Source organism: Rathayibacter rhapontici (assembly GCF_001995175.1).
GTDB lineage: Bacteria > Actinomycetota > Actinomycetes > Actinomycetales > Microbacteriaceae > Rathayibacter.
The window spans coordinates 1-47,245 of sequence record NZ_MUKN01000031.1 but is presented as its reverse complement, the minus strand read 5'-3'; the positions used below and the strand labels follow the sequence as shown (position 1 = coordinate 47,245).

Here is a 47,245-nt window from a genome sequence, read left to right as displayed (position 1 = left end):
GCCGTGATCCGTCGACGGCAGCACGAGGCGGCGGCCGACGTCACCTCCGCGATCCCCGCGGTCCTCGCCTCCGTCGACCGCTCGGTGCAGCAGGCCCGCGCGGAGCTCGTGCAGGCCGAGGCCGCCCGCTCGCAGCAGGACGAGGAGCTGCAGGGCCTGCGCCGCCAGGAGTCGGCCCTGCGCGAGCGCCTCCAGTCGGTCACCGAGAGCGTGCACGGGCTGGAGCTGCAGATCTACGAGAAGCGCCTGCAGCTCTCGGGTCTGCTCGAGCGCGCGGGGTCCGAGCTCGGACTCGTCGAGGACGTGCTCGTCGCCGAGTACGGGCCGCTCGTCGGGGTGCCCGACGAGACGAGCGAGCAGGAGGACGCGCCGACGCGTCCCTTCGTGCGGGAGGAGCAGCGCCGTCGGCTCGAGAAGGCCGAGAAGCAGCTCGCGCAGCTCGGCCGCGTGAACCCGCTCGCCCTCGAGGAGTTCGCGGCGCTGGAGCAGCGGCACGCGTTCCTGACCGAGCAGCTGACCGATCTCACCGACACCCGCCGCGATCTCCTCCTGATCATCGAGGAGCTCGACGAGACCATGCAGACGGTCTTCGCCTCGGCCTTCGCCGACACGCAGGCGGCCTTCGCCGACGTGTTCCCGGTGCTGTTCCCCGGGGGCACGGGGAGCATCCGCCTGACCGAGCCGGACAGCCTGCTCACGACCGGGATCGAGGTCGCCGTGCGCCCCGCCGGCAAGAAGATCGAGCGGCTGTCGCTGCTCTCGGGCGGCGAGCGCTCGCTCGCGGCGGTGGCGTTCATGGTCGCGATCTTCAAGTCGCGGCCGAGCCCGTTCTACATCATGGACGAGGTGGAGGCCGCGCTGGACGACGCGAACCTCGGCCGTCTGCTGTCGATCTTCCAGGACCTGCGGACCTCCAGCCAGCTCATCGTCATCACGCACCAGAAGCGCACCATGGAGATCGCCGACGCCCTCTACGGCGTCTCGATGCGCCAGGACGGAGTCTCGGCCGTCGTCGGCCAGCGCGTCGTCGCCCCGGCCGACTGACCGGCGCCCCTTCGGCGAGGGAACCCCCGATGGTCGAGGGAACCCGTTCCCGCTGGTTCCCTCGACGACTCAAGGTTCCCTCGGGGCGGGCCGTCGGGCGGAGCCGCCGCCGGTACCCTGGAGCACATGGCTGAACGCACCTCCTGGTCGCTCGGCCGCGCACTGCGCGGCCTGTTCGAGAAGCGCACGATCGACGACCAGACGTGGGACGACCTCGAGACGGCGCTCATCACCGCCGACTTCGGGCCCGACATCACCGAGGAGATCGTCGAGGACCTCCGCGCGAAGGTCGAGCGCTACAGCACCACCGATCCCCGCGACCTCCAGCGCATGCTCCGCGAGTCGATGGAGGAGCGCCTGTCGAAGTACGACACGACCCTCAAGCTCAGCGAGCGCCCGGCCGTGATCCTGGTCGTGGGCGTGAACGGCGTCGGCAAGACCACGACCATCGGCAAGTTCGCGAAGTTCCTCCGCAACTACGACCGCAGCGTCGTCGTCGGAGCCGCCGACACGTTCCGCGCCGCCGCCGTCGACCAGCTCGCCACCTGGGCCCAGCGCGCCGACGCGCAGATCGTGCGCCCCCAGCAGGAGCGCCAGGACCCCGCATCGGTCGCGTTCCAGACCGTGCAGTTCGCGAAGGACAACGGCGTCGAGATGGTCATCATCGACACCGCCGGCCGCCTGCACACCAAGGGCGGGCTGATGGACGAGCTCGGCAAGATCAAGCGCGTCATCGAGAAGCAGGCGCCGATCTCCGAGATCCTGCTCGTGCTCGACGCGACGACCGGTCAGAACGGGCTCAGCCAGGCCGAGGCGTTCATCGAGCACGCCGGAGTGACGGGGCTCGTCATCACGAAGCTCGACGGTTCCGCGAAGGGCGGCTTCGTCCTCGCCGTGCAGGAGCGCACCGGCATCCCGATCAAGCTCGTCGGCCAGGGCGAGGGCATCGGCGACCTCACCGGCTTCACCCCGCACGTCTTCGCCCAGCAGCTCGTCGGCTGAGCGCCGGACGGAGGCCCGGCGGTACCGCCGTCTCTGCCGGATCACCGGAGAGGGGAAACCGGATCAGCGTCGGCGGGCGCGGAGAGCGTCGGCGAGCAGCATCAGCTCCTCGTCGAGGATGCCGACGATCGGTTCGGGCCGGATCGCCGACCGGCTCACAACGGAACCATGTCGCGTCGGGCGGTCGTCGCCACCGAGTCCCGCAGCAACGACTCCGCCACGACGTCGACCCGGACACCGAGGAGCCCGCTGAGCTCCTCGCCGATGCCGGCGACGCGCAGGAGGGGGTTGCCCGCTCCTGCGTCGAGATCGACGAAGAGACTCACATCGCTCCCCGGTCGGGCGTATCCCCGAGCGACCGACCCGAAGAGCCGGGGGTCGGTCGCGCCGTGACGGTCGAGTACCGCGAGGAGCGCATCGCGGCGCGCGTCGGTGGTCCGACGAACGGTGCTCGCGTACTCCGTCACGGCTGACATGCCGCCAAGGTACGCGGACGCCACCCGACGCGTCTCGTCGCTCGGTGTCCCCTGAGCAACCGGATCCGACGCGGCCGCTCACACCGCCTGCGAGAACCCCAGCGCCGCGTCGGCGAGGTGCCGCAGGTGCTCCGGGACCGGCCGCCCCTTCGACTCCATCGACTGCGCCCAGAGCCGGCCCGCCCGGTAGGAGGAGCGCACGAGCGGACCCGACAGGACGCCGAGGAACCCGATGTCCTCCGCCTCCTCCTTGATGGCGACGAACTCCTCCGGGTGCACCCAGCGGTCGACCGGCAGGTGGCGCGGCGTCGGCCGCAGGTACTGCGTGATCGTCAGCAGGTCGGTGCCCGCGTCGTGCAGGTCCTGCAGTGCCTGCGAGATCTCCTCGCGCTCCTCGCCCATGCCCAGGATGAGGTTCGACTTGGTGATCAGCCCCGCATCGCGCCCCTGCGTCAGCACGTCGAGCGAGCGCTCGTAGCGGAACGCGGGCCGGATCCGCTTGAAGATCCGCGGAACGGTTTCGACGTTGTGCGCGAACACCTCCGGCCGCGCCTCGAACACGCGGCCGAGGTGCTCCGGGCGCCCGGTGAAGTCGGGCACGAGGATCTCGACGCCGGTGCCGGGCGACTGCGCGTGGATCTGGCGGATGGTCTCGGCGTAGAGCCAGGAGCCCTCGTCCGCGAGGTCGTCGCGCGCGACTCCGGTGACCGTGGCGTAGCGGAGGTTCATCCTCGCCACCGATTCGCCCACGCGCCGCGGCTCGTCGGCGTCGTAGTCGGCCGGCTTGCCGGTGTCGATCTGGCAGAAGTCGCAGCGCCGAGTGCACTGGGCGCCGCCGATGAGGAAGGTGGCCTCGCGGTCCTCCCAGCACTCGAAGATGTTGGGGCAGCCCGCCTCCTGGCAGACCGTGTGCAGCTCCTCGCTCTTCACGAGCGACTGCAGCTGCCGGTACTCCGGCCCCATGGTCGCCTTGGTCTTGATCCAGTCGGGCTTCCGCTCGATCGGGGTCTCGGCGTTGCGGATCTCGAGTCGGAGCAGCTTGCGTCCGCCCACCTCGGCGCTCACGCTGCCACCACCGCGGTCTGCTCGGCCGAGAACTCGAGCGAGCACTCGCGGAACCGCTGATCGATCAGGCCGCGCACCGCCTCCATCGACACGGCGCTGCCCGTCTCGCGCTCGATCGTGGTCACTCCGGCGTCCGAGATGCCGCAGGCGACGATGCGGGAGTAGGGCTCGAGGCTGTTCGAGACGTTGAGGGCGAAGCCGTGCATCGTCACGCCTCCCGCCACCCGGATGCCGATGGCCGCGATCTTGTCCGCACCGAGCGGTCGGCGGATCCAGACGCCCGAGCGTCCGTCGATCCGCTCGCCGAGGACGCCCAGGTCGGCGAGCACGGCGATCAGCATCCCCTCGAGCGAGCGGACGTAGGCGACCACGTCGACCGGTTCGCGCAGACGCACGATCGGGTAGCCGACGAGCTGACCGGGCCCGTGCCAGGTGATCCTGCCGCCGCGGTCGACGTCGACCACGGGGGAGCCGTCGGCCGGCCGCTCGTGCGCCTCGGTCCGCTTGCCCGCCGTGTAGACGGAGGCGTGCTCGCAGAGCACCAGCACGCCGTCGCGGCCCGCGACCACCTCGTCGTGGAGGCGGCGCTGCAGCTGCCAGCCGTCGCGGTAGTCCAGGGGAGCTGCGGAGTCGCCCGCCAGAAGTGTCTCGATCACGTCGCCACCCTAGACGTATTCCTGCACCGAGCCCAGTTAATCGGGGCGAGCCGCCGCAGAACCGAGCACTCCGCGGCTCCGGTAGAATTCCGGGCATCATGGCTACTTTCGGCACCCTCTCCGATCGACTCGTCGAGACCTTCAAGAACCTCCGCACGAAGGGCAAGCTCTCGGCCTCCGACGTCGACGGCACCGTCCGCGAGATCCGGCGCGCGCTGCTCGACGCCGACGTGGCGCTGGACGTGGTCAAGGCGTTCACCGGCAAGGTGCGCGAGCGCGCCCTCGGCGACGAGGTCAACAAGGCGCTGAACCCCGCGCAGCAGGTCGTGCAGATCGTGAACGAGGAGCTCGTCGCGATCCTCGGCGGGCAGTCCCGCCGCCTCGAGTTCGCGAAGCGGCCGCCGACCGTCATCATGCTCGCCGGCCTCCAGGGCGCCGGCAAGACGACGCTCGCCGGCAAGCTCGGCAAGTACCTCGGCAAGGACGGGCACACCCCCCTCCTCGTCGCCGCCGACCTCCAGCGCCCGAACGCGGTGCAGCAGCTGCAGGTCGTGGGCGAGCAGGCCGGAGTCGCGGTCTACGCTCCCGAGCCCGGCAACGGAGTCGGCAACCCGGTCAAGGTCGCGCAGAACGCGATCAGGTTCGCCACCGACAAGCAGTACGACACCGTCATCATCGACACCGCCGGCCGCCTCGGCGTCGACGCCGACATGATGAAGCAGGCGTCCGACATCCGCCGCGTCACGAACCCCGACGAGGTCCTCTTCGTCATCGACGCGATGATCGGACAGGATGCGGTCGCGACCGCCAAGGCCTTCCAGGAGGGCGTCGACTTCACCGGCGTCGTGCTGTCGAAGCTCGACGGCGACGCGCGGGGCGGAGCGGCGCTGTCCGTCGCGTCGCTGACCGGCCGTCCGATCCTCTTCGCCTCCACGGGCGAGGGCCTCGACGACTTCGAGCAGTTCCACCCCGACCGCATGGCGAGCCGGATCCTCGACCTCGGCGACGTGCTCACCCTCATCGAGCAGGCGCAGTCCGCGTTCGACGAGGACGAGGCGCGCAAGGTCGCCGAGAAGATCATGAGCGACTCGTTCACGCTCGACGACTTCCTCGGCCAGATGCAGCAGCTGCGCAACATGGGCTCGATCAAGAAGATGATCGGCATGCTCCCGGGCGCGAAGGGCATGCGCGAGCAGCTCGACCAGTTCGACGAGCGCGAGATCGTGCGCACCGAGGCCATCATCCAGTCGATGACCAAGGCCGAGCGCGTGAACCCGAAGCTGCTCAACGGCTCGCGGCGACTGCGCATCGCGCGGGGCTCCGGCATGACCGTGACCGACGTGAACCAGCTCGTGCAGCGCTTCGAGCAGGCCGCGAAGATGATGAAGACCGTGGCGAAGGGCGGCATGCCGAACGTGCCCGGCATGGGTCCCGTTCCCGGAGCCGGCTACCAGGGCCGCCCGAAGCCGCAGAAGAAGAAGACGTCGAAGTCGGGCAACCCGGCCAAGCGCGCCGCCGAGAACGCGGCGATCACGTCCGGCCCTCGTCCCGGCGACGCCGGCGGCTCGGGCTTCGGTCTCGGCGGCGGCACGGGCAGCCAGGCCCAGCCCACGCCCGAGGAGCTGGAGCAGCTGCAGAAGTTCCTCGGCCGATGACGGCGAGGCGGCGGGTCGCCGCGGCGGCTCTCGCGTCCGCCGCCGTCCTCGGGCTCGCGGGATGCGCCGAGACGTCCGGAGTCGACGCGATGTCGGCGCCCGCTCCCGAGGAGCTCGTCGGCCGCTGGGTCACCGGAGTCGCCTACGAGTCCCCGGACGTGCCGTTCCTCCTGATCGCCGACGACGGCACCTGGACCGGCTCGGACGGCTGCAACGGCGTGCAGGGGGAGTGGGCGATCGACGACGAGGGCGCCCTCAGCGTCGACGCCGGTCCGAGCACGCTGATCGCGTGCGACGGAGTGGCTCTGCCGATGATCTTCGGGGCTGCGTCGACGGCCGCGATCGACGGCGGCCGCCTCCGCCTCTTCGACGACGCCGGCGCCACGACCGTCAAGCTCGCCCGCTCGACCGCCGACGAGGCTCCGACCGCCGCCCCCGACCCCGCCGGCGAGTAGCGGCCGCCCGCCCCTGCTCGAGCAGCCGGCGCTGATCGAGCAGTTCCCGCAGCGGGCGTCCCCCTTGCTGATCGAGTAGCCCGTGCAGCGGGCGTATCGAGATCCACGTCACCCGGAGCCGGTGGGTCTCGATACGCGCCTGCGGCGCTGCTCGACCAGCAGAAGGGGCGCCTGCGGCGCTACTCGTCCACCGGCGAAGACGCCTCCCCGTCACTCCCGAGGTCTAGCGTGGAGAGCATGACAACCACCACCGCGCGCCCGGTCCGCATCGGCGTCCAGATCGCCCCTCAGCACGTCTCCTACGAGGTCATCCGCGACACCCTCGCCGAGCTCGAAGACCTCGGCGTCGACATCGCGTTCAACTGGGACCACTTCTACCCGCTCTCGGGCGAGCCCGACGGCCTCCACTTCGAGGGCTGGAGCATGCTCGCCGCCTGGGCCGAGCAGACCAGCCGCATCGAGTTCGGCCCGCTCGTGACCTGCAACAGCTACCGCAACCCCGACCTGCTGGCCGACATGGCCCGCACCGTCGACCACATCAGCGCGAAGGGCGCGGAGGGCCGCCTGGTCTTCGGCATCGGCTCGGGCTGGTTCGAGCGCGACTACCAGGAGTACGGCTACGAGTTCGGCACCGCCGGCTCGCGACTGGACGAGCTGTCCGAGGCCATGCCCCGCATCCGCAGCCGCTGGGAGAAGCTGAATCCCGCTCCCATCCGCGACATCCCCGTGATGATCGGCGGCGGGGGAGAGAAGAAGACCCTGCGGATCGTCGCCGAGCACGCCGACATCTGGCACAGCTTCTCGGACGTTCCGACCCTCGAGCGCAAGCTCGGCGTCCTCGGCGACTGGTGCGCGAAGACGGAGCGCGATCTCTCCGCGATCGAGATCTCGACCGGTGTGAACATCCCCGCCGAGGGCGGCGACGGCGCGTTCGCGGTCGCCGACCAGCAGTTCGACCTCGGCGCGCGCCTCTTCACGCTCGGCATCAGCGGCCCCGGCATCGACCTCGCGCCGGTGCGCGAGCTCCTGTCCTGGCGCGACGGCAAGAACAGCACGACCCGCTGATCGGGGAGGGGCGGGAGCGCGGCTCCCGCCCCTACTCCGTGACGGTCGGCACCGAGTCCGACGGGACGCTCTGCCCGAGTCCGGCCTTCTCGGCGGCCAGCGCGAAGGCCTCCGCCAGCGCGAGCTGACCCGCCTGCGTCGGGTGGATGCCGTCCTCGGCGAGCAGCCCGTCGGCGCGGAGCGGATCGGGGTACTCGAGTGCTCCACCGCCGGCCGCGGCCACCGCGTCCACCAGGGCCCGGTCGTAGGCGGCGAGGTCGGCGGGCCGCGGATCGGGCCCCCAGACGGAGTCGACCGCGATGAGCCGTGCGGAGGGGACGGCCGCCGCGATCGCCCGCACCGCGGGAGGGATCGCGGCGACGACCTCGTCGACGGGCGAGCCGAGATCGTTGCTGCTCGCGAGGACGATCACGGCGTCGGGGTCCGTCGCGGCGATCTCCTCGGCGCGGTCCCCGATCGGGGATCCGCAGCTCCCCGGCCGGACGAAGCCGCCGCCGTCGCAGCCGAGATTGGCCACCGTCCAGCCGAACGCGTCGCCGACGAGCAACGGCCAGGCGTCCGTGCCGTCGAGTCCGTAGCCGCGCACGATGCTGTCCCCGACGAAGGTCACCCGTGCACCGGCCGGAATCGCTCCTCCGACGACGAGCGGGTTCGGGGCCTCGGCGTCGCGGGTCGGGGCCGGAGTCGCGGTCGCGGCACCGGTCGCCGCGGGCTCCGCTGCGGACGAGCACCCGGCCAGCCCCAGCACGAGCGCCGCGACCAGCACGAGCCGCCGCGTCGCGGTCATGCCCGCGGGTCCCGCAGTCCGTCTCGCAGCTCGCCGGCCAGTGCCCGCACGACCGACTTCAGGTCGCCGTCGTTCGCCGCGGCGACCTTCAGCTGCCGCTGGTAGCTGGCGCCGGCGACGAGGATCAGCTCGACGTCCGCGAGCTCGGCCGTGCAGTCCAGGCGCTCCGCCACCGGGGCGAGCGTCACGAGCAGATCGCGGATGTCGTCGGTCACGAGGCGCTCGGCTCCCGCACTGTCCAGGATGATCTCGGCGTCGAGGCCGTACCTCGCCGCGCGCCACTTGTTCTCGCGCACGTACCAGGGCTGCATGGTCGGCAGGTCCTCGCCCTGGTCCAGGCGCGTCGACAGGTGCTCGACGAGGCACTGGATGAGCGCGGCGACCGCGCCGATCTCCTCCGCCGACGAGAGGCCGTCGCAGGCGCGCATCTCGAGCGTGCCCCACTGCGGCGAGGGGCGGATGTCCCAGCGGACCTCGGTGTGGTCGTCGATGACGCCCGTGCGCATCATGTCGTCGACGTACTCCTCGTAGTTCGCCCAGGCTCCGAACTGGGGAGCAGTCCCGCCGTCGGCAGCTGCTGGAACATCAGGGCGCGGTTCGAGGCGTACCCCGTGTCCACCCCGCCCCAGAACGGGCTCGACGCCGACAGCGCCTGCAGGTGCGGGTAGTAGTCGAGCAGCGAGTTGAGGATCGCGAGCACCTTGTCGCGGTCCTCGATGCCGACGTGCACGTGGATGCCCCAGATCATCATGTTGCGGCCCCACCACTGGGTCCGGTCGATGAGTCGGTGGTAGCGCTCCTTGTCGGTGATGCTCTGGTCGTACCACTGGGCGAAGGGGTGGGTGCCGGAGCAGACGAGGTCCAGGCCCATGGGGTCCGTGATCTCGCGCACCTGCCGCAGCTGGTCCTGCAGGTCGGCGACGGCGTCACGGACCGTCGTGTGCACGCCCGAGACGAGCTCGACGGTGTTGCGCAGCAGCTCGCCGGTGATCCGCGGATGCGGCTCGCCGTCCTCCCCTCGGAGGGCCTCGAGGACGACGTCGGCCACGTTCGCCAGATCGCCCGTCTGCCGGTCGACGATCGCGACCTCCCACTCGATCCCGAGCGTGGAGCGGTCGGACTGGGCGAAGCTGATCTCCATGGCGTCGTCTCCGTCGATCCGGCGTCCACCGGGTCGGGACGCACGGCTTTCATCGTCCCACGACTCGCGGAGGCGGACGTGTGGGCTGTCCGTGCGGCGTCACGCGCGGTCGTCCGGCCGCGATCCGCGACTCCGCGGGCCCGGGAGATGCATGTCGCGCCCGCGCGCCGGGCGTTTTTCTGGCAGAATGATCCGTCGGGTCCGAGGCGGTCGACCCTCTACTCACCGCCGAAGAAACCCCCTCGAGCTTCCGGCCGGGTGTGCACCCCACGCTCACGGCTCAGTTCATCCATCATCGACCTCATCGGTCAACGACCACACAGGAGAATTGTGGCTGTCAAGATTCGTCTGAAGCGCCTCGGCAAGATCCGAGCGCCCTACTACCGCATCGTCGTCGCCGACTCGCGCACCAAGCGCGACGGCCGCGTCATCGAGGAGATCGGCAAGTACCACCCCACCGAGGAGCCCTCGTTCATCGAGGTCGACTCCGAGCGTGCGCAGTACTGGCTCGGCGTCGGCGCGCAGCCGACCGAGCAGGTCGCCGCGATCCTCAAGCTGACCGGAGACTGGGGCCGCTACAAGGGCGACGCCGACGCCGTCAGCACCGTCAAGGTGAAGGAGCCCAAGGCCCCCTTCGTCATCGACGCCAAGAAGAAGCCCGTCCTCAAGCCCAAGACCGAGGCTCCGGCCAAGGCCGCCCCGGCCGAGGACACCGCCGACGAGACCTCCACCGAGGCGTAGTCCATGCTCGCTCCTGCCGTCGAGCACCTCGTCAAGGGGATCGTCGAGAACCCCGATGAGGTCCGTGTCGTGGCGACGAGCTCCTCACGCGGAGAGGTCCTCGAGGTGCGCGTGCACCCCGAGGACCTCGGCCGCGTGATCGGACGTTCCGGCCGCACCGCCAAGGCGTCCGCACCCTGGTCGCCGCTCTGGCCGACGGCCGTCGCGTCCGCGTCGACGTCGTCGACACCGACAAGTAGAGGTGGCGACCCCCGGAACGGGCACGACGCAGCTCCGCGTCGCCCGACTCACCAAGGCCCACGGCCTCAAGGGCGCCATCAAGCTCGAGCTCTACACCGATGAGCCCGACAAGCGCTTCACCCCCGGATCCACGTTCACGTTGCAGGTGCCCCGCACCTCCGAGTGGCACGGGAAGAAGCTCGAGCTCGTCGAGCTGCGCTGGTACAACAGCCACCCCGTCGCGTTCTTCAAGGGCGTCGACGACCGCAGCGCCGCCGAGACCCTCCTGAAGGCGATCCTCTGGATCGACGAGGAGGTCCGCACGACGCCGGGCGACGACGACTCCTGGTACGACTACCAGCTCGTCGGCATGAAGGTCGTCCGCGACGGAGCCGAGGTCGGCACCGTCCGCCGCGTCGACCACTTCCCCGCGCAGGACCTGCTCATCGTGGCCACTCCGTCGGGCGAGGTCATGGTGCCGTTCGTCACCGCGATCGTGCCGTCCATCGACCCGGTCGCCGGCATCGTCACCGTCACTCCTCCGACCGGTCTCTTCGAGGAGATCGTCGAGGTGGAGCCGGCGCAGGTCGACCTCACCGGCGTCGACCTCTCGGACCCCGCGCTCGCGACGGTCGCCGACTCCGAGGACGACGAGGTCGACTCCGAGGACGACGAGGCCCCGCAGGACGCGGTCGCGACCGAGGAGCCCTCGTCCGACGGCACCGCGGACGACGACTCGACCGATGCGGCCCCCGCGGAGGACCCCCGGTCGTGAGGATCGACATCGTCACGATCTTCCCGGAGTTCTTCGGGGTGCTCGACATCAGCCTGCTCGGGCGCGCGCGCCAGAGCGGGCTGATCGAGCTCGGCGTGCACGATCTTCGCTCCTTCACGCACGACCGCCACCGCACCGTCGACGACACGCCCTACGGCGGAGGCGCCGGCATGGTCATGCGTCCGGAGCCGTGGGGCGAGGCGCTCGACACGATCCTCGAGTCCGCGGGCGACGCGGATCCGCTCGTGGTCTTCCCCTCGCCCGCCGGAGAGGTCTTCACGCAGGCCACCGCCCGGCAGCTCGCCGACGAGAAGGCGCTCGTGTTCGGCTGCGGCCGCTACGAGGGCATCGACCAGCGCGTCGTCGACCACACCGCGACCCGGGCCCGCGTCCGGATGATCAGCCTCGGCGACTACGTGCTGAACGGCGGCGAGGTCGCCGTCATGGCGATGATCGAGGCCGTCGGCCGACTCGTCCCCGGGGTCGTCGGCAACCCGGCGAGCCTCGTCGAGGAGAGCCACTCCGACGGCCTGCTCGAGTACCCCAGCTACACCAAGCCCGCGTCCTGGCGCGGCCTCGACGTCCCTCCGGTGCTGCTCAGCGGCAACCACGGAGCGATCGCCGCGTGGCGTCACGAGCAGAGCGTCGAGCGCACCCGCCGCGTCCGGCCCGAGCTGCTGGCCTAGGTCCTCTCGCTCCGGAGCGCCGCGAGGTGCCGCTCCCGCATCGCGAGGAACAGCGGGAACGCGAAGGCGAGCGCGACGAGCGGTGCGAGCAGCACGTAGATCCAGAGCCGCTTCATCCCGAGACGCCGTCCTTCGACGACGATCAGGCCCACCGCCGCGATCGCGACGATCAGCAGGTCGGTCGTCAGGGACGACACCGCCGGGCCGCCGTCGAACCAGGCGCCGAGGAAGTCGACGCTCTCGAGCACGGCGCGGATGTTGTGCGTCCAGGTGCCGACGAGACCGAGGACCGCGAGGACCAGGTAGACCAGGGCCGGCGGCGTCCAGTTCGCGAGCAGTCTGTTCATCGCGGGACCTCCGGGGTGCGCGGTCGGGTGAGCACGGCGACGGCGCCGCCGAGCAGGAGGAGGGCGAGGCCGAGGCCGACCGCCGCGGTCAGCGCATCCGGAGCGACGATCGACTGGCCGCGCAGAGCCTGCCAGCAGGTGATCGCGACGACACCGGCCCACCCGACGGAGGCGAGAACGAGCAGTCGGACGCGTACGGCCGAGCAGGCGAGCACCGGGATGCGTCGTCCGAGCAGACGCAGTCCGATCGCCAGCAGCGGCAGCCCCTGCAGCGCGTGCATCCCGACGAAGTGCGGGATGCGGAGGTCGCCGCCCGTGGTGCTCCAGCCGAGCAGCGGCAGGCCGGTGCCGCCGTCCGGCACGCCGACGGCGTGGGCTCCGACGACCCCCTGGTAGTCCGAGATCTGGTCGGCGGTCGGTCCGGTCATCAGGAAGGCCAGAGCCATGCCCACCAGGCCGATCACCAGTCCCGCCCGCACCGCGATCGTGAGGGCGGGATCGCCCAGTGGTACCCGGGCCAGCAGGAGCGCGAGGACCAGGGTGGCGAGCCACACGACCACGATCGACACGGCCATGGTCGTCCACATCGCCGAGTGCAGGGGCGTGCTGACGTCGAAGTGGCTCGCGGCGCCGACGGCCGCGGCGCCGCCGATGACGACCATCTCGATCACCAGGCCCGCAGCCGCGACGGTGCCGAGGACCCGTCCGAGACGACGGCGGCGGGGGAGGAGCCCGATCAGCCACGCGAGCGTCAGCGCGTAGACGGCGATCGAGAGGCAGAACTTGAGCGGCTTCGCCCAGACGGGCTGCCCGCCGAGCTCGCGCGGATCGACGAGGAGCGCGACGACGCAGAACGCGGCCCCGACGGCCATCGCGATCGCGAGGGCGAGGAGGGGGCGGTGCGCACGGGCGGGGGCCTCGGAGACGGGCGCCTCCTGCACGGCGGTCATCGCTTCGCTCCCTCGGAGGAGCCGAACCGGCGCTGCGTCTCGCGGGCCTGGGCCACGCGGCGCAGCGACTGCAGGACCACGTCGCCGAGCGCCGTGCCGACCGCCGCGATCGACGCCTGCTCGCTCACGCTCTCCCTCGCCTCGAGCTCGTCGAGATCGGCGCGGGCGACCAGCTCCGCGGCCTCCTCGTAGCGCTCGAGCCAGTCGGGGGTCATCGCCCCGCCGGAGGCCTCCAGGGCGTCCAGGGCGCGGGCCGCCGTCGCGACGGCGGGATGCTCGCAGAGCATCGGGCCGACGAGCGAGCGGATGCGCTCCAGCGAGCCCTCCGTCGCCGGCGCCTCCGAGTCGGCGTTCGCCGAGACGACGTCCTGCGCGACCTCGAACGCGTGCGCCGGGGGCGCCCCGCTGTCGAGGACCGCCGTGATGCGCTTCGCGCCGGCGATGCCGACTCCTCCGCTCTCGATGAGACCGCGGAGCAGGCGGAGCCGCGCGACGTGGGCGTCGCCGTACTCCGCACGCTGCGGCACCGAGGACTCGCCCGCGGAGAGGATCCCCTCCCGGATGTAGTACTTGATCGTGGCGACGCTGACGCCCGTCAGGCGGCCGAGCTCCGAGATGCGCATATGGAGAGTATGACTATCCGATAGTGCTGCTGTCCAGTGCAGCGGCGGCGCCCGGTCTGCCCCGTGTCAGTCCCGAGCGGTGAGGACGAGCACCCCGGTCTCGGTGATCGCGATCGTGTGCTCCATGTGCGCGCCGCGCGAGCCGTCGCGGCTGCGGAGGGTCCAGCCGTCCTTGTCGGTGAAGATCTCGTCGGTGGTCTGCAGGAACCAGGCTCGATCGCCACGACCAGACCCGGCCGGAGCGGGTAGCCGCGCCCGGCGCGCCCGTCGTTCGGCACGTGGGGGTCGCCGTGCATCGTGCGCCCGACGCCGTGGCCGCCGAAGTCGGTGTTGATGCTCAGCCCCTCGGCGCGGGCGACGGCGGCGATCGCGGCCGAGATGTCGCCGATCTTCCCGCCCGGCTTCGCGGCGGCGATGCCGGCCTCGAGCGCGCGGGTGGTGGTGTCGATGAGGGCCAGGTCCTCGTCGCGCGGCGTGCCGACGACGACGCTGATCGCGGAGTCGGAGACCCAGCCGTTCACGGACGCCGCGAAGTCGAGCGTCAGCAGGTCGCCGTCCCGCAGGCGGTAGTCGAACGGCAGCCCGTGCAGCACGGCGTCGTTGACGGAGGTGCAGAGCACCTTGCCGAACGGGCTCGCGCCGAAGGAGGGGTGGTAGTCGATGTAGCAGGACTCGGCACCCGCCTCGCGGATCATGTCGTGGGCGAGGCGGTCGAGCTCGAGCAGGTTCACGCCCACTCCGGCGGCGGCGACGGTGGCCTGCAGGACCTCGGCCACGAAGCGGCCGGCGGGTCGCATCTCCTCGATCTCGGCGGGCGTGCGCAGCTCGATCATCCTGATCCTCTCGGGGGTCGCTGAGGCGTTGCTCAGCGGTGGTGGGTACGGTCGGTGCATGCGCACGCGACGGGCTTTCGGTTCCTGGCAGTATCCGGCGGCGATCGTCCTGCCCCTGTGGATCCTCCTGGGGTACGGACTCTTCGGGGGATCGAGCGGGTGGACCGTCCTCGGTCTCGTCATCGCCCTCCCCATTCTGGCGCTCAGCCTCGCCGTCGTGGCGAGCATCGTGGCGTTTCGGGTGACTGTGCGGCCGACGCGCACCCCGGCGTGGGGCGATGTCGCCGCTCTGGGTGCCTGGCACGCGTCGCTGATCGCGCTCGGCTTCTTCCCGCCGGGCGCGTGGGCACTCGGTCTGCTCTCCGTGCTCCTCGGAGTCGTGGCGCTCGGGCACTCCGTCTGGCGGTTCTTCCACGACGCGCGCGCGACGCTGATCGCGTTCGCCGAGGCCTCGGCGGTGCAGACCGGGGGCGGACCGGCGCAGGGCGGGCAGCGGCCCGTGGCGGGGGAGGGCTTCGATCCGGAGCGACCGCAGGACGGGCAGACGCTGATCCTCTGAGCGGTGCGGCACCTCCGCTCCGAGCCCGGCACGCCCCGCTTTGACGTGGATCGACGCGCCGTGACAGAATAAGCGCTTGTGCCTCGCGCAGGCTCTGCCACAGGGGAGCCGTTACGACGCGGGGCGCGCACCGACTTCCCACCCACGAAACGGTGCTCGACCTGTGGCGGGCACGGAGAGCGATAGAACATGCACATCCTCGATAACGTCGATGCGGCGTCACTCCGGACCGACATCCCCGACTTCCGTGCGGGCGACACCGTCAAGGTCCACGTCAACATCGTCGAGGGAACCCGCTCGCGCGTCCAGGTCTTCCAGGGCGTCGTCATCGGCCGCTCCAACGAGGGCGTCCGCGAGACCTTCACCGTCCGCAAGGTCAGCTTCCAGGTCGGCGTCGAGCGCACCTTCCCGGTGCACTCCCCGGTGATCGACCACATCGAGGTCGTCACCCGCGGAGACGTGCGTCGCGCGAAGCTCTACTACCTGCGAAGCCTCCGCGGCAAGAAGGCCAAGATCAAGGAGAAGCGCTGACCCCCAGCGGGTCTCCGCACACTCTCCCCGAACCCCGGTCCACTTATGATGGACCGGGGTTCGACCCTTTCCGGGGGCCGGTCCTGCCGGTGATCCCGGCCCGGTGATGCTCGGTCCCGGATGATCCACAGCTAGGGGCGACGGCACGCGATGACAGACAGCACGGCCCCGGTCCGGCTCGAGGGCGACGGTGAGCACGCCCGTCACTCGGCTGAGCCGGAGCGGCCCCGCAGGCGCCGCGGACTGCTCCTCTTCCTCCGCGACGTGCTGATCATCTTCGTCGTCGCGGTGCTGGTCTCGTTCCTGGTGAAGACGTTCCTGATCCGCTCGTTCTACATCCCGTCGTCGTCGATGGAGCAGACGCTGGTCGAGAACGACCGCATCCTCGTCAACGAGCTCGTACCCGATCTGGTCCCGATCTCGCGGGGCGACGTCGTCGTCTTCCGCGACCCGGGCGGATGGCTCTCGCCGAGCACCGAGCCGGACGTGCCGCCGTTCCAGGCCGCCGTCGATTCCGCGCTCGCGATCGTGGGGCTCACGGCTCCCGACAGCAACGACCACCTGATCAAGCGCGTCATCGGCCTCCCCGGGGACCGCATCACCTGCTGCACCCCGCTCGGCCAGGTCGAGGTCAACGGCAATCCGATCGACGAGCCCTACGTGAAGCTCCCCGACGGGGTCCAGGCCGTCTCGGCGACTCCGTTCGACGTGACCGTGCCCGAGGGATCGCTCTGGGTCATGGGCGACAACCGGTACAACTCGGCCGACTCCCGCTACAACACCGACAAGCCCGGCAACGGCTTCGTCCCGATCGACAACGTCGTCGGCCGGGCGGTCCTGGTGACCTGGCCGGTGGAGCAGTGGGCATGGCTCGACGACTACCCGGCCGTGTTCCGCGGGGTCGAGAAGGACACGTCGGAGTCCTCGGAGTCCTCCGAGTCCTCCTCCGAGGCCGGGCAGGGCTAGATGGCCGTCGCCGAACCGACCCTGTCGATGGAGCGGCGCCTCTTCCGCCAGGGCTACGAGAGCATCATCGGCTGCGACGAGGTGGGCCGCGGAGCGATCGCAGGCCCCGTCTCGGTCGGAGTCGTCTCGATCGCCCGCCGCTGCGGCCGCTTCCCGGAGGGGCTGCGCGACTCCAAGCTGCTGGCTCCGGCCCGTCGCGAGGCCCTGCTGCCCGGCGTGGTGAAGTGGGTCTCCGGATGGGCGATCGGCGAGTCCTCCGCGGACGAGATCGACGACTCCGGGATCATCGCCGGCCTCGGCCGAGCCGCATCGCGCGGCATCGAGCGCCTCGTCGACCAGGGCGTCGACCTGGCGACATCGGTGGTGCTGCTCGACGGCAAGCACGACTGGCTGACGCCGGCGCTGGGGGAGTGGGCGGCCGAGCTGACCATCGTCACCCGCATCAAGGCCGACCGCGACTGCGCGTCCGTCTCGGCCGCCTCCGTGCTGGCGAAGGTCGGCCGCGACGGCCAGATGGTGCGCCACCACGACGAGTTCGCCGACTACGCCTGGGACAGCAACAAGGGCTACGGCAGCGCCGCGCACTGGGCGGGCCTGGACCGCGTAGGTCCGTCCCCGCTGCACCGCGTCACGTGGTTGTCGAAGCCGCGCGAGGCCGTCGCCGTCGAGGCGCCCGCGGCGTCCGGCGCTCCCGCACCCGCGTAGGATTGACGGACGATGGATGAGGACGAATTCGAGGACTACGACCGCGAGGTCGAGCTGGCACTGTACCGGGAGTACCGCGATGTCGTCTCGCAGTTCTCGTACGTCGTCGAGACCGAGCGCCGCTTCTACCTCGCGAACGAGGTCGACCTCGTGCGCCGCGACACCGAGCACGACTTCTACTTCGAGCTGACCATGCGCGACGTGTGGGTCTGGGACGTCTACCGCTCCGACCGCTTCGTGAAGTCGGTCCGCGTGCTGACCTTCAAGGACGTCAACGTCGAGGAGCTCTCCCGCAAGGAGTTCGAGCTCCCCAAGGAACTCGCCCTCGACGAGTAGCGCTCCGCGCTCGTTCTGCTGCGGCAGGCTGCCTTCTGCGCGCGGTGCACCCCCCTCTTGCTGGTCGAGTAGCCGCCCCCGGCGGCGTATCGAGACCCACCTCCCCTCGAGCTGCCCCCTCCACAGCCCCTCCGCCAACGCTCTCTCCCGAGATCCACCCTCCGCCGTCCCGCGCACAGCCCTCCTCCGCAACTCTTCGTGCGGGAGGTCTTGATGGACAAGGACGAGTTGGGTCGGCGGGGCGAGGAGATCGCTGCGGCGCATCTGCGGGCGAAGGGCTTCGAGCTCCTGGACCGCAACTGGCGGGTGCGGGAGGGCGAGCTCGACATCGTGGCCCGTGAGGGCGCGGCGCTCGTAGTGGTGGAGGTGAAGACGCGGTCCTCCGCACGGTTCGGGATGCCGATCGAGGCGATCACGCGGGCGAAGGCGCAGCGGTTGCGGCGGTTGGCGTACGCGTGGGCGCGGGAGCACGATCAGCGGGCTCGGCATCTGCGGATCGACGCGGTGGGGATCATCGCGCCGGACGGGGTTCCTGTGCAGGTGCGGCACTTCCGGGCGGTGGCGTGATGGGCATGGGTCGCACGTCCGCGGTGGGCCTGGTCGGGTTCACGGGCGCAGTGGTCGGAGTGGAGGCGCACTCCTCCGACGGCACTCCCGCCATCGGCATCATCGGGCTGCCGGATGCGGCGCTGTCGCAGGCGAAGGAGCGGGTGCGCTCGGCGGCGATCAACTCGGGCAGCGTGATCTCGGAGTACAAGATCACGGTGAACCTCTCACCCGCCGCGATGCCCAAGCACGGTTCCGCGTTCGATCTCGCGATCGGCCTGGCCGCGCTGGCGGCGCTGGGCGAGGTGAACGGCGAGTCCGTCGCATCCGTGGTGCACGTCGGCGAGCTAGGCCTGGACGGGCGGCTCCGTTCCGTTCCGGGAGTGCTGCCCGCGGTGCTCGCCGCGGCGCGCGCGGGCCGTCGCCGCGTCATGGTGCCGCTCGAGGACCGCGCCGAGGCGGAGCTCGTCGACGGCGTCGAGATCATCGCCGTCTCGTCGCTGGCTGCTGCGGCCGTCTGGCACGGGGCGGAGTGGGAGGTCCCGGTCCTGCCCGCACCCGCCGCGCAGGGTCAGGTCCCGGTCGAGCCGGTATCGCGCCTGGACTTCGCCGACGTGATCGGCAACGAGGAGGCGGCGGAGGCGATGATCGCGGCGGCTGCAGGCGGTCACCACGTGTTCCTCCTGGGTCCGCCCGGCGCGGGCAAGACGATGCTCGCGACCCGGCTCCCGGGCATCCTCCCCGACCTCGACGACGACGCCGCGTTGGAGGCCACGTGCATGCGCTCCCTCGTCGGCACGCCCACCGGAGGCAGTCTGGTGCGCCGCCCGCCGTTCGAGAGCCCGCACCACTCCGCCTCGGCCGCCGCGATCGTCGGAGGCGGCAGCGGACGCATCCGCCCGGGCGCCGTCGCCCGCGCCACCCGCGGCGTCCTCTTCCTCGACGAGGCAAGGTAGCTCAGATAACGTCGCGCGTTTGGCTTCCGTGGCGTACGATCGTCAAGACGGCCGAACCAGAGGTTCAGTCGCGAGCCAGGCAAGCACGAGTAGCGCGTCCTCAGTCGCAGGACCCACCGGAGCAGACCTGGGAGTGGACGCCAGTGGCGATCCCATCGCACTGAATCGTCTTCTACCTGGAGGTGCCATCATGGCCCGCGGAATTTTCACTCGAGGTGACCACCTCACGACCACCATCGACGGCGTCGACCTGAACTCGCTCTACAGCGACATGGTCGCCGCCAACGCCGAGGTCAACCGTCGTCGGACGGCACTCTCGCAGATCGCCAGCTTCAACACCACCGAGGCCGCTCGCCCCGTCCTCCAGACGATCGTCAACGACGAGTTCGAGGTCGCGTCGGAGTTCGGCGTGCCCAAGTCTCTGCGTGCTGACCTGTCGCCGCTGATCATCGGTACGCCGCTCAGCTGGTATGACAGCTCGACGCGATACACCGACGGCTGGCTCCGTGACGCCACCTCAGAGGAAGTCGTCGCTCAGCACAACGCGCAGCTCGCCGCCAACGACCTCAACATCTTCAAGAACACGCAGCGCGCGCTCCTCACGCAGACCGTCCTCGGCTCGCGTCCGGTGAACGATGTCGGCGCGACGATCTACGGACTCTGGGATGGCTCCACTGACTCGGCACCGCCGCCCTTCGCGGGCCAGGCGTTCGCAGCGGGCCACAACCACTACCTGACCTCGCAGTCCGCGCAGATCGATGGTCAGGACCTCGCTGACCTCACTCGCCACATCACGCACCACGGGTACGGCCTCGGTTCGACCGAGCGAGTTGTCATCCTCGTCCACCCGGACCAGGGCGAAGCAATCCGCGGCCTGCGCATCGGGGCATCGTCGCCGTTCGACTTCATCCCCTCCGAGGGAGGCGCGCCCTACCTCACGACCGAGAACCTCGTCGGCACGCGACCGGGTAGCGACTTCAATGGGCTGACCGTGATCGGTCAGTACGGGCACGCGCTGATCGTCGAGGACTACTACGTCCCGGCCGGCTACGTGATCGCGATCGCGACCTCTGGACCCAACTCGGAGCGCAACCCGCTCTCGTTCCGGCAGCACGCCCGCGCTGGCTACCAGGGTCTGCGACTCATCCCCGGCACGAACGCTCGCTACCCGCTCATCGACGCGACGTACTCGAACGGCTTCGGCGTCGCAGTCCGTCACCGAGGAGCCGCCGCAGTCATGCAGGTGACCGCCGGGACGACCTACACGAGTCCGTCGATCTAAGACCACCTGCGGCACGGTTCTCGGGCGGGCGCCGTGCCGCAGGTCTTCCCCCACAGCCCGCCCAACCCACGCCCACAGGAAGGCTCGCCCGCCATGAACACCTCCGACATGCTGAACATGACTCCGCAGGAGCTCCACCGCTACATCGATTCTGTCCGTGACCCTTTCGTGGATATGAGGGCCGATGCGGTTACCCGCGCCCACGACCTCGGCGACGGGAATCACGCTTTGCTGGAGGACAGCTACATCAAGAAGTGCGTGGACGAGGCAGTCGCTGTCCTCGACAAGCACGACGACGCGCTGACTCTCATGCCGTCGATCGTTCCGAGCAACGCGCGCTACCTGCCCGCGGTCGGCAACGTCCCTGCCTCGCTGTCACCCGTCTACGAAGTGCTGAACGGGGTCGTTCCGACCCTGCCAGTCGCCCGCGTCTGCCATCGGTGCGAGGGCGCGTCCAGTTCCTGGGTCGACGGCATCGAGATCGTTTTCCGTGTCGTCTTCGATCGCGCGATCGTACAGTTCGAGTGGTGCGAGCGCTGCCACGTGACATCGCCGCTGTTCCGTCAGATCACGCGCGTCGGTGGTTGATCATGGCTCAGTGCGCAGGGACCGCTAACACCCCTGGACGCCCGAACTTCGGGAACCAGTGTGGCCGCAACGCCGTGCACGGATCGACGTTCTGTGAGGCACATGGAGGCGTCCAGGACACTTCCACGCCTGCCGCCGTCAAGAAGAATCTGTTGCCAGCTGCTCAGTGTCGGAGCAAGAAGCGCAACGGCGAGCCCTGCAGCAAGAAGGCGATCAAGGGTGGCGTGGTCTGCCGTTCGCATGGCGGCCACCTGCCAGTGGTGAAGGCGAAGGCTCAGCAGCGCATGCAGGAGCTGGTCCTCCCTGCTCTGGCAGAGCTTGGCGTGATCCTGCTCGACCCGACCACTGCTACGCCGGACCGGCTTCGCGCGATCGCGCTGCTCCTCGATCGGACCGGTCATGGGCCGAAGTCCGAGGTCTCGATCGAGGCGAAGCCGTACGAGCGCATCATGAGCACGATCTACCGCCAGGTGCCGGAAGGCATGGTCGTCGACACTTACGAGCAGGGCCGACCCGTCGAGGTCGAGGACGAGGACGATCCGGACGGCTTCACTCCTGTCGCCTCGACCCTGCCGGAACCAGGGGAGGGCGAGCCTGTTCAGGAGACCCCTGTGCAACGCGGCAATCTGACGTTGGTCGTCGGCACCGCGCAGCCGCCCAAGCGCTACCAGTAAGTGCCCCAAATAGAACACTCGCATTGCGTCTTCGTGAGCAATGCGGCCCATCTATTGAATGTCAACTTATAGCGCGCTCTTCCTGGCGAATCTCGACCAACTTCTGTCAGAACGGCTGAACGAAGCATTTAGTGGTTTACAATTGGACTTGTAGCAGCAACCGGTAAGCATCGCCCGGACGGATGGACTACAGCACGCGGCGAGAGCCGCGCAGCCGGACGCAGACACGGACCGACAGATGAGGTCATACCTCTTTGTCTGGAGAAGTCCGTGTCCCGTTTTGGAGTACAGCCCGCGCGCGAAAAGCTGCGTGAAGAGCGTTGGTCGCTTGCGAAAGCGGCCGAGGCACTCAACATCCCACCCCTGCACCTGCGTGGAGCCGTGATGGGCAGGGTCGTACCCTCCCCGGCTCTTCGCGACCGCCTGCCCGCGCTTCTCGGCGTGCCTCTGTCCGAGCTGTTCAGTAGCGACGCGCTAGAAGCGACATATCAACCGGAGCAGAACGCCTACCGGCACCGCGTGGGACAGCCCTGGGCGACGGGCTACGACCAGTGATCACCGACGACAAGCTCATCGTCTTCTCCGACGAGGCGATTGACAGCGCCGTCGCGTTTCTTCGAGCGACCGAGCCGGAGGATAACGATGACTGACGAAACGAGAAAGGGCGCCGGTGTGGGGACAACCGACGCCCTGACTTCTCCCGCTTACAACACGTCCACGACCATCGGACAGATCAACAATATCGCGCTTCCCGCCTATCGGAACACCTTAGATCAAGCACCCCACGTCGGAGAATTCGCGGCGATGGGGTGGAAGATGTTCCCCGTCTGGCACATCGTCAACGGCGCTTGCGCCTGTCGAATGGGCGTGAACTGCACCAGTCCGGGCAAGCACCCTCGCACCCGTACTGGCGTCAAGGAGGCGACCAACAACGTCGATGTCCTCAGGGCGTGGTGGGAGTCGTTCCCCGGCTGCAACTGGGGTCTCGCGTGCGGCCCCGGATCTGGGCTTTTCGTCATCGACATCGACGAGGCGAAGGGCGGCTTCGGGTCCTTCGCCGAGTTCCAGAATGACCATATGCCTGGTGGACTGATCCCGCCGACGACGAGCGTCGTATCTGGTGGTGCGGGCCGTCATCTCTACTTCCGTCACCCAAGCGTGAGAATCGGCAACCGCGTCGGCTGGCTCCCCGGCGTGGACGTCAGGGGTCACGGCGGCTACGTCATCCTCCCTCCTAGTAACCACATCTCCGGTGGCCGGTATCACTGGCAGACTTGGGTCGACGATCTTGCTGAAGCGCCTTCGGTGCTGATCGAGTCCCTCCTCGCTGTCCCAGACACGGGCTCGGGTCCGGGAGGACCTGGCCGAATCGGCCGGACGCTTGGTGACCTCCCTGACGATGACGTCGTGATGGGGCAGGGGCTTGAGGCAGGGAACCGAAACGACACGATGCACCGGCTCGCGTCGCGGTGGTTCCGCGAACTCGGCGTCCACGCTGTCTATGCCGTGAAGGGTCGCGCGTTCCAGGTCTGGTCGCGAACCACACAGTTCCCCCCGTTCTCGTGGGAGGAAGCAGAGGCGGCCGTGGATAGCGCACGTCGCTTCGTCGAGCGCGAGAACGAGAAGGACCAGGCGATCATCGCTGCGTTCGCGCGAAGGAGGCTTGGATGAGCGTCGAAGAGGAGGAGGCTGCACTCGAAGAAGCAGTCACACGAGACCTTCGCCGTCTGCTCGTTCAGCAAGAGGCTCGACGTCGCTTCGCTCAGTTCGATGCTCCTGCCGAGCCGCCGCCTCTCGAGCGCTTGGACGCCTTCCTGGCGACCGAGTACACCGACACCGCGTATCGCGTTGGCGGCCTGATGCCGAAAGACGGAGACATCCTTCTGACGGCGCAGTACAAGGCCGGAAAGTCGACCATGAGCGGCAACCTGATCCGATCGCTCGTTGACGGCGACGCGTTCCTCGGTCTTCAGCAGGTCGACCCTCTTCCGGAAGGCAGGGGGGTCGTGTTGCTGGATAACGAGCTGTCTCCTCGCACGCTGCATCGCTGGCTCACCGATCAGAGCATCTGGCGCACGGACCTCGTGCAGCTCGCTAGTCTGCAAGGCCGGCTCGCGTCCTTCGACATCCTCGATGACGACGTGCGCACGTCCTGGGCCGACCGGTTGCGAGCAGTGAATGCGGGCGTCATCATCTTCGACTGCCTGCGTCCGGCGCTCGACGCGCTCGGCATGAGCGAAGACAAAGAAGCGTCCCGATTCGCAGAGGCGCTGACCGCGTTGAAGGTTGAGGCAGGGGCCGATGAGCTCGTGCTCGTCCACCACATGGGGCATGGTGGTCAGCGCTCGCGTGGCGACTCCGCGCTGCAAGGTTGGTGCACGGCTGAGTGGAAGCTGCTACGAGACGGCTCGTCTGATGACCCTTCCGGTCGTCGGCACTTCTCGGCGTACGGCCGTGACGTCGACTTCCCGAAGACAGAGGTGGTCTTCGACCCGACCACGCGTCGCCTCACGCTCGACGCCGTCTCGACTGGAGACCTGAAGGGTTCAGCTGACGTCGCGGCAGTGCTGGACATCGTGAAGGCGAATCCCGGCATCGCCTCGAAGGACCTCCACCAGGCGCTGGCGGCCGACCACGGCATCACGAACCGTGGCCGCCAGGCCGCAGCCGTGCGGCTCGCAACTGAGTCGCTGCTCATCCGGCAGGAGAAGGACAGTCGTGACGGCCGCGTGATGCGACACTTCGTGGTCACCGGGACCATGTGGTCCTGATCGTGCCGCTCAGCGAGGCAGGGGGCTGCCGCTGTCGAGGCCGCCGGGTGGAGTGGGAATGTTCCACCGACGGCCCCGGTTCTAAATGAGGTTGCCTCATCTTTGCAACAACCGACATACGCCACGTGCGAGAGAGAAGACCAACATGAGTACACCCGCCGAGACCGTCTGGCTCAGCAGCAAAGACCTACCGTTCAAGGTCAAGGACGTCAGCCACCAGTGCGCGCACCACCTGATCCACCAGCGCCCTCGTCCGCGTAATCACGGCGTGCCGTGCCTCGACGTGTCGGGGTCGCAGCTCGACCACCGCTACATCCTCAAGACCCCCACCGGCGACGTACTGCTCAATCAGCCGTACGGCGACGAGTCGCGCAAGTGGGCGAAGGCGTACGCCGACACGTACGGACTGCGCTTCGAGGCCGTCGCCGACGTGAAGGGGATGATCTTCGCGACCATCTTCTGGAACCCGGAGAACGACCTCGACACTGCGTCCGTCATCGCGGAGCTGCGCGGGGCCTACGGTGTCTGACGTCGTGCGCCCGTCCTGGTTCCGCCTTCGGTGGCCGGTGACAGGCGCACGAGTGGCAACATTGGCCCCTCAGAAATTACGTACCAAGTACGTACCACTGCGTACCTGGTACGCGGTTCCAAAGTACGTACCATGCGTACCAACCCCTATAAAGGGTTGGTACGTGGTACGCACTTTGGTGGGTCGATTCGAGCCTCGGTTGAGACGTCGCGTGACAGTCGTTTGGTACGCACCTTCCGGGCGCGTGATGCTGAGGACGTGACCGATCGCAACGCGTCGCCGTTCTGCTGCTCCGGCTGTGGTCGCGAGGTCGAGTCGCGATCGCTGGTGCGCTGGTATCGACCCGCGCTCAACTACTGGCCCTGCGTCTGCGGCTTGACGATCGTCTGGCACGGCGATGCGAGCGACGTGGCCGAGGACTTCGACTTCTGATCGGGCATCAGGACGAGGACGCACCTGGACGTAGGTCTCGGGAGGGCTGAGGGACGAGAGGGGCGAATCTACCTGCTCGCCCACGCCAGGAAGGGCCTCAGCGTTACGTCGTCGTCGCTTTCAGCGCGTCTCCCTGCCGATGCGGGCGACTCGTCGACCAACCCTGTCGATGCGTCTCATGTGGACTGAGGGCCGAGCTCGTACACGAATCGAGCGTCAGGTGTACAGACCATACGGAGGTGGTATCTAATCGTCTCGTCCACGGCAGGTAGCCGAGGCGATGAACGAAGGATCAGAAGCCATGACCGTCTCCGAACTCCGCGATCTCCTTGCCAACCTCGACGGCGACATGCCCGTCCTCTTCGCTGCTCAGCCCTCGTGACCGATGGAGTACGACCTTCGACCCGACGTGATCGAGGTCGAGGGCGTCGCCTACATCGCTGAGGGCAGCCAGCTCGGGTACCTCCGCGAGGGCGTCTCGACTGCGATCGGGTGGCGCGACTGATGCCGACCCCGATCATCTCCGAGTACGGCTCGGGCTTCGTCTGGGCCTGCCTTACCTGTGGTGTGGGGTCGGCCCTCTGCCACTCGTTCGCTGTCGCAGCCGAGGCGTTCAGCGCGCATCAGGCCGGTCACGACGCATGGGCAGCGGACGAGGCCGAGGGCTACGACCCAGCCGAGTGCTTCGAGCGCTTCCTGTCGAGGCGGTCGGCGTGAGGGTCGTCGGCTACCTGCGCGTTTCCACCGCAGGGCAGGAGTACGGCATCGAGGCGCAGCGCGCAGCGATCGCGGCCACTGCCGAGCAGCGCGGGTGGGAGGTCGAGTGGATCGAGGACGCTGGCCGGTCGGGCAAGGACATCAACCGCCCTGGCATCACCCGTGCCCTGTCGATTCTGCGAGCCGGCGAAGCCGAGGCGCTCGTCGTGTCGAAGCTCGACCGGCTGAGCCGGAGCCTTGCCGACTTCGCGCGCCTCCTCGAGACGGCAGGGAAGCAGGGGTGGGGAGTGGTGGCGATCGACCTTGGTATCGACACCACTACTCCGACCGGCGAGCTGGTCGCGAACATCATGGCCGCCGTCTCGCGCTGGGAACGGCAGATGATCGGCGTCCGCACGAAGGAGGGGCTCGCCGTCGCGAGGGCGCAGGGCAAGCGCCTCGGCTCACCTGTCCTCACAAGCCCTGAGACGGCCGCTCGGATCAGCAAGGAGCGTCAGGGCGGAGCAACCCTGGCAGCGATCGCGGAGGGTCTGAATAGGGACTCAGTGCCGTGCGCCGGGGGAGGGGCGAAATGGTACCCGAGCAGCGTCCGCGCAGTTGTAACGCGCGTCTGCAGCATCTAGTCCAGTGGATCGGTTCTGTACATAGTGGAATGCTCGGATCCGTCGTCTGAGGTCCAGCGGATACGAAAATGGACCATTCCGCTGGCACTTGTCACGGTACCAGCGAAGAGGGCCGAGTGTTCGGCCGGAATGCTTGGCCAGCCTTCAGGCTCGTCAAGTCGAAAGTCGACCCCGCCATCCACACGAACATCATGAGCGGGGACAGTAGACGAATTCGTCAGCACCCATACCTTTGGTCTGGCGCCATCAGATTGACGATGCGTCGGGCTCGGGGAAATTCGCCACGACGACGCTCGGTGGAAAATGTGACTGTTTTTGGTACTCGAGGTGGTTTGCTCCGAAGCACGCACCCTTGGGTCGAGCGAGGGCCGACGGAGGCTGCCGTCATCGTTGTAATCGGTACTCGTTCTTGTTGCATCGAGCTGCATCCTTGCCACGCGAAGCTCCTCCTCCAATAGCGAGCGTTGTTGATTGCCGGCGACACGTCCCTCCTGAAAGCCCGTCGAGTAAGCGCGCTCACCGATTTCTTGCTGAGCACGTGCGTATGCATCTGATTTCGCGCTCCGCAACTGCTCCTCAGTAGCAGCCAATTGTTCAGCTGACGCCTTAAGCGCTGCAGCGACCTCCGTCTTCAATCTTTCCTCGAAACGCTGCTCAGTGTCACTAAGAGAGCGCTCGGCGGTTTGGAGCTCGTGATGCAACGTCCTTCCAATCTTTTTGCCAGAATCGACCTCCCGTGTAAGAAACTCAGCTGTTTTTTCCGCCGCGACCACTCGCGCTCTTGCTACCTTGAGCTGTATTCGAAGGTCCTGTTCAGCGGAAGAAGGCAGAAACTCGGTCCGCCCAGCCTCGACACCCTTCGCATACTGCTCTGAAAGCTCTGCTTCAAATTTTGGCCGTCGTCGAAGCATCAGGCGCTCGTTCCAAAACTTTCGGATCCTATCCGCAATCGGTATTCTCCATTTCCAAACCGCCGCAGCAGCGGCAGTAAGAATGGCGATTGTCACCCATCCAACGATCTGGCTCAGATACTGCGACCAAAATGGCGATTCCTCAATCCACTTCGGGATTCCACTTGGGATGCCGGTGGATGCGGGGGTTGGAGACGTTCCGGCGAGCCAACCGATGACGTCGAGGGCGAAGACCATCTTCGAAGCTTACTGACGGCCGCCGACACGTTGCACAGTTCGACACTGAGCGTGCGGCGTCGTTGTGAGCCCGCCGACGCGGCAGATTCCGCTAGGTTCGCACCAAGTGCGTGGGGGGACCTCCGCCGGTGGTCGAGGAGGAACGATGGCAAAGGCGAACGAGGAGTCAGAGCAGGCGGCTGAGGGTGCGGCGGCAGCTCCCGTGCGGCGAAAGCGGCCTGCGACGGCGCAGAAGCCCAAGAAGGAGCGCGAACGCACGATCAACTTCTTCGAGATCGTCAAGTACCTGACGCGCACCTCCAGCGAACGGATGAAGCACGCGAACTGGGTTGAGATCCTGGGCGCTCTGCGCGATCTCAAGGTGGAGCAGCGAATCATCACCATGCCTTCTCGGACCCTGATCGGTGAAGTTCTGTCGGTTGACGGCGTGCTGCATCTGAAGCTGATGGTCGTCCGAGACGAAGGCTCCTGGCTCGAGGTCTACAACACGAAGGAAGCCGTGATTGACGCCCTCAAGATCGGCAATGGGTCCGAGCTGCTCGAGACGTCGATCATCGCCTTCCTGCCTTTCGGGAACGTGATCGGGCTCGTCCAGGGATCTACGTCCGCACCAACCGTGTCCGCCTTCGAGGAGTGGCTGAACGGCATGAAGCTGCTTGGTGACGGCCTCGTCATCGATACCCAGCCGATGGTCTCCCATGAGGTACAGCAGCTCCTCACGCAATCCCAAGCGGCCTCGAAGATCGAGGTCAAGGTGCACACGAACAAGGCCGATGCCCTGGCGAGCCGTGGGTCCAAGCTCACCCAGATCATCCGCGCCGTACGCAGCGAGTTTGGTCCCATGACAGTGACTGTCATCCTGCAGGTCTCCCGCGCCGCGGGGAACGATGAGGGTCGCGCTGCGATCCGCGACGAGGCGCAAAAGCTCGTCGGGGCGAGCGAGAACGAGGACGTCAAGAAGGTCAAGGCGAACCTGGTCTACATCGACCAGGACGAAACCACCCGCACGCAGGAGGTGGACTTCGCGAAGCAGAAGATCACGGCAAAGCGCAAAATCTCGACCACGGGCGAGGACGGCTCCCCGATCCGCAACGAAGAGGCTGTTCGCGTGATTTTGGAGGTCGCCGAGGAGCACGACGCCGAGCTTCGCAAGATCGTCGAGCAGGGATGAATGTCGGAGGTGGGCCTGAGACTCACTGGTTGTAACGTTGGCACGGCCAGCGGGTAGATCGAGGTGGAGCATGGTCGAATCGAAAGGCTCAGCCTCGGGACCACTCGGCGCAGCGCGTAGCTTCTGGCTCGACCGGCTGTGGTTCGACCTCGTCATCGTCTTCGCAGTCCTGATCGTTCACGCGGGGCTGATCACGTGGCTCAGCCCCGTGTTCGACGTCCTCGGGAATGCGCTTCCGGCCGACCGGCGCACGGTCTACTCGTCGACGGCCGTCGTCGTCTCCCTGCTGGGTTCCTTCAGTTCGATCGCGATCAGTCAGCTGAGTTCAGCGAAGGGCGCGCGCGCCGAGGCACTGCGCAATCAGGCGGCTAAGACCCTGGCGAAAAATTGGCAGAGCGTCTTTCGTGTTGGGATGCTCTCGGCCCTCGTGGCACTCGCGGCCCTGGTCGTCGACCCTTCTGTCCACTCGACCGCTGTCCTCCCGGTCGTCGCTCGCTGGGCGTTCGAGGCAGGGCTGCTGCTTGCGATCGTCAAGTTCCTGCGGCTCAGCTCGCTCTTCTACGAGATCATCACGCTCGCATCGATCAGCGCGAAGGATCCCGAGGAGACGACGCTCGCATCAGCACCAACCCTGAATCCGGACTTCCTCAAGGCCTCGTCTAGCTGACGATCACGACCCGCTCGCCCATCAGCGCGTCGCGATGAGCCAGTTTCCGCTGCGCGAATTCCTCCGCCTTCTCATCCGAGCGCTGGCGCACGTAGCTGCCCATGCCCTTCGGGAACTCGTGCACCTCGACGCGCTGAATCAGCACTCGCAGGAAGTTGCGGCGACGCTCGGGCGACCAGGAGCGCCAGTCGAGCCCGTCCGCGAGTGCGTCCGTCATGATCGACGTCCCGAGGAGGGCGTCGATCTGTCGTGTCGTCTCGTCCGTCTCCACTCTCACGCGCTCGACGTGCTGGGCGTGCTCGCGCTCTGACAGCGCACCTCGGATGAACAGGTCGTCCGCGCGGCTCTTCTGGTCCCGGAGGTCATCGCGTCGCGCTTCGAGTTGGGCGATCTTCGCGTCGTCGGCAGGGTCTTGCCCAGCGAGGCGGGTGCGCAGGCGCGGGTTCTTCTCGTTGAGCGACTGCATCACGACGTCGAAGACGTATGACTCAAGGTCGTCGTGGCCGATCACCATGCTTCCGCAGGCGTCGTCACCGTTGACGATCTTCGTGCACTTCAGGGCCGGGCGTCCGTGCTGCATCGACGTGATCAGACGCTTCCCGCATCGACCGCAGACGGTCAGTCCCCCTGCCATCGAGTACTTGCTCCCCTTGACGCCGGGGGAGTGGGTCACTTTCCGCGAGGGGTCGCTGAACAGGGACGCGAGCCGGTCGAACGTTCGCCGGTCGAGGATCGGCTCCCACTGCGCTGCTGCGCCGGACTTGGTTTCGGCGATCAGGGTTCGATTCGTCAGGATCGCGCGGAGGTTCGCCTGCCGCCAGTGAAAACCGCCGCGAGTGGTCACGCCTCTGCGGTTCCAGTCCTGGGTGACGCCGTACATGCTGTCTCCGGCAAGGAGTCGACGTGCAGCCTCAGTCACGAGCGCCGTCTCGGCAGGGTCAGGGACGATGCTGTCGCCGCCACGCTGGTACCCGAACGGCACCTGCCCTCCGTGCCAACGCCCGGCCTCCTGACGAGCGAGAACGTTCCTCTTTACTCGTGCCGAGTTGCGCTCTGCTTCGCCCTTGCCGACGGCGGCCTTCATCCGAGCGAAGAGCCTTCCTCCATCGGTGCTCAGATCCGCCTCGCCGTTCGCGGTGACGATCAGCAGACCGCGATCCTCCGCAGCGTCGATCCAGTCCTCAAGCTGTCGCGGCTGCCTTGTCAGGCGGTCCAGGTCCCAGCAGAGAAGGGCGTCGAACTGACCAGCTCGGAAAGCAGCCACGAGCTCGTTGTAGGCAGGGCGCGTCACCGTCTTCTTCGACGCTGACGTGGACATGTCCTTGAACTCGCGCTCAACTGACCAGCCGCGCGCTTTCGCAAGCTGTCGACAGTCGTCAAGCTGGTTCTGGACGCCGACCTTCCGGCCGTCCCTGTCATCCGATAGGCGCGCGTAGATCACTGCTCGAACTGGCATCGTTCCTCATCCCGTCACGAACGACGTTATCTGAGACAGCACGCCGAGGCTCCCGAGTTCAGCGCGGTCGCGCTCGACGCGCTCCGGCAACCGCTGGAGTCGGGCGTCATCCGCATCCACCGCGCGAACGCGGTCGCCGAGTTCCCGGCGCGCGTGCAGCTGGTCCTCGCCGCGAACCCCTGCCCGTGCGGTCGCCACGGCATCCCGGGGGAGACGTGCACGTGCGCTCCCGCTCTGCGGCGCCGCTATCTCGCCCGGTTGAGCGGACCACTGCTCGACCGGGTCGACATCCGTCTCACCGTTCGCCGCATCGGAGCCGCTCAACTCGCCGCGCGGAGGGAGGAGCAGGGCATCACCACGGCGGATGCGCGCGCACGGGTGACCGCGGCTCGCGACCGAGCCCGAGAGAGACTCCGGCGCACGCCCTGGACGACGAACGCCGAGGTCTCCGGCAGCTGGCTCCGCTCCGGCGACCAGCGGCCGACGTCCTCGGAGTCGCGGACCCTCGACAAGGCGCTGGAGCGCGGCCTCGTCACGATGCGCGGCTACGACCGGGTGCTCCGCCTGGCGTGGACGCTCGCGGACCTCGACGACGCGGAGAGGCCGACCGCCGGTCATCTCGGACGCGCCCTCGTCCTCCGAGGAGGTGCGGCATGACCGCGAACCTGTTCGATCGCTCCGAGCTCCGCGCCGCCCGGTCCCTCCTGGCCGAGGGAGACGCCTCCGAGGCCGCCGACGTGCTCGCGCGTGCGACATGGAGCGGGCTGACCGAGCCGGGCGACGCCGTCGCGGCGACGCTCATCGAGGCCGTCGGCGCCACCACCGCGCTCGCGCACGTCGTCTCGTCCGCGACCGCCTCCGATGTTCTCGCCGACTCCGACTGCACACCCGGCGAGCTGTCCGCCCTCGCGGCGGGCCTCGAGCGCTGGCGGCCTCGCCTGGACCGCGCGCTGGTCCTGCGTCGCATCGACATCGCGCAGAAGCTCAAGGCCCACCTGCTCCTGCCCGGCTCGCCCGGATGGCCGGCGGCACTCGACGACCTGGGTCCGCACGCCCCGCTCGTCCTCTGGTCCCGCGGCGACCCCTCCGCCTTCGCCCCGACCCACCGGCTCGCCCTCGTCGGCGCGCGAGCGGCCACCGGGTACGGCGAGCACGTCACCGCCGAGCTCGCCGCAGCAGTCGCCGATCGCGGCGTCCTCGTCGTCTCCGGCGGTGCCTTCGGCATCGACGCGGTCGGCCACCGCGCCGTGCTCGGCTCCGGCGGGCGCACGGTCGCCTTCCTCGCCGGCGGGCCCGACAGGCTCTATCCGACGGCGCACTCCGAGCTGCTGCACCGCATCATCGCGACTCCCGGCTGCGCGGTCGTCACCGAGGTGCCACCCGGCACCACTCCGACGAGATGGCGGTTCCTGCAGCGCAACCGGCTCATCGCCGCCTCAGCGGGCGCGACGGTCATCGTCGAGGCCGGCGCCCGGTCCGGATCACTGAACACCGCCGGTCATGCGGCCGCTCTCGGCCGCCCCCTCGGAGCCGTCCCCGGCCCCGTCACGAGCGCGTCCTCCGCCGGCTGCCACCGCCTCCTCCGAGAGTTCGCGGCGACCTGCGTCACCACGGCCCCGGAGGTCCTCGAGCTCCTCGGCGTGGGGGAGAGCCTCCCGACGGACCCCGTTCCCGGACCGGCCTCCCGCCTCGTCACCGCATTGCGAGACCGCGGACTGCAAGACACCGAGGCGCTCGCGCAGCATCTCGGGCTCCGCGTGTCCGACGCGCTCGCGATCCTCGGCGCGCTCCTGGCGGAGGCCCATGTGCAGCGCACCGACGACGGGAGGTGGTCGGTGCCTCCGCGCTGATCCCACGGCGCCGAGGACCGCCGCCTGGATGAAGGTGCCGCTCGCAAGGCCGCCTCGATCCCGCGGCTCGCCGGACGCCCGCTGTCGGTCGTCCGCCCTACGCTGAAAGCAAGTCAGCGAGGGGAGCGGCATGGACGACGAGGCGACGGCGGCGGAGCATCCGCAGCTCGGGCACTTCCGGGCGGCCGATCGGGTGATCGCGCACCTCAGCGACACGCACTTCCTCGCCGAGGGCGCTCCGCTCTACGGAGTGGTCGACACGGTCGCGCGACTCGACCAGGCCCTCGCACGACTCGCGGAGCGCGGCGGTCGACTCGATGCCATCGTCGTCACCGGTGACGTGGCCGACCGCGGCGAGGAGGACGCCTACCGGCGGGTGAAGGCGGCGCTCGATCCGCTCGCCGCGCGCTTCGGCGCCCCGATCGTCTGGGTGATGGGCAATCACGACGAGCGGCGGGCGTTCCGACGCGTGCTCCTCGACCAGCCGCTCGACGACGGCGAGACGCCGATCGACCAGGTCGTCGACCTCGACGGACTGCGGCTCATCGCCCTCGACAGCGCGGTGCCCGGCTTCCACCACGGGGCGCTCACCGACGAGCAGCTCGAGAACCTCGCCGACCAGCTCGCGACGCCGGCCCCGCTCGGCACGATCCTCGCCCTCCACCACCCGCCGCTCCCCACGCCACTCGGTGCGATGACGGTGCTCGAGCTCCGCGGGATCGAGCGGCTCGAAGAGGTCGTCCGCGGGAGCGACGTCCGGGCGATCCTCGGCGGCCACCTGCACTACCCGACGGCCGCGACCTTCGCCGGTGTCCCCGTCTTCGTCGCCGGCGCGACCAGCTACACGATGGATCTCGGCGCGCCCGAACGGGAGTTGCGGGGGATCGACGGCGCCCAGAGCCTCTCGCTCGTCCACGTGCACCCCGAGACCATCGCGACCTCGCTCGTGCCCAGCGCGACCGCTCCGATCGCCACCCGCTTCGGCACCGATCTGATCGAACGGCTCGAGGAGCTCGACGAACAGGGCCGCATCGATCTGTGGTCGCGCATGCCCGCCGTGGAGGCGTGAGAGGCGGTGCGCGACGAGAGCCTGGCCGGTGCCGTCGACGACTTCCTCCGCTACGTGCTCGACGAGCGCTCGCTCTCACCCGCGACGGCCAAGGGCTACCGCGGCGACATCGCCACCCTCCTCGCCCATGCCGCGACGAAGGGCGTCTCGACCCTCGCCGAGGTCGACCTCGAGCTCCTCCGCGACTGGCTGTGGCAGCAGACGCAGACCGGCGTCTCGCGGGCCACGCTCGCCCGTCGCACCGCGGCGGTCCGCTCCTTCTCCTCCTGGGCGCAGCGCACCGAGCGCACGCCGACCGACGTCGCCGCACGGCTCCGCACTCCGAAGGCGGGCCGCTCCCTCCCGCACGTCCTCACGCAGGCGCAGACGGAGCAGGTGATCGACGTCGTGACAGCGCGCGGAGCGACCGACGACCCGGTCGCACTCCGCGACCTCGCCATCATCGAGCTGCTCTACGCCTCCGGCATCCGCGTCTCGGAGCTCGTCGCGATCGACATCGGCGACCTCGACCTCTCACGGCTCACCGTCCTCGTCACCGGCAAGGGGTCGAAGCAGCGCGTCGTCCCCTTCGGCGTCCCGGCGAAGGAGGCGCTCGTCGCCTACCTCGACACGGCCCGCCCCGACCTGGCGAAGCCCGAGTCGCAGAACGCCCTCCTGCTCGGCCGGCGCGGCTCCCGGCTGACGCCCCGCACGGTCTACGGAGTCGTCACCCGCCTCCTCGAGGACGGCTCCGGCCCCTCCGGCCCGCACACGCTCCGCCACTCCGCCGCGACCCACCTGCTCGACGGGGGAGCCGACCTCCGCTCGGTGCAGGAGATGCTCGGCCACGCGAGCCTCGGGACGACCCAGATCTACACGCACGTCTCGACCGAGCGCATCCGCGACGCCTACCGGCTCGCCCACCCGCGCGCCTGAGGCGCCGTCGAGAGGCAGCAGCACCGCCCGGGGGATCCCGCCGAAGTAGCGCATCGGGGAGACGTACTCGCCGTCCTCGCGGACGCCCAGGTGCACGCACCGCCCGTCGCAGTGGCCCCCGCCGCCGACCGTCCCGATCACGTCCCCCGGAGCGACCACCGCGCCCGCGGACACGGTCGCCTCCACCGGCTCGACGCTCGACACCAGCCCGTCGGCGTGCTCGATGCTCACCACCCCGCGGTCCACCACCCGCCCGGCGAACGACACCGTCCCGCCGGTCACCGCCAGCACAGGCGCCCCCGCGGTCGCCTCGAGGTCGATGCCCCGGTGGCCCGCCGCGTACCGGTGCTCGGGCGCCCGCCAGGGCTCGACCACTGTGAACCCGGGAACCGGAGACGCCCAGAGCGATCCCGGCGGCACCACCGTCGGCGGGATCAGGAGGCCGGAGAGGAGCGCCAGGAACACGCCCGAGCGGCGGAGGATCGTGGTCGTCATCCGCTCACCCTGCTGGCTCGGCGCCGCGGCCGACCGCCGGCCGTGCTGACCGGGGGAGAAGCCCCGCGCGCCCCTTCCTGTGGAGGACTCTCCGCGATCGTCCAGGAGCGCAACCCGTCGAGGCCGACTCGCCCGCGGGAGTAACGTCGCTTCGCGTGAATCCGGCACGGGGCGCCATCAGCGCCGCCGGCCGGCAGCCAGAGCGGAGACGATCATGACCACGGGACGATCCGAGACACCGGCCCCTTCAGCAGCCAAGCTCCGGAGGAAGGTGATCGGCCTGGCCATCGCGGCCGCCGTCGGCGGCTTCCTCTTCGGCTTCGACTCCTCCGTCGTGAACGGAGCGGTCGAGGCGGTGCAGGGCGAGTTCGACCTCTCGGCCGCGCTGATCGGCTTCGCCGTCGCGTCGGCACTGCTGGGCTGCGCGCTCGGCGCCTACCTCGCGGGCCGCCTCGCCGATCGCTGGGGCCGCATCAAGGTGATGCTGCTGGGCGCCGGCCTCTTCTTCGTCTCCTCCATCGGCGCCGGTGCGGCGTTCGCCGTCTGGGACCTCGTCCTCTGGCGCGTCGTCGGAGGCCTCGGCATCGGCATCGCCTCGGTGATCGCCCCCACCTACATCTCCGAGATCGCGCCGAAGGCGATCCGCGGCGCCCTCGCCTCGCTGCAGCAGCTCGCGATCACGCTGGGCATCTTCGCCGCGCTGCTGTCGGACACCCTCATCGCCGAGGGTGCGAACGGCGCGTCCGAGCCGTACTGGTTCGGAGTCGCCGCCTGGCGCTGGATGTTCATCGCCTGCGCCGTCCCGGCCGTGATCTACGGCCTGCTCGCGCTGACGCTGCCGGAGTCGCCCCGCTTCCTCGCCACTCGCGGCAAGACGGAGGAGGCCCGCCGGGTCCTCGCGACCGTCACGCCCCGCGAGGAGGTCGACGACGCGCTCGCCGACATCCAGAAGCGCATCGACGAGGACGCCGAGAACGCGAAGCGCTCGAGCCTGCGCGGCCCGGCGCTCGGACTGCTCCCCGTCGTCTGGGTCGGCATCCTGCTCTCGGTGTTCCAGCAGTTCGTCGGCATCAACGTGATCTTCTACTACTCCACGTCGCTCTGGAGCGCGGTCGGATTCGACGAGTCCAACTCGTTCGCCATCTCCGTCTTCACCTCGGTCGTGAACGTCGTGGTCACCTTCGTCGCGATCTTCCTCGTCGACAAGGTCGGCCGGAAGCCGCTGCTGCTGGTCGGCTCCGCCGGCATGGCGATCTCGCTCGCGTTGATGGCGATCGCGTTCAGCCAGTCGACGATCGACGGCGAGGACGTCTCGCTGCCCGGCGCCTGGGGCCCGATCGCCCTCGTCTCGGCCAACGCCTTCGTCGTCTTCTTCGGCGCGACCTGGGGCCCGCTGGTCTGGGTCCTGCTCGGCGAGATCTTCCCGAACCGGATCCGCGCCGCCGCGCTCGGTCTCGCCGCCTCCGCGCAGTGGATCGCCAACTTCGCGATCACGGTGACGTTCCCGATCCTGTCGCAGGACGTCTCGCTGACGCTCGCGTACGGCCTCTACGCCGCGTTCGCCGCGATCTCGTTCGTCTTCGTCTTCATGTTCGTGCCCGAGACCAAGGGCCGATCGCTGGAGGAGATGGACACCCTGCACATCCGCACCGTGATGAAGTCGGCGCGCAACTAGCAGCGCCCCCCCCGACACCCCGGAGGCCGCCCTCCCGCACCAGCGGGGGAGGCGGCCTCCGCGGTGCTAGGATGCTCGGAGCACCTCGCTCGTCGGGGTGACTACGCGCGCCCATTCGGCCTCCGCTCCTACCGGTCCTCCTCCGCACACGCGGGCGAGGCGGGAGCACGCCGGGCGCCAGGGCGACGTGCCGACCGGCCGTCGCAGACAACCGAACGGGAGTTCGGCGCCGTCGTGCGCCCGGACCCCGAGACAAGGAGAACGACTCATGGCAGTCGTCACCATGCGCCAGCTGCTCGACAGCGGCGTCCACTTCGGGCACCAGACCCGTCGCTGGAACCCGAAGATGAAGCGCTTCATCCTGACCGAGCGCTCGGGCAGCTACATCATCGACCTCCAGCAGTCGCTGGCCTACATCGACAAGACCTACGACTTCGTCAAGGAGACGGTCGCCCACGGCGGCACCATCCTCTTCGTCGGCACGAAGAAGCAGGCTCAGAACGCGATCGCCGAGCAGGCGACCCGCGTCGGCCAGCCCTACGTGAACCAGCGCTGGCTCGGTGGCCTCCTCACCAACTTCCAGACGGTCTCCAAGCGCCTCGCGCGCATGAAGGAGCTCGAGGAGCTCGACTTCGACGACACCACCAAGAGCGGCTTCACCAAGAAGGAGCTCCTCATCAAGAAGCGGGAGCTGGACAAGCTGCACAAGTCGCTCGGCGGCATCCGCAACCTGTCGAAGACCCCCTCCGCGCTGTGGGTCGTCGACACCAAGAAGGAGCACCTCGCGATCGACGAGGCCAAGAAGCTGGGCATCCCGGTCATCGGCATCCTCGACACGAACTGCGACCCGGACGAGGTCCAGTACCCGATCCCGGGCAACGACGACGCGATCCGCTCGGTGAGCCTGCTCACCCGCATCGTCGCCGACGCCGCGGCCGAGGGCCTCATCCAGCGTCACCAGAAGCCCGAGCCGAGGGCAACGTCTCCGCCGTCGAGCCGCTGGCCGAGTGGGAGAAGGAGCTCCTCCAGGGCCAGGAGCCGCAGGCCGGCGCCGAGACCGAGAAGGTCGCCGACGCCGAGGCCGCCACGGCTGACGAGGCCGTCGCCGAGGCCGAGGCCCCCGCCGCCGACGAGGCGCCCGCCGAGGCCCCCGCCGCCGACGAGGCGACCACCGAGCTCCGGCCGACGAGACCGCCACCGCCTGACACCCCTCCTGAGCCGGAGCCGGGCGCCGCTTACCGCAGGCGCCCGGCTCCGCTCGGACAGGCACCGATCGCCACCGCGATCACCACTTCAGACAGACTGGAGTCCCGCAGTCGACCGGGAACCACCGGGTCGACCGGACGCCAGAACCACAGAGGAGTTCGCAGAACTATGGCCAATTTCAGCCTCGCTGACGTCAAGACGCTGCGCGAGCAGCTCGGCACCGGCATGGTCGACACCAAGAACGCGCTCGTCGAGGCCGACGGCGACCTGGACAAGGCGGTCGAGATCCTCCGCCTCAAGGGCGCCAAGGGCAACGCGAAGCGCGCCGACCGCTCCACCAGCGAGGGCCTCGTCGCCGCCGCTGAGAACGGCGGAGTCGCCACCCTGATCGAGCTCGCGTGCGAGACCGACTTCGTCGCCAAGGGCACGAAGTTCATCGCCCTGGCCGACTCGGTGCTCGCCGCCGTCGTCGCCGCTGGCGCCACCACCGTCGAGGAGGCCCTCGCGGCCCCCGCCGGTGACAAGACCGTCGCCGACGTCATCAACGACGAGGCCGCGATCCTCGGCGAGAAGGTCGAGCTCCGCCGCGTCGCCACCGTGCAGGGCGAGAGCTTCGCCATCTACCTGCACAAGACCAACAAGGACCTGCCCCCGCAGGTCGGCGTGGTCGTGGGCTACTCCGGGGACGACGCCGAGACCGCTCGCTCGATCGCGCAGCACATCTCGTTCGCCAACCCGTCGTACCTCTCGCGCGAGGACGTCCCGCAGTCGGAGGTCGACAACGAGCGCCGCATCGTCGAGGAGATCTCGCGCGGCGAGGGCAAGCCCGAGGCCGCCCTGCCGAAGATCATCGAGGGACGCGTCAACGCGTACTTCAAGCAGGTCGCGCTGCTCGACCAGGACTACGCCAAGGACAACAAGCTGTCCGTCAGCAAGGTCGTGGCCGACGCGGGTCTGACCGTCTCGGGCTTCGCCCGGTTCAAGGTCGGCGCGTAGCACGCAGCAGGGGAGTCCGGGTCGTTCAGTCGACCCGGACTCCCTTCGCTCTGCCCGGGGGAGGCTCCCGGGCGTGGTCGCGGGGCGTGCTCCGCGCGGGATAGGTTTGTACGGGTCCACGGGAGGAAGACGTCCATGACGCAGACGGATGCTACGACGACGGGCAAGCGCCGCAGGGTGCTTCTGAAGCTGTCGGGGGAGGCGTTCGGGGCCGGGACACTCGGGGTGAACCCCGACGTGATCAGCGCTCTGGCGCGCGAGATCGCCGACGCCGCCACCGAGGTCGAGATCTCGGTCGTGGTCGGCGGAGGCAACTTCTTCCGCGGGGCCGAGCTCTCGCAGCGCGGGATGGACCGCGGCCGGGCCGACTACATGGGCATGCTGGGCACCGTGATGAACGCCCTCGCCCTCCAGGACTTCCTCGAGCAGGCCGGCGCCGAGACGCGCGTCCAGTCGGCCATCGCGATGACCCAGGTCGCCGAGCCGTACATCCCCCGGCGCGCGATCCGCCACATGGAGAAGGGGCGCGTCGTGATCTTCGGCGCCGGAGCGGGTCTGCCGTTCTTCTCCACCGACACCGTCGCCGCTCAGCGCGCGCTCGAGACGCACGCCGATGTCGTGCTGGTCGCCAAGAACGGCGTCGACGGCGTGTACGACGCCGACCCGCGCACGAACCCCGAGGCCAAGAAGCTCGACACGCTGACCTACCAGGAGGCGCTCCAGCGCGGCCTGAAGGTCGTCGACTCGACCGCGTTCAGCCTCTGCATGGACAACGGGATGCCGATGCAGGTCTTCGGCATGGAGCCCTCCGGCAACGTGGCGAAGGCCATCCGGGGCGCCCGGCTCGGCACCCTCGTCTCGAACTAGACTGACCACTTCCCTCTTCTCAAAGGAGCCCCCGTGATCTCGGATGTACTCGCCGACGCGACGACCAAGATGGACAAGGCCGTGGAGGTCGCCAAGGAGGACTTCGCCACCGTGCGGACCGGCCGTGCGAACCCCGGCATGTTCCAGAAGGTGCTCGTGAGCTACTACGGCACTCCGACGCCCCTCTCGCAGCTGGCCTCGATGCAGAACCAGGAGGCGCGCACCCTCCTCGTGACCCCCTACGACAAGGGCTCGCTGCGCGACATCGAGCAGGCCATCCGGGACATGCCCAACCTCGGTGCGAACCCGTCGAACGACGGCAACGTCATCCGCGTCACCCTGCCCGAGCTCACCGCCGAGCGTCGCAAGGAGTTCGTGAAGATCGTCCGGACCAAGGCCGAGGACGCCAAGGTCGCGGTCCGCAACATCCGCCGCAAGGGCAAGGACGACCTGGACGCGCTGAAGGGCGAGCTGGGCGACGACGAGGTCGGCCGCGCCGAGAAGGAGCTCGAGGCCGTCACGAAGAAGCACGTCGACGCCATCGACGAGGCGCTCAAGCGCAAGGAATCCGAGCTGCTCGAGGTCTAGTGGTGGCCGACGAATCCGAGGGCTCCGAGCACGGGGAGGAGCGCAAGCCGCACGTCCCGGGTGCCCGGGGCTCCCGGATGGTCACGCGCGACGCCTGGTGGCACGCGCGCAGCAGCGCAAGGCCGACGTCGAGCGCCAGCTCGAGGCGACCCGGGCTCAGCTCGAGGCGACGAACGAGCGCCTGACCGCGCGCTCCGGCCGCAACCTCGTCTCGGCCACCCTGATCGGAGTGATCGGCGTCGGCGCCATGGGCGTCAGCCTCCTCCTGATCAAGGAGCTGTTCATGGTGCTCGCGGGGGCGCTGGTCATCCTCGCGGCCCTCGAGCTCTCGAACGCCCTCCGGCACGCCGGGCGCGACATCCCCAGGATCCCGACCGGCATCGCCGCGGTGATCGCCGTACCGGCCGCCTACTACGGCGGCATCTCCGCGGCCTGGCTCGCCGTGCTCGGCGGCTCCGCGTTCGTCGCGCTCTGGCGCCTCGGCGAGCAGCTGCTGCGCCGGACGAGCTCGACGCGCCGCGATCTGCTCCTCGACATGGGGCTCGGCGTGTTCGTCCAGGCCTACGTCACCTTCCTGGGCGCATTCGCCGTGCGACTCGTCGCCGAGGAGGGCGGGCAGTTCTGGACCCTCTCGTTCCTCGTGCTCGTGATCCTCGTCGACATCGGCGCCTATGCCAGCGGCCTGACCTGGGGCAAGCACCCCATGCGCCGCGGATCAGCCCGAAGAAGACCTGGGAGGCTTCGCGGGCGCCGGAGTCGTCGGGATCGTCGCGGGCGTCCTGCTCGCCGTCCTCCTCCTCGGTCAGCCGTGGTGGGTCGGCGCCGTGTTCGGAGCGGTCATGCTGCTGAGCGCGACGCTCGGCGACCTCGCCGAGTCGCTCATCAAGCGCGACATCGGCATCAAGGACATGAGCTCCTGGCTCCCGGGCCACGGCGGCGTGCTCGACCGGCTGGACTCGATCCTCCCGTCTGCCGCCGCGGCCTACGTGCTCTACTTCCTCTTCGCGCACTGACGGGCCCGGCGGCACTCGGCGACGCGCCGCTGCCCGCACTCGGCCCGGCTGTTGGCAGAATGTCCGGGTGACCGATCCCTTCCCGCGCGCCCGTGACAACCGCCCCGGCTACGACGTCGAGGAGGTCGACTCCTTCCTCGCCTCGGCCCGCGAGGCGTACGCCCAGCTCTCGGGCGGACCGGCCGATCTCCGCGCGTCCGACCTGCGCCACACCGCGTTCTCCCTCCGCAAGGGCGGCTACTCCGCTCCTCACGTCGACGCCGCGCTCGAGCGGCTGGAGGACGCGTTCGCGAGTCGCGAGCGCCAGTACGCCATCGCCGAGAAGGGCGAGGACGTCTGGCTGCGGGAGGCCCGCGCCACCGCGCAGGAGGTCGTGAACCGGCTGGCCCGACCGCAGCGCGAGCGCTTCCAGCGACTCAGCGCGCTGACCACCGGCTACAACATCCGGCAGGTCGACGCGTTCGCCGACCGCATCTCCGGCTACTTCCGCGACGGCTCGGTGCTCAGCGTCGACGACGTCCGCACCGTGTCCTTCGCCCCTCAGCGCGGCGGGTACTCGGAGCCGCAGGTCGACTTCGTCCTCGACACCGTGATCGACGTCATGCTGGCCGTCCGCTGACCTTCCGCGCCGTTCCTGGCCGAACGGGCCCGCGTCCGTTATGCTTTCGTAATCGTGGGTCAGCTTGAATTGAACGCCGTCGCCCAGCCACCCGTCTCCCGGCTCCTGGCCGTGAAGCCCCCGGTTCCGCGTCAGGCCCCAACACGTCGCTCCCGAGCACGCCTTCCTCTGGCGGTGCTCGCCTTCGCGGCCTCCATCGGATTCGTGATGGTGTCGGTCGTCGACCCGTCCAGCGGGGCGGTCGCCTCCCCGTACTACCAGGCCCCGGCCCGCTTCGACGGAGACCCCGCGCAGCGCCTCGTGGTCGCCGCTCCGGCCGAGCGCGCCGTGCAGCGCGACACCTTCGACGCGCAGGCGAAGCCCACCCCGACGCCCACTCCCACTCCGACCCCCACCGAGACCGAGGAGGCGGAGGAGGAGCAGGAGCAGCCGTCGGCGCGCTCGGCCGCTCCCGTGGTGCGCTCCGCGGCTCCCGACCCCGGGTCCGCGAAGGCGATCGCCTACGACATGGTCGTCCAGCGCGGCTGGGCCGACAGCGAGTACGACTGCCTCGTGCTCCTCTGGACCCGCGAGTCCGGCTGGAACACGTTCGCCGAGAACAAGTCGAGCGGCGCCTACGGCATCCCGCAGGCGCTCCCCGGCAACAAGATGGCCTCCGCCGGCTCCGACTGGCAGACCAACCCGGCCACTCAGATCACCTGGGGCCTGGGCTACATCTCGGGGCGCTACGGCTCGCCGTGCGGCGCCTGGGCGCACTCCGAGGCGATGAACTGGTACTGACGCCTCCACCGTGCTCCGCCGGCGGGCCCCTCACGACAGTGACGGGGCCCGTCGGCGTTCCCGGCCCCGCTCTCGATAGCCTGGGCGCGTGGACTACGCGCTGCTCGGGGTCGCCGGGATCATCACGGTCGTCACGGTCGCGCGCTTCTCGAGCCGGCTCGGCATCGCCGCACCGCTCATCCTCGTCGTCGTCGGCATCGCCGCGTCCTACCTCCCCGGAGTCCCCGAGATCGAGGTGGAGCCCGAGCTGATCCTGGCCGGGGTCCTGCCGCCGCTGCTCTACTCGGCCGCCATCCAGGTGCCGCTGACCGACTTCCGCCGCAACCTGCGATCGATCTTCGGCCTGTCGGTGCTGCTGGTCTTCGTCACGGCGATCGCGGTGGGCGTCTTCCTGCACCTCCTCCTCCCCGACCTCGGCCTCGCGGCGGCGATCGCCCTGGGGGCCGTCGTCAGCCCGACGGACGCCGTCGCCGCGACCTCGATCGGCAAGAAGCTCGGTCTGCCGCCGCGCCTGGTGACGGTGCTCGAGGGGGAGAGCCTGGTCAACGACGCGTCCGCGCTGGTGCTGCTGCGCGCGGCGACGGCGACGACGGCCGCCGTCGGAGCGAGCGTCTCGGCCGATGCGATCGACGTCGGCGAGGTCGGCGTGCTGTTCGTCTACTCCGTCGTGATGGCCGTCGTCCTGGGCCTCGTGATGGGCGTCATCACCGTCTTCATCCGCTCGAAGCTGAGCGACCCGGTCCTCGACACCGCGGTGTCCTTCGCGGTTCCGTTCCTGGCCTACATCCCCGCGGAGGAGCTGGGCGCGTCCGGCGTCCTCGCCGTGGTGGTCACCGGCATCTACACGGGCCACAACAGCGCCCGCTTCCTCAGCCCGCAGTCCCGGATCAGCGAGCGGGTGAACTGGCGGACCGCCCAGTTCCTGCTCGAGAACGGGGTGTTCCTGCTGATGGGCGCCGAGATCAGAGTGATCGTGGGCGAGGTGGAGCCGGGGGAGCTCGGAGTGGCCGAGGCGGTGCTCCTCGGGTTCGCGGTGGTCGTGCTGCTGATCGTGCTGCGGACGCTCTTCGTCTGGCCGCTCCTCGTCTGGCTCCGGAGCTCCGGGAGGCGGGCGGAGCGCATCAACCGCCGCCTGGCGGTCGGAGTGATGCATCTGCGCAACAGCGCGACGAGCGACGACCGGTTCCGCCGACGCCAGCAGCGTGCCGAGCGCCTGTACCACCGCCGCGAGACCGATCTCGCAGCGACCAGCAGCGAGGCGTTCGGCTGGCGCGGCGGAGTGATCCTGTCGTGGTCCGGGATGCGCGGCGTGGTCACGCTCGCGGCGGCGCAGTCGCTGCCCGGGGAGACCCCGTACCGCGAGCAGCTGATCCTGATCGCGTTCACGGTCGCGGTCGTGACGCTCCTGCTGCAGGGCGCGACCCTGCCCGCTCTGATCCGTCTGACGGGCATCCAGGGGAGCGATCGCGACGCCGATCGACGCGAGCTCGCGACCCTGCTCGACGAGGTCGCGGCGACCGGCATCCAGGCGCTGCCCGGGGCCGTGGCCGAGCTGCCCGAGGGAGCGGTGGGGCCCCGCGTGCTCGAGCGCGTCCGCCGCGACACGCTGACGCGCTCGCAGGTCGCGTGGGAGCAGGTGGACCGACAGGCGGACGCTCCGCTCGGGCCGCACGCCCAGTACCTGATCCTGCGGCGGGCGGTGCTGCTGGCCGAACGGGAGGCCCTGCTCGAGGCGCGGGGCCGCGGCCTGTACTCGTCGCGGATCCTGCGACGCGCGCAGCTCATGCTCGACGCCGAGGAGACGCGGCTCGAGATGGACGACACCTCGCACTGACGGCCGCCCCGCCCGGAGCGGCTCCTACACTGGAGGAATGCCGCGCAGCAATCGACCTCGGGGGAGTCGGCGCGAGGGCGACGACGAACCGCGCGACCTGTCGCAGATGATGGCCGGCTGGCGCCGCACCGAGGTGCGATCGGGCCGCGACTGGAACGTGCAGCCCGTCTCGTCGGCCCGGGCCGTGAAGAACTACCTCTGCCCCGGCTGCGGCCAGACCATCGACATCGGCCTCGCGCACGTCGTCGTCTGGCGAGGCGACGGGGCCCTCGGCGACGCGGCGGACCTCGCCGGCCGCCGTCACTGGCACAACCACTGCTGGCGCATCCAAGGAGCACGATGACGAACGAGATCCGGGGCGGCGTGGTCCTCCCCGCCCGGCGCGAGGAGATCGAGCTGCGCACCTCCGACGGGCTGACGCTCGTCGGAGAGCTCGCTCTGCCGCTCGACCGCGACCCGGTCGCGACGCTCGTGACCCTGCATCCGCTGCCCACCCACGGCGGCTTCATGGACTCGCACATCCTGCGCAAGGCCGCGGCGCGGCTCCCGGCGCTGGCCGACCTCGCCGTGCTGCGCTTCAACACCCGGGGCACGTCGTCGCCGCGGGGCACGAGCGGGGGCGCGTTCGACGGAGGGACGGGCGAGCGTGCCGACGTCGCCGCGGCGATGCAGCTGGTCGCCGACCGCGGCCTGCCGCACCCCTGGCTGGTCGGCTGGTCCTTCGGCACGGAGCTCGCGCTCAAGTGGGGGAGGGAGCACCCGATCGAGGGAGCGATCCTCCTGTCGCCTCCGCTGCACCGCGCCACGGCCGACGAGGTCGCAGCCTGGGCGGAGGACGGCCGGCCCCTGGTCGCGCTGATCCCCGAGTTCGACGACTACCTGCGACCGGAGGCGGCCGCCGAGCGGTTCGCGTCGGTTCCGCAGATGCAGCTGGTGCCGGTCGCCGGGGGCAAGCACCTCTGGGTCGGCGAGGCGCAGACGCGCCGCGTGCTGGACGAGATCGTGCGGGTGGTGGCTCCGGCGTCGTCGCCCCTGCCGACGGAGTGGGCGGGCGAGCTGGGCTGACGCCCGGGACGGACGGAGGGAGCCCGCGTCGGCGGGCTCCCTCCGGTCTCTCCGGGCTCGGACGGGGTCAGCGGGCGGAGCCCGCGGTGCCCTCCTGCTCGACGACGGCCTGCTGTGCGGCGTCGTCCGTCTCGTCGTCGCCGTGCGAGCCGTCACGACCGGAGTCGTCGCGGCCGGAGTCGTCACGACCGGAGTCGTCGCGGCCGGAGTCGTCGTCCGAATCGAGCGAGATCTCGTCGATGTGGCCGATCAGTCCGCGCAGGCCCTTCACGTAGCCGGCGATGGCGTCCCGCTCGGTCCGGATCTCGTCGAGCCGCCCCTCCGCCGTCGCGACCAGCTGCCGGGTCCGCCTCTCGGCGTCGGCGAGCATCTCCTGGGCGCGCTCGCGGGCCTCGGCGAGCAGGCGGTCCGATTCGTCCTGGGCGTCGCGGCGCAGGCGCGTCGTCTCGTCGAGCGCGTCGCTGCGGAGCGCGTCGGCCTCGAGCCGCTTGTCGTTGGCGCGGCGGAGCGCATCGGCGAGCTGGAGGTTCGACTCGTCGAGGTAGCGCTGCGTCTGCGCGACGGCCTCCTGGTGACGGAGGAGGTGGTCCCGGTCGGCCTCCTCGCGTCGGGCGGCGAGCTCGACGGTCAGGTCGATCCGCGCCTGCTCGACCTCGCGCGAGAGCGCCGAGGCCTCGTCGGCAGCGGCGCTGCGGAGGCCGGCGACCTCGGCGTCCAGCAGAGCGACGGCCTCGGCCCGCTCGTGCGCCAGCCGGGTGCGCTGGTCGTCCAGCTCACGAGCGGCGTCGGCGCGGCCGGTGGTGATCTCGGCGTCGAGCGCGGCGCGAGCGGACGAGACGTCGGCGTCGAGCGCGGCGCGAGCGGCTGCGATCTCGGCGGCCACGGCCGAGCGCGCCTCGGCGATCTCGGCCTCGACGGCCGCGCGCAGGCGGGCGATCTCGGAGGCGACCTCGGCGCGCTGCAGCTCGGTGCTCTGCGCCAGGCGGGCGGCCTCGGCACGGGCGATCTCGACCTCGCGAGCGGCGACGGCGCGCATCTCGGCGGCCTCGCGGCCCGCCTCCGAGCGGATGGCGGCGGCCTCGCGCTTGGCGGTCGC

At 69.6% G+C, this 47,245-nt stretch carries 48 protein-coding genes and 8 pseudogenes; 43 read left to right on the top strand and 13 right to left on the bottom strand.

What is annotated here, in order from left to right; translation table 11 throughout:
• A pseudogene (locus B0T42_RS11420) lies at positions 1 to 1,044 on the top strand (chromosome segregation protein SMC); the annotation flags it as partial.
• Between the two features lie 126 nt (positions 1,045 to 1,170).
• Positions 1,171 to 2,046, top strand: coding sequence for a signal recognition particle-docking protein FtsY (gene ftsY, locus B0T42_RS11415; protein ID WP_077223253.1), 876 nt, complete (start codon positions 1,171 to 1,173; stop codon positions 2,044 to 2,046).
• A 155-nt stretch (positions 2,047 to 2,201) separates the two neighbouring features.
• Here the strand turns inward: ftsY and B0T42_RS11410 are convergent, their stop codons facing one another.
• The 3 genes from B0T42_RS11410 to lipB all read right to left on the bottom strand — a co-directional run bounded on the left by B0T42_RS11410 (position 2,202) and on the right by lipB (position 4,243).
• Positions 2,202 to 2,522 carry a nucleotidyltransferase family protein gene (locus B0T42_RS11410; RefSeq protein ID WP_077223257.1) on the bottom strand — a complete coding sequence of 107 codons (321 nt, stop codon included), beginning with the start codon at positions 2,520 to 2,522 and terminating at the stop codon, positions 2,202 to 2,204.
• 78 nt (positions 2,523 to 2,600) lie between these two features.
• Complete coding sequence (gene lipA / locus B0T42_RS11405) at positions 2,601 to 3,587, bottom strand: lipoyl synthase (protein ID WP_077223252.1); 987 nt, start codon at positions 3,585 to 3,587, stop codon at positions 2,601 to 2,603.
• Positions 3,584 to 4,243 carry a lipoyl(octanoyl) transferase LipB gene (gene lipB, locus B0T42_RS11400; protein WP_077223251.1) on the bottom strand — a complete coding sequence of 220 codons (660 nt, stop codon included), beginning with the start codon at positions 4,241 to 4,243 and terminating at the stop codon, positions 3,584 to 3,586. Before lipB ends, lipA begins: the two co-directional genes overlap by 4 nt.
• Positions 4,244 to 4,341: 98 nt before the next feature.
• Between lipB and ffh the strand changes: the two genes are divergently transcribed.
• The 3 genes from ffh (at position 4,342) to B0T42_RS11385 (ending at position 7,418) form a co-directional block, all read left to right on the top strand.
• Positions 4,342 to 5,898: a signal recognition particle protein gene (ffh, locus tag B0T42_RS11395; protein WP_077223250.1), complete on the top strand. Its 1,557-nt coding sequence runs from the start codon at positions 4,342 to 4,344 to the stop codon at positions 5,896 to 5,898.
• Positions 5,895 to 6,353, top strand: coding sequence for an META domain-containing protein (locus tag B0T42_RS11390; RefSeq protein WP_077223249.1), 459 nt, complete (start codon positions 5,895 to 5,897; stop codon positions 6,351 to 6,353). The genes ffh and B0T42_RS11390 overlap by 4 nt, the downstream gene beginning before the upstream one ends.
• Positions 6,354 to 6,590: 237 nt before the next feature.
• Positions 6,591 to 7,418 (top strand): LLM class F420-dependent oxidoreductase, encoded by an 828-nt coding sequence (locus tag B0T42_RS11385; protein ID WP_077223248.1) that lies wholly within the window; start codon positions 6,591 to 6,593, stop codon positions 7,416 to 7,418.
• Between the two features lie 31 nt (positions 7,419 to 7,449).
• On the opposite strand, the gene B0T42_RS11380 is transcribed toward B0T42_RS11385, so the two are convergent.
• Positions 7,450 to 8,205: an SGNH/GDSL hydrolase family protein gene (locus tag B0T42_RS11380; protein ID WP_077223247.1), complete on the bottom strand. Its 756-nt coding sequence runs from the start codon at positions 8,203 to 8,205 to the stop codon at positions 7,450 to 7,452.
• Positions 8,202 to 9,346 (bottom strand): annotated as a pseudogene (locus B0T42_RS11375) (glutamate--cysteine ligase). Before B0T42_RS11375 ends, B0T42_RS11380 begins: the two are co-directional and overlap by 4 nt.
• 330 nt (positions 9,347 to 9,676) lie before the next feature.
• Here B0T42_RS11375 and rpsP point away from each other — a divergent pair.
• The 4 genes and pseudogenes from rpsP (at position 9,677) to trmD (ending at position 11,767) form a co-directional block, all read left to right on the top strand.
• A complete protein-coding gene (rpsP, locus tag B0T42_RS11370; protein ID WP_077223246.1) occupies positions 9,677 to 10,087 on the top strand; it encodes a 30S ribosomal protein S16 in 411 nt (136 codons plus the stop codon).
• 3 nt (positions 10,088 to 10,090) lie between these two features.
• Positions 10,091 to 10,326 (top strand): annotated as a pseudogene (locus tag B0T42_RS11365) (RNA-binding protein).
• A gap of 2 nt (positions 10,327 to 10,328) precedes the next feature.
• Positions 10,329 to 10,886 (top strand): annotated as a pseudogene (gene rimM / locus B0T42_RS11360) (ribosome maturation factor RimM); the annotation flags it as partial.
• A 191-nt stretch (positions 10,887 to 11,077) separates the two neighbouring features.
• Positions 11,078 to 11,767 (top strand): tRNA (guanosine(37)-N1)-methyltransferase TrmD, encoded by a 690-nt coding sequence (gene trmD, locus B0T42_RS11355; protein WP_077223244.1) that lies wholly within the window; start codon positions 11,078 to 11,080, stop codon positions 11,765 to 11,767.
• Here trmD and B0T42_RS11350 read toward each other — a convergent pair.
• The 4 genes and pseudogenes from B0T42_RS11350 to map form a co-directional block, all read right to left on the bottom strand.
• Positions 11,764 to 12,114: a DUF2834 domain-containing protein gene (locus B0T42_RS11350; RefSeq protein WP_077223243.1), complete on the bottom strand. Its 351-nt coding sequence runs from the start codon at positions 12,112 to 12,114 to the stop codon at positions 11,764 to 11,766. The genes trmD and B0T42_RS11350 overlap by 4 nt on opposite strands.
• Positions 12,111 to 13,064, bottom strand: coding sequence for a hypothetical protein (locus tag B0T42_RS11345; protein WP_077223242.1), 954 nt, complete (start codon positions 13,062 to 13,064; stop codon positions 12,111 to 12,113). Before B0T42_RS11345 ends, B0T42_RS11350 begins: the two co-directional genes overlap by 4 nt.
• Positions 13,061 to 13,687: a MerR family transcriptional regulator gene (locus B0T42_RS11340; protein WP_077223241.1), complete on the bottom strand. Its 627-nt coding sequence runs from the start codon at positions 13,685 to 13,687 to the stop codon at positions 13,061 to 13,063. Before B0T42_RS11340 ends, B0T42_RS11345 begins: the two co-directional genes overlap by 4 nt.
• A 66-nt stretch (positions 13,688 to 13,753) precedes the next feature.
• Positions 13,754 to 14,520: pseudogene (gene map, locus B0T42_RS11335) on the bottom strand (type I methionyl aminopeptidase).
• A gap of 58 nt (positions 14,521 to 14,578) precedes the next feature.
• On the opposite strand from map, the gene B0T42_RS11330 reads away from it, so the two are divergent.
• The 16 genes from B0T42_RS11330 (at position 14,579) to B0T42_RS11265 (ending at position 26,735) form a co-directional block, all read left to right on the top strand.
• Entirely contained in the window at positions 14,579 to 15,079 is a 501-nt protein-coding gene (locus tag B0T42_RS11330; protein WP_139344489.1) for a hypothetical protein, read from the top strand.
• 189 nt (positions 15,080 to 15,268) lie between these two features.
• Positions 15,269 to 15,610 carry a 50S ribosomal protein L19 gene (gene rplS, locus B0T42_RS11325; RefSeq protein ID WP_077223239.1) on the top strand — a complete coding sequence of 114 codons (342 nt, stop codon included), beginning with the start codon at positions 15,269 to 15,271 and terminating at the stop codon, positions 15,608 to 15,610.
• Positions 15,611 to 15,760: 150 nt separating this feature from the next.
• The gene (lepB, locus tag B0T42_RS11320; RefSeq protein ID WP_077223238.1) at positions 15,761 to 16,576 is read left to right on the top strand and encodes a signal peptidase I; all 816 of its coding nucleotides are present in this window, start codon (positions 15,761 to 15,763) and stop codon (positions 16,574 to 16,576) included.
• Complete coding sequence (locus B0T42_RS11315) at positions 16,577 to 17,281, top strand: ribonuclease HII (RefSeq protein ID WP_077223237.1); 705 nt, start codon at positions 16,577 to 16,579, stop codon at positions 17,279 to 17,281. It abuts the gene before it with no gap.
• Positions 17,282 to 17,293: 12 nt separating this feature from the next.
• Entirely contained in the window at positions 17,294 to 17,617 is a 324-nt protein-coding gene (locus B0T42_RS11310; protein WP_055792576.1) for a DUF2469 domain-containing protein, read from the top strand.
• A 213-nt stretch (positions 17,618 to 17,830) separates the two neighbouring features.
• Positions 17,831 to 18,184 carry a YraN family protein gene (locus B0T42_RS11305; protein ID WP_055792574.1) on the top strand — a complete coding sequence of 118 codons (354 nt, stop codon included), beginning with the start codon at positions 17,831 to 17,833 and terminating at the stop codon, positions 18,182 to 18,184.
• A gap of 5 nt (positions 18,185 to 18,189) precedes the next feature.
• Complete coding sequence (locus B0T42_RS11300) at positions 18,190 to 19,119, top strand: ATP-binding protein (protein WP_236720240.1); 930 nt, start codon at positions 18,190 to 18,192, stop codon at positions 19,117 to 19,119.
• Between the two features lie 190 nt (positions 19,120 to 19,309).
• Entirely contained in the window at positions 19,310 to 20,401 is a 1,092-nt protein-coding gene (locus tag B0T42_RS11295; protein ID WP_077223235.1) for a hypothetical protein, read from the top strand.
• 93 nt (positions 20,402 to 20,494) lie between these two features.
• Positions 20,495 to 20,989, top strand: a complete 495-nt coding sequence (locus B0T42_RS11290; RefSeq protein ID WP_077223234.1) for a hypothetical protein — start codon at positions 20,495 to 20,497, stop codon at positions 20,987 to 20,989.
• Positions 20,990 to 21,141: 152 nt separating this feature from the next.
• Positions 21,142 to 21,663 carry a hypothetical protein gene (locus tag B0T42_RS11285; protein WP_139344488.1) on the top strand — a complete coding sequence of 174 codons (522 nt, stop codon included), beginning with the start codon at positions 21,142 to 21,144 and terminating at the stop codon, positions 21,661 to 21,663.
• Between the two features lie 642 nt (positions 21,664 to 22,305).
• Positions 22,306 to 23,334 carry a bifunctional DNA primase/polymerase gene (locus B0T42_RS11280; RefSeq protein WP_077223232.1) on the top strand — a complete coding sequence of 343 codons (1,029 nt, stop codon included), beginning with the start codon at positions 22,306 to 22,308 and terminating at the stop codon, positions 23,332 to 23,334.
• Complete coding sequence (locus B0T42_RS11275) at positions 23,331 to 24,434, top strand: AAA family ATPase (RefSeq protein ID WP_077223231.1); 1,104 nt, start codon at positions 23,331 to 23,333, stop codon at positions 24,432 to 24,434. The genes B0T42_RS11280 and B0T42_RS11275 overlap by 4 nt, the downstream gene beginning before the upstream one ends.
• A 145-nt stretch (positions 24,435 to 24,579) precedes the next feature.
• Entirely contained in the window at positions 24,580 to 24,963 is a 384-nt protein-coding gene (locus B0T42_RS11270) for a hypothetical protein (protein WP_139344487.1), read from the top strand.
• 258 nt (positions 24,964 to 25,221) lie between these two features.
• Positions 25,222 to 25,395: a hypothetical protein gene (locus B0T42_RS20030; protein WP_158078106.1), complete on the top strand. Its 174-nt coding sequence runs from the start codon at positions 25,222 to 25,224 to the stop codon at positions 25,393 to 25,395.
• A gap of 504 nt (positions 25,396 to 25,899) precedes the next feature.
• A complete protein-coding gene (locus tag B0T42_RS20490; protein ID WP_173892327.1) occupies positions 25,900 to 26,112 on the top strand; it encodes a hypothetical protein in 213 nt (70 codons plus the stop codon).
• Positions 26,109 to 26,735 carry a recombinase family protein gene (locus tag B0T42_RS11265; RefSeq protein ID WP_201788530.1) on the top strand — a complete coding sequence of 209 codons (627 nt, stop codon included), beginning with the start codon at positions 26,109 to 26,111 and terminating at the stop codon, positions 26,733 to 26,735. Before B0T42_RS20490 ends, B0T42_RS11265 begins: the two co-directional genes overlap by 4 nt.
• Here B0T42_RS11265 and B0T42_RS19535 read toward each other — a convergent pair.
• Complete coding sequence (locus B0T42_RS19535; protein ID WP_139344486.1) at positions 26,732 to 27,883, bottom strand: hypothetical protein; 1,152 nt, start codon at positions 27,881 to 27,883, stop codon at positions 26,732 to 26,734. The two genes, B0T42_RS11265 and B0T42_RS19535, sit on opposite strands and share 4 nt — an antisense overlap.
• A gap of 145 nt (positions 27,884 to 28,028) precedes the next feature.
• Between B0T42_RS19535 and B0T42_RS11260 the strand changes: the two genes are divergently transcribed.
• Complete coding sequence (locus B0T42_RS11260) at positions 28,029 to 29,054, top strand: hypothetical protein (RefSeq protein WP_077223228.1); 1,026 nt, start codon at positions 28,029 to 28,031, stop codon at positions 29,052 to 29,054.
• Positions 29,055 to 29,124: 70 nt separating this feature from the next.
• Complete coding sequence (locus tag B0T42_RS11255; protein ID WP_077223227.1) at positions 29,125 to 29,721, top strand: hypothetical protein; 597 nt, start codon at positions 29,125 to 29,127, stop codon at positions 29,719 to 29,721.
• On the opposite strand, the gene B0T42_RS11250 is transcribed toward B0T42_RS11255, so the two are convergent.
• On the bottom strand, positions 29,714 to 31,162 hold the full coding sequence (locus B0T42_RS11250; protein WP_158078105.1) for a recombinase family protein: 1,449 nt from the start codon (positions 31,160 to 31,162) through the stop codon (positions 29,714 to 29,716). The genes B0T42_RS11255 and B0T42_RS11250 overlap by 8 nt on opposite strands.
• A gap of 45 nt (positions 31,163 to 31,207) precedes the next feature.
• On the opposite strand from B0T42_RS11250, the gene B0T42_RS11245 reads away from it, so the two are divergent.
• The 4 genes from B0T42_RS11245 (at position 31,208) to B0T42_RS11230 (ending at position 35,011) form a co-directional block, all read left to right on the top strand.
• Positions 31,208 to 31,834: an ATP-binding protein gene (locus tag B0T42_RS11245; protein WP_077223225.1), complete on the top strand. Its 627-nt coding sequence runs from the start codon at positions 31,208 to 31,210 to the stop codon at positions 31,832 to 31,834.
• Entirely contained in the window at positions 31,831 to 33,027 is a 1,197-nt protein-coding gene (dprA, locus tag B0T42_RS11240; protein WP_077223224.1) for a DNA-processing protein DprA, read from the top strand. Before B0T42_RS11245 ends, dprA begins: the two co-directional genes overlap by 4 nt.
• A 130-nt stretch (positions 33,028 to 33,157) precedes the next feature.
• Positions 33,158 to 34,096, top strand: a complete 939-nt coding sequence (locus B0T42_RS11235; RefSeq protein WP_077223223.1) for a phosphodiesterase — start codon at positions 33,158 to 33,160, stop codon at positions 34,094 to 34,096.
• A gap of 6 nt (positions 34,097 to 34,102) precedes the next feature.
• Positions 34,103 to 35,011: a tyrosine recombinase XerC gene (locus B0T42_RS11230; RefSeq protein WP_139344484.1), complete on the top strand. Its 909-nt coding sequence runs from the start codon at positions 34,103 to 34,105 to the stop codon at positions 35,009 to 35,011.
• A gap of 114 nt (positions 35,012 to 35,125) precedes the next feature.
• Here B0T42_RS11230 and B0T42_RS22715 read toward each other — a convergent pair.
• Positions 35,126 to 35,293 (bottom strand): annotated as a pseudogene (locus B0T42_RS22715) (M23 family peptidase); the annotation flags it as partial.
• Between B0T42_RS22715 and B0T42_RS21325 the strand changes: the two are divergent.
• The 12 genes and pseudogenes from B0T42_RS21325 to B0T42_RS11170 all read left to right on the top strand — a co-directional run bounded on the left by B0T42_RS21325 (position 35,235) and on the right by B0T42_RS11170 (position 46,149).
• The gene (locus tag B0T42_RS21325; protein ID WP_236720239.1) at positions 35,235 to 35,555 is read left to right on the top strand and encodes a hypothetical protein; all 321 of its coding nucleotides are present in this window, start codon (positions 35,235 to 35,237) and stop codon (positions 35,553 to 35,555) included. The pseudogene B0T42_RS22715 and the gene B0T42_RS21325 sit on opposite strands and share 59 nt — an antisense overlap.
• A gap of 165 nt (positions 35,556 to 35,720) precedes the next feature.
• Entirely contained in the window at positions 35,721 to 37,181 is a 1,461-nt protein-coding gene (locus tag B0T42_RS11220; RefSeq protein WP_077223221.1) for a sugar porter family MFS transporter, read from the top strand.
• A gap of 268 nt (positions 37,182 to 37,449) precedes the next feature.
• Positions 37,450 to 38,211, top strand: a pseudogene (gene rpsB, locus B0T42_RS11215) (30S ribosomal protein S2); the annotation flags it as partial.
• A gap of 344 nt (positions 38,212 to 38,555) precedes the next feature.
• On the top strand, positions 38,556 to 39,383 hold the full coding sequence (gene tsf / locus B0T42_RS11210) for a translation elongation factor Ts (RefSeq protein ID WP_077223254.1): 828 nt from the start codon (positions 38,556 to 38,558) through the stop codon (positions 39,381 to 39,383).
• Positions 39,384 to 39,518: 135 nt separating this feature from the next.
• Entirely contained in the window at positions 39,519 to 40,250 is a 732-nt protein-coding gene (gene pyrH, locus B0T42_RS11205; RefSeq protein ID WP_077223220.1) for a UMP kinase, read from the top strand.
• Between the two features lie 33 nt (positions 40,251 to 40,283).
• A complete protein-coding gene (gene frr / locus B0T42_RS11200) occupies positions 40,284 to 40,838 on the top strand; it encodes a ribosome recycling factor (protein ID WP_056867011.1) in 555 nt (184 codons plus the stop codon).
• A 97-nt stretch (positions 40,839 to 40,935) separates the two neighbouring features.
• A complete protein-coding gene (locus tag B0T42_RS22710) occupies positions 40,936 to 41,922 on the top strand; it encodes a phosphatidate cytidylyltransferase (protein WP_236720238.1) in 987 nt (328 codons plus the stop codon).
• The gene (locus B0T42_RS11190; protein ID WP_077223219.1) at positions 41,919 to 42,470 is read left to right on the top strand and encodes a DivIVA domain-containing protein; all 552 of its coding nucleotides are present in this window, start codon (positions 41,919 to 41,921) and stop codon (positions 42,468 to 42,470) included. Before B0T42_RS22710 ends, B0T42_RS11190 begins: the two co-directional genes overlap by 4 nt.
• Positions 42,471 to 42,644: 174 nt before the next feature.
• Positions 42,645 to 43,250: an aggregation-promoting factor C-terminal-like domain-containing protein gene (locus B0T42_RS11185; protein WP_236720237.1), complete on the top strand. Its 606-nt coding sequence runs from the start codon at positions 42,645 to 42,647 to the stop codon at positions 43,248 to 43,250.
• Between the two features lie 88 nt (positions 43,251 to 43,338).
• Entirely contained in the window at positions 43,339 to 45,084 is a 1,746-nt protein-coding gene (locus tag B0T42_RS11180) for a cation:proton antiporter (protein ID WP_077223217.1), read from the top strand.
• A 37-nt stretch (positions 45,085 to 45,121) separates the two neighbouring features.
• Entirely contained in the window at positions 45,122 to 45,427 is a 306-nt protein-coding gene (locus tag B0T42_RS11175; protein ID WP_055792532.1) for a hypothetical protein, read from the top strand.
• The gene (locus B0T42_RS11170; RefSeq protein ID WP_077223216.1) at positions 45,424 to 46,149 is read left to right on the top strand and encodes an alpha/beta hydrolase; all 726 of its coding nucleotides are present in this window, start codon (positions 45,424 to 45,426) and stop codon (positions 46,147 to 46,149) included. Before B0T42_RS11175 ends, B0T42_RS11170 begins: the two co-directional genes overlap by 4 nt.
• A 67-nt stretch (positions 46,150 to 46,216) precedes the next feature.
• Here B0T42_RS11170 and B0T42_RS20025 read toward each other — a convergent pair.
• Positions 46,217 to 47,245: pseudogene (locus B0T42_RS20025) on the bottom strand (hypothetical protein); the annotation flags it as partial.

Coding starts and splice junctions, on each gene's coding strand:
- B0T42_RS11390 (WP_077223249.1), top strand. CDS start 5,895: ATGACGGCGAGGCGGCGGGTCGCCGCGGCGGCTCTCGCGTCCGCCGCC.
- B0T42_RS11275 (WP_077223231.1), top strand. CDS start 23,331: ATGAGCGTCGAAGAGGAGGAGGCTGCACTCGAAGAAGCAGTCACACGA.
- tsf (WP_077223254.1), top strand. CDS start 38,556: ATGGCCAATTTCAGCCTCGCTGACGTCAAGACGCTGCGCGAGCAGCTC.
- ffh (WP_077223250.1), top strand. CDS start 4,342: ATGGCTACTTTCGGCACCCTCTCCGATCGACTCGTCGAGACCTTCAAG.
- pyrH (WP_077223220.1), top strand. CDS start 39,519: ATGACGCAGACGGATGCTACGACGACGGGCAAGCGCCGCAGGGTGCTT.
- B0T42_RS11350 (WP_077223243.1), bottom strand. CDS start 12,114: ATGAACAGACTGCTCGCGAACTGGACGCCGCCGGCCCTGGTCTACCTG.
- B0T42_RS11255 (WP_077223227.1), top strand. CDS start 29,125: ATGGTCGAATCGAAAGGCTCAGCCTCGGGACCACTCGGCGCAGCGCGT.
- B0T42_RS11270 (WP_139344487.1), top strand. CDS start 24,580: ATGAGTACACCCGCCGAGACCGTCTGGCTCAGCAGCAAAGACCTACCG.
- B0T42_RS11170 (WP_077223216.1), top strand. CDS start 45,424: ATGACGAACGAGATCCGGGGCGGCGTGGTCCTCCCCGCCCGGCGCGAG.
- B0T42_RS11175 (WP_055792532.1), top strand. CDS start 45,122: ATGCCGCGCAGCAATCGACCTCGGGGGAGTCGGCGCGAGGGCGACGAC.
- lepB (WP_077223238.1), top strand. CDS start 15,761: ATGACAGACAGCACGGCCCCGGTCCGGCTCGAGGGCGACGGTGAGCAC.
- B0T42_RS11310 (WP_055792576.1), top strand. CDS start 17,294: ATGGATGAGGACGAATTCGAGGACTACGACCGCGAGGTCGAGCTGGCA.
- ftsY (WP_077223253.1), top strand. CDS start 1,171: ATGGCTGAACGCACCTCCTGGTCGCTCGGCCGCGCACTGCGCGGCCTG.
- B0T42_RS11260 (WP_077223228.1), top strand. CDS start 28,029: ATGGCAAAGGCGAACGAGGAGTCAGAGCAGGCGGCTGAGGGTGCGGCG.
- B0T42_RS11305 (WP_055792574.1), top strand. CDS start 17,831: ATGGACAAGGACGAGTTGGGTCGGCGGGGCGAGGAGATCGCTGCGGCG.
- B0T42_RS11330 (WP_139344489.1), top strand. CDS start 14,579: ATGCGCACGCGACGGGCTTTCGGTTCCTGGCAGTATCCGGCGGCGATC.
- B0T42_RS11295 (WP_077223235.1), top strand. CDS start 19,310: ATGGCCCGCGGAATTTTCACTCGAGGTGACCACCTCACGACCACCATC.
- rplS (WP_077223239.1), top strand. CDS start 15,269: ATGCACATCCTCGATAACGTCGATGCGGCGTCACTCCGGACCGACATC.
- B0T42_RS11385 (WP_077223248.1), top strand. CDS start 6,591: ATGACAACCACCACCGCGCGCCCGGTCCGCATCGGCGTCCAGATCGCC.
- B0T42_RS11290 (WP_077223234.1), top strand. CDS start 20,495: ATGAACACCTCCGACATGCTGAACATGACTCCGCAGGAGCTCCACCGC.
- B0T42_RS11340 (WP_077223241.1), bottom strand. CDS start 13,687: ATGCGCATCTCGGAGCTCGGCCGCCTGACGGGCGTCAGCGTCGCCACG.
- B0T42_RS11300 (WP_236720240.1), top strand. CDS start 18,190: ATGGGTCGCACGTCCGCGGTGGGCCTGGTCGGGTTCACGGGCGCAGTG.
- B0T42_RS11280 (WP_077223232.1), top strand. CDS start 22,306: ATGACTGACGAAACGAGAAAGGGCGCCGGTGTGGGGACAACCGACGCC.
- B0T42_RS11410 (WP_077223257.1), bottom strand. CDS start 2,522: ATGTCAGCCGTGACGGAGTACGCGAGCACCGTTCGTCGGACCACCGAC.
- B0T42_RS11345 (WP_077223242.1), bottom strand. CDS start 13,064: ATGACCGCCGTGCAGGAGGCGCCCGTCTCCGAGGCCCCCGCCCGTGCG.
- B0T42_RS21325 (WP_236720239.1), top strand. CDS start 35,235: ATGCTCACCACCCCGCGGTCCACCACCCGCCCGGCGAACGACACCGTC.
- B0T42_RS11315 (WP_077223237.1), top strand. CDS start 16,577: ATGGCCGTCGCCGAACCGACCCTGTCGATGGAGCGGCGCCTCTTCCGC.
- B0T42_RS11235 (WP_077223223.1), top strand. CDS start 33,158: ATGGACGACGAGGCGACGGCGGCGGAGCATCCGCAGCTCGGGCACTTC.
- dprA (WP_077223224.1), top strand. CDS start 31,831: ATGACCGCGAACCTGTTCGATCGCTCCGAGCTCCGCGCCGCCCGGTCC.
- B0T42_RS11380 (WP_077223247.1), bottom strand. CDS start 8,205: ATGACCGCGACGCGGCGGCTCGTGCTGGTCGCGGCGCTCGTGCTGGGG.
- B0T42_RS19535 (WP_139344486.1), bottom strand. CDS start 27,883: ATGGTCTTCGCCCTCGACGTCATCGGTTGGCTCGCCGGAACGTCTCCA.
- B0T42_RS11220 (WP_077223221.1), top strand. CDS start 35,721: ATGACCACGGGACGATCCGAGACACCGGCCCCTTCAGCAGCCAAGCTC.
- B0T42_RS20490 (WP_173892327.1), top strand. CDS start 25,900: ATGCCGACCCCGATCATCTCCGAGTACGGCTCGGGCTTCGTCTGGGCC.